Raw genomic sequence first — 57,054 nt, 5'->3', positions numbered from 1 at the left:
ACCGGTGCTCACGCTCACGATTCCCGGACGTGGCTCCAGCGCGGTACGTCGCATGGGCGCCGGACGGCCGCGCAGGAGACCGGGCGTGCTGCCTGACGGGTGATGTTGGGCGGGTCGGCGGGCCAAGGACCGGCCCTGACCTCGCGGTCACTCAATACTCCGGCCATGAGAGCAGCCCCTCCCCCATCTCGGTCGCGCCGCGCCGCGGTCGCCGCGGTCGCCGCGGCCACCGCACTCACCGCGCTCGTCGGCTTCGGCACCCCGGTCACGGCGGCCGGTGGCGCGGCGCGCGACGGCGGACAGCACCGGCCCTGTACCGGCTCCCGCCCGTCCGACAGCGGCCCGGCACGCAAGGTCCTGCGGCTCGCCGAGCAGGCCAAGGCCGAACTGGGCCTCAAATCCGTGATCCTGCGGGTCACGGCCGGGGACCGCGAGGTCGTCACCACGGCTCTGGGCGAGTCGATGACCGGTGTCCCGGCCGACCCCGCCATGCACTTCCGGAACGGCAACATCGCGATCAGCTACATGGGCACGGCGCTCATGCGGCTCGTCGACCAGGGCAAGGTCGACCTCGACGATTCCGTCGCACGCTGGCTCCCCGAGCTCCCGCAGGCCAAGAAGATCACCTTGCGCATGCTGGCCGCCTCGACCACCGGACTCGTGGACTACGTCCCCCTTCCCGAGTTCCAGACGGCCGTCACCGCCAACCCGTTCCGCCGGTGGACCGCCAAGGAGCTGGTGGCCCTGGTGACCAGCAAGCCGCGCTGGTACAAGCCGGGCACCAACTGGAGCTACTCGCACGCCAATTTCGTGCTCCTCGGCGCCGCCTTGGAGAAGATCACCGGAACCCGGCTCGACGTCCTCCTGCACCGCCAGGTCCTGGCCCCGCTCGGACTGCGCGAGACCCGCAACAGCTTCACCCCGGACATCCCGACGCCCGTCCTGCACGCCTTCACAGCCGACCGCGGGACGTACGAGGAGTCCACCTTCTGGAACCCCTCGTGGACCACCGCACCCGGCGCGGTGCAGACCACGGACATCTGCGACCTGGCCCGCTCCGCCGAGGGCATCGGCTCCGGCGAACTGCTCTCCGAGTCCTCCTACAAGGAGTTGCTCAGCCCCGGAACGGTGAACCTGGGCCGCCCGACCGACAAGTGTCCCGCGACGGTCTGTCTCACCAACAGCGAGGCCACCCACTACGGCATGGGCGTACTCGTCCTGGGTGACTGGGTGGCCCAACACCCCCTGTTCTTCGGCTATTCCGCCTCTCAGGCCTACCTTCCGTCCAAGCGTCTGGCCATCGCGGTCTCGACGACGCAGGGCCCCAAGACCCCGGACGGCCACGCCGCCCACCTGCTCGCCCAGCGGATCGCCGCCGCCCTCGTCCCGGATGACCCGATCCCCGACTTCGGCTGACCCCTCGTACGACAGAGGCGAGGTCCCCGAGCGAAGAGACTTCCGCTCGGGGACCGCGCTCGTCGCACCCGCCCAACACGATTGCCTGGCGGCCCAGTTGTGGCTCGGGTCCGTCACATACAGCCGGGCGGTGGACTCACACCTCGCCGGTCGCGAACAGCTCCAGGTGCCCGCACTTCGGACAGCGGAACGCCTCTATCTGCCGCCGGGGCCTGCCCATCCGCTTGGCGCCCCCGAGAATCCCCCGCTCCAACGCCCCCTCGATCCACCGCGCGTACCCGCGCGAGTGCTCGCCGGCGTCCTCGATGAAGCCCTCCGCCAGCCCGACCGTGCCGCACTGCGTGCACTTGTAGTTGTTCATCGCGCCAGTCTAGGAAATGCCATGCGGCCGTTGATCACGCGTAAGCCCGCCCTCAAGCGGCGTCCCCTGACACGCGATCCGCCGGCCAGACGCCGCCCCGCCTGTGACCCACATCACATGATGTTCCTGTCAGTAGTCGGGGCGCTGTTCCGCTCAAGTCGCCGAGAGCACTCGGACCGACAGGAGCGCATCACATGAAGCACCGCATCGTCATCCTCGGCGCCGGCTACGCCGGGGCCTACGTGGCCGGGACCCTGGCCCGGCGGCTGTGCCCGGCGGACACCGAGATCACCGTGGTCAACGCCGAGTCGGACTTCGTCCAGCGGCTGCGGCTGCACCAACTCGCGGCCGGTCACACGATCGAAGCCCCACAGCTCGCCGACGTCTTCGCAGGCACGGGGATACGGCTGCGCCTGGCCCGTGTGACAGCGCTCGACCTCGAGCGCCACGTCGTCACCGTGGCCGACGCCACCGGCGGCGGCGAGGTCGGCTACGACACGCTCGTCTACGCGCTCGGCAGCCACGGCGATCACGGCGGTGTCCCCGGCGCGGCCGAGCACGCCTTCGACGTCGCCGCCCGGCCCTCGGCGCTGCGCCTGCGCGAGCGCCTGGACAGCCTGGGCGCCGGCGGGAGTGCGGTGGTCGTCGGCGACGGGTTGACCGGCATCGAGACAGCCACCGAGATCGCCGAAGCCCGGCCGGGACTTTCGGTGGCGCTGGTCGCCCGTGGCGAGCTGGGCGCCAGGCTCTCCGCCGGAGCCCGCGACCATCTCCGTCAGGCCTGCGCCCGGCTGGACATCACCGTCGTGGAGCACACCGAGGTCGAAACCGTCGAGGCGGGGCGGGTCCTGTGCTCCGACGGCACCGTCCTGGCGTCCGACGCGACTGTATGGACGGCCGGGTTCGCGGTCGGCCCCGTCGCCGCCACTTGCGGGCTGGAGGTCACCGAGAGAGGCCGGATCGTCGTCGATCGCAGCATGCGGTCGGTCTCCCACCCGGACGTCTACGCCGTCGGCGACAGCGCCTACGCCATCGGTGACAACGGCCGGCCGCTGCCGATGTCGTGCGCTTCGGCCGGCCACACCGGCATGCAGGCCACAGCGGCGATCGTGGGACGCCTGGCCGGCCGCAAGATCCCGAACACCAGGCTGGAGTACCTGGGCAACCACATCAGCCTCGGGCGGCGGGACGGCATCCTGCAGCTTGTCGACCGCGAGGGCGAGGCGAAACCGAAGCACGTGGGAGGACGGAAGGCCGCGCGGATCAAGTCGGGCATCCTCAGGACGTCACTGTGGACCACCTCGCACCCGACCTTCGGCCTGCCCAGGAGCAAGCGCCGCCTGGTGGTCACGCCGGATGCGTCCGCCGAGAAAGCATCGCGTGGCCGTCCGGCGTCCGCCTAGGGTGAGCCGCGTGGACAGCGCCACCACCGACCGCTTCGGCCTCAGCCGGTTCGAGGCCAGCCGAAACCGGCTGGCCTCGCTGGCCTACCGGCTGCTGGGCTCCGCCACCGACGCCGAAGACGCCGTACAGGACGCCTTCCTGCGCTGGCAAGCCACCGACCGGCGCCGGATCAAGGTGCCGGAAGCATGGCTGACCAAGGTCGTCACCAATCTGTGCCTCGACCGGCTCCGCTCGGCGCAGGCCCGCCGTGAGCGCTCTGTCGGCGCCTGGCTGCCCGAACCACTCCTCGACGGCGACCCGATGCTCGGCCCGGCCGACACTTTCGAGCAGCGCGAGTCGGTCTCCCTTGCCGTACTGACGCTCATGGAGCGCCTGTCACCCGTCGAGCGAGCCGTGTACGTCCTGCGCGAGGCGTTCTCCTACGGCCACTCCGAGATCGCCGAGATCCTCGACATCACGGAGTCCGCAAGCCAGCAGCACCTCCACAGGGCCCGGCGCCGCATCTCCGCAGCGGGCCGCCGCGGCGGGGAGGTCGACGAGGCATCCGCCCGCAGGATCGTCGAGGAATTCCTCGCCGCCGCCTCCTCGGGCCGCACCGAACGGCTCGTGGCCTTGCTCACCGACGACGCGGTCGCGACGTCCGACGGTGCCGGTCTGACGGAGAAGCTGCTGCGGTTCGATACTCCACAGCGCATCGCCGCCGTCGTACGAGCCGGCTTCAAACCCACACCCGCCAAACGGCGGTTCGCAGGCGGCACGCCCGCCATCCACTACGCGCTCGTCAACGGTGCGCCCGCGATCCTCTTCGTGGTCGGCCAACAGGTCGTCGGCGCCGTGACGTTCGACATCGCCGACGGCAGGATCGCGACCGTGCGCGGGATCGCCGCCCCCACGCGCCTCGTCCGCCTGACCCGGGCCTGGGGTCAGCACGGACCGGACGCGCCACTCGTCACGCAGTGGTGACCCACCGGCCGACAGTCAACGGCTGTACGCCGTCGAAGATCAGCGAACCGACGTAAGCTCCGCGCGGGGCCGGCGTCCCCCTGGAACCATCAGCGCGTTGTCGCCGCGTACTCGTCGGACGACAGCTCGAACACCCGAACTCGCCGACCGCAGGTGGGATTCACGGTTTCGCGTGCGAGCCGCATCCCGAGCTTGGCCATGATCCGTTCGGAGGCGTCGTTGCCCACCTGCGCGATGCTGACGATCCGCTCGAGCCCGGCGTCTTCGAATCCGAACCGTACGGCGGCCGCGGCGGCCTCCGTGGCGAGGCCCTGCCCCCAGAAGGAACGTCCCAGCCGCCAGCCCACCTCGACCGCCGGCAGCACCTCCGGCAGGAAGTGGGGCACCGCGAGGCCGGTGAATCCGGCCAGTTCGCCCGTGGACCTGATCTCCACGGCGAACAGGCCGAACCCCCGCTCCTCCCACTCGCGCTCCCAGGCCCGGATCCCGTCACGGGTCTGCTCCTCGTCACGGACACTGCCGTCCCGGATCCATCGCATGACCTCGGGGTCGGCGTTGACGGCAGCCATGGGCGCAATGTCCGCCTCGCGCCAGCGACGAAGGATCAGACGGGGTGTCTCCAGGGGGACCATCCGACCATTGTGGATCACCCGCACCGCCCGGATGCCGTGGGGGTCGCACGACCGAGCACCTGGACCAGGGGGCGCCAGCCCCAGGACGCGAAAACGCTTTGTGGGCACGCCGGTGACGGCTCGTCAGTATTTCAAGAAGTACTGTCGCCGATGTTGACGCCGACATCCCGCTGGCTCACATTACTTATAGGTAGTACCCAGCGGTAACCCCGCAACCGCCCCCTACGACCAGACCGGCGGCCCGCCCCACAGCCGTCCGGTGCGCGAACGCACCCCCTTGATGCTCGAGCCGCTTTCTTCGCTGCGAAGCCGACTGTGCCGTCACAGCCGCGCCCGCCCCCACGTCGCATCCGAGAAGAGAGAGCACATGCCCAAGCTTCGCCATGTCATGACCACGTCAGCGATCGCCGCCGCACTCACTCTCACCGGCACCACCGCACACGCGACACCGACGCTCGACTACGTCGCCCTCGGTGACAGCTACAGCGCCGGCTCCGGTGTCCTGCCCGTGGACCTCAGCAACCTGCTCTGCCTGCGCTCCACCGCGAACTACCCCCACGTCATCGCCTCCAGAACGGGCGCCCACCTCAAGGACGTGACCTGCGGAGCCGCGCAGACCAAGCACTTCAGCGAGTCCCAGTACCCCGGTGTGGCCCCGCAGACGGACGCCCTCGGCACCGACACCGACCTCGTGACCTTCACGATGGGCGGCAACGACAACAACACCTTCATCAACGCCATCGTGGCCTGCGGCACCGCAGGCATCTCCACCGGCGGCCAAGGCAGCCCCTGCAAGGACAAGAACGGCTCCTCCTTCGAGGACCAGATCGACGCGAACACCTATCCCGCGCTCAAGGCGTCCCTGGAGAAGATCCGCGCCAAGGCTCCCAACGCCCGCGTGGCGGCCCTGGGTTACCCCTGGATCACACCCGCCACCGCCGATCCCTCCTGCTTCGTGAAGCTCCCCATCGCCTCCGGCGACGTGCCCTACCTGCGCAGCCTCCAGGCCCATCTCAACTCCGCGATCAAACGGGCGGCTGAGGAGACAGGGGCGACGTACGTGGACTTCGCCCAGGTGTCCGAGGGCCACGACGCCTGCAAGGCCGCCGGGACCCGGTGGGTCGAGCCGCTCCTCTTCGGACAGAACATCGTCCCGGTCCACCCCAACGTACTCGGGGAGCGGCGCATGGCAGAGCGCACGATGACCGTCCTCGGCCTCGGCTGATCCATCCCGCGCCTGACGGGAGGGCGTCCCTCACCACTCGCGGGCTCGGCTGGACGTCCGGCTGGGCCTGCGATCAGCCCTGCCCTCGGTGACAGCACCGCACATCGTGCACGCTCACCACATGGCATCGGCGGCTTTCGAGACCCGCCGATGCTCAGCGCAGATGAGTACGTGTACTCATGTGCGGGTCGGGCCACCCGTCCGAAGCTGCACCAATGACACAACTCCACGCCCTCACCGGCCAGTTCGCTCACCCCGGACGTGCCATCGCCGTCGCTGCTCTCACATGTCTGGCCCTCGCCGGCTGCGGAACCGACCGGCCTGGTGACAGCGAGACGCCGGATGGAGCGGGCACGACCGCCGCCTCCAAGGTGAGGGCCCCGTCACCGTCGTCCGACCGAGCGGCGTTCGCGAGGATGCTAGACAAGGTCGCCCGACGGTGTCCCCCACCCGGGAAGGATTCCGTCGCTACGAAGCCGAGCGGTCCGTCGGCGGAGCCCAGTCTCGCGCCTGGCGAGACTCCTCCCGCAGACCCGATCGAACCGGGTGCCCCCACGGGCCCCGAGTCGGTGTTGAACGCTCGTGACTGGTGCGCGAGCGTCCAGCACGAACAGCGCATCATCGAGGCACTGCAGGCGGTGCCGAGGCCCACCCCGGCGAGCGTCCGCAAAACCCTGAACGGCCTCGGATACATCGATGAGCGCATCCACGACCTCGGGCAGGACGGCACAGTCACACGTTTCCACCTCGACCTGAGGGAGAGCGGCGGCCGGCTCTGCGAGGCGGGCACGGCAGCGGGCGCGACAACGGACGTGACCCCGTGTTTGGCGCCCACCACCGGCGAGTTCAAGGCCGAAAGGTCAGACGGCAAGCCTTCGTAACGCATTGGGCACCGGACTCCGCTTGCGGCAACAATTTTCGCCTGCGATGTGTAACCCCGGGTAAAGCTGGTGACTCGGCTGCGGCAGGGTTCGGAGAGCAGCCCTGTTGAGTCCTCCGGAACGTGACGTCCGGAGGACTCTTCCTGTGGCGCCATTGACGAGCTTGAGCCGGTGACCGCAAGCGGGCTCGGTCAGGGCCGCCCCGATCGCCTGCTGCCCGTCAGGGCCCCGCCCGTCTGCGCCGCCCGCAGGGCAACTGCTCGCCGCCGGTGATCGACGGCTCCGGACGACTGCCGAACAGTCTTGGCCCCAGCGTTTGGGTAGCACCACCACCGTGAGCGGCTGGAGCCACATCGCCGACAACGCAGCTCCAGCCCTCGTCCTCCCAGCCCTGCTCCGAGAGCGGGAAGTACTCCCGCGCATCCCGGGTGGGTGGTGAGGACGCTCGGTGCGAGGGCGGTAGCCGAGGGGCGCCGCCGCCGTGCTCGCACAAGCGGCCGCTGCTGGACACTCGCCCTCCTCCGGCGGCGGCCGTCCACGGCTCGCCTGTCGCCCCTGCGGGCGTACACGCCGCAGCAACTACCCTGCGTGAGAGTCGAGTTCAGCCGCTTCGAGCAATACGGTCTTCCACTACGACAGTACGCGCTCCCGACGGAACCGGAGCCCTCAACGCCCGGATCCTTCGAGCCAAGCCCCACAGGTCATGTCGGCAGGGCTGCACGCCGCCTTGATCGCGCAGGCGAGGCGGGCTGGAACCGCCGGCACCCGCCTCGCCTGGTTTCGGCTGCGCGGCCGGGCCACTGCTCGTCCCCGCATCAGGGATGGCCGCGCCAGTAGCCGGAGCGCGACCCACCCCGGCGCCAGGCCCCCCGCACGGTGGACGGTTGCTCACGCGGGGGAGACTCCGGCCTTCACGCGAGATAGTGCGCACGTCCTTCGTCGTCGAGCTCGAAGGAGCCCTCCGGGATGACGCAGAATTCGTTGCCCTCGGGGTCGGCCATCACCAGGAATCCCCCGTCGGCGTACTGCTCCAGTCTGCGCCCGCCGAGCCTCTCGACACGTTGCTGTTCGGCAGCGGGGTCGGGTGAGGTGATGTCGAAGTGCATCCGGTTCTTGCCCGATTTGGGTTCGTTGGTCCGCTGAAAGCCCAGGCCCAGGCCGTCTTCCCTCTGAAGCCAGACGTACGGATCCGTACGGCCCACGACGGGTCTGCCGAGCATTTCGGACCAGAACGCGGCGAGCCGCTCGGGGTCGGTGGCATCGACTATGAGGGCGTTGATCTTCATGGGCGAGTCCGTCATGCCCCGATCCTCTCAAGCGTGTCCGGACCCCACGGCCGCCGCAAAGGCAGCTTCGGTGAAGAGCAGTCCTCGCACGACTTCGGCGGCAACCCCCACGCGTGCTGGAGCACACGATACGGAGGTTGCCGCCGAGGCGCGGTTCGAGCCGGGCCCGGTGCCACCGGTGTCCTGCGCCGGCAGGCGCCGTCGTTCAGATCAGTTCGGGTTGCGGAGCCGGCTGCGGGGCCGGCGCGGCTGTCGGTTTCCAGGACGCGGTGGTCCGTACGTAGCAATAGATGACCGAGATCATGGCGAGCACCAGCAGGGGGCCGGTCAGCACGCGGTGTTCGGCTATCTCGACCGACAGGTAGCGGTAGGCGACCAGGAGCGCGACGAGGACCGTCGAGCCGTAGGCGACCAACTGGACTCCCGACCGGTCCCAGCCGTGGTCGAAAGCGCGCAGAGCGCCTTCGACCGTGAGCGTGAAGACCACGCCGGCGATAAGGTCGGCACCGTAGTGGTAACCGAAGCCCAGCGTCGCGGCGAGCGTCGCCACCAGCCAGAACGTGCCGCCGTAGCGCAGGGCGCGGGGGCCCTTGCGTGTGTGGATGAAGATCGCCGTGGCCCACGCGGTGTGCAGGCTCGGCATGCAGTTGCGAGGCGTGATCTCGTCGAACGGCATGAGGTGCGGCGTGCCGATGGGAGGCAGCGTCCCCGGCCACAGGTCGGCCACGGCCCAGGGCTCACTGGGCGGCATATGGGGTGCCCAGAGGCTGACTTCTTCCCAGTGGGCGGCCCCGGTGCCATAGGCGAAGATCGGGCCGACCACCGGGAAGATCATGTAGAAGGCCGGCCCCAGAAGCCCGATCACGAGGAACGTACGCACCAGGTGATGGCGTGGGAAGCGGCGTTCGGCGGCCACGTGGCGCAGTTGGTACAGCGCGACGACGACCGCTGCCACCGGAAGCTGGCCGTAGACGAAGTCGAGGGCGTTGAAGCCGATCGCACCGGAGGCGGTGACGAGACGCCCCACGAGCCAGGACGGGTTGCCCAGCGCGTGGTCGGTGGTCGCCACGTACTGGTCGAGCACCATGGGGCGGGTGGTCGAGGTGAGGTACAGCCAGGCGTCGCCCGTCTTGCGGCCCGCGATCAGGAGCAGGGCCAGGCCCACGCCCTTCAGCAGCAGGACGCGTTCCCGGCCGGTGCGACGGGTGACGGCCACGACCGCGCAGCCGAGGACCACCCACAGCGCGCCATTGCCGAAGGGATGTCCTTCGGTCACCTTGATGTCCGCGACGAAGCGGACGGCCCAGAAGACGATGTCGATGCCGACGGCCGCGCCGAGCGCGATGAAGCGCTGGCGCCAGGTGAGGACCACCATCATCAACGCCATGCTCGCGTAGAGCAGTCCGCCCGATTTGGGCGGGAAGAGGACCTCGCGCGCCTGGGTCGTGATCGGACCCGGCAGACCGTAGTGGCGTACGGCGAATTCGAGCGCTATGAGGAACCCGAGAACCGCGACCGCCGCCACGGCCCACAGCCCCGCTTGTGGATGCCGCCGTATGTGTATCAACCCAGACCACTTCACTAGATGCTGCTTGTGCCACCCGTCCTACTCCCCCGGGCAAGACGGAAAGAACGCCGCTCGGGTTCCGGACGGGTTCCGACCTCGGGTCACACCGTGCCGATTCGGCACCGATGCCCTGAGAGGGACCACGTGCTCCTCGATGAGCTACGGAGCTCGGCATGCGTACGTGCCCGCGTGTCCCCCACCTGTCCCCACTGGACGCCTCTCCCCCCGGCCCGGAGCCGGTTCCGACCTCGATCCGCCGAGCGAAGCACAGCGGATCTGCGCAGGTCAATAGACATACGGCGGCAGCCGTCGGCCCGAGAGAGTGCCCCTGAGGGCCGACCTCATTCTCCCGCACCGGGACGGATGGTCGGCACAGGCGGCCACCTCGGCACTCGCGAGGCGAGAGCGGGTCACCCTGAGGCGGGACATCGCATGACATGTCTGGCCGTGGACGAATCGTGAGGCCGAACCGGTACGACGAGCGGGCCTGGGGCGAGACGACCTCGCCACAGGCCCGCTGACGACCGGAGTCGGGAGGCTACGGAATCGCCACTCCGGGGCCGTTGTCACCGCTCAGGTTCTCGCCGAACAGTGCCTTCGTCGCCAGGGCACTGATGTCCACCGGGTTCTCGGCGACCGACTTCGAGGCGGTCAGGCCCGAGGTGCTGCCGCGCAGCAGCCATACCGCGCCGCCGTTGACGATGGTGCCGAGGTTCTCGCCGGGCGCGCCCGCGATCAGGTCGGCCTTGCCGTCGCCGGTCATGTCGAGCAGCCGGGTCGAGCCGCCGAACACGTCGCCGGACTCCGCAGCGCCCGGCACGCCCGTCGTGTCCTGGTGGAACGCCTGCGCGCCGGTGCCGGTGAGACCCCCCTGGCCACCCTTGAGCAGCACCACGGCGCCGGCTTTCGCCTTCGAGCCGATCGCCTCTCCCGGGACACCGACCGCCAGATCGGGGTAACCGTCGCCGTTCGCGTCACCGGCGCTCAGCCGCCCGCCGAACTGGTCGCTCTTCTCGCTCACCCCGGGCACGCCCGCCGTGTTCTGCGTGATGGTCCGGGTACGGGTCTGGCTGGGACCGGACGGCGAGCCGTAGTAGATCTTGACGGTGCCGGAGTCCTCCTCGTTCTCGGTGTCGCCGTTGGGGAAGATCCGGGTGGCGAGGTCGGCGTAGCCGTCCTGGTCGAAGTCGGCGACAGCGGCACTCGCAGCGGAGTTCAGGCGCTGCGGCACGGTGGACAGGCCGTCCTCGGTGCCGAGCCAGAGCTTGCCGCCCTCGGCGTGGTTCTCGTAGACGTAGAAGGTCGCGAGGTCCTCGATACCGTCGCCGTTGAAGTCGCCCGCGGCGGTGGTGTTGATGGTGTTGTCGGTGCTGTAGACCAACAGCTGCTGCTCACGGGCGGGAGATCCGTCGCGGCGGAGGGGGCCGTAGAGCACGTCGTGGTAGTCGTACTCCTCGCCGTTGCCCATGAACAGGTCCACGTGCCCGTCGTGGTCGAAGTCGCCGGCGGTGATGTCGGCGCCGACCTGGGCGTTGGCCGGTGCCTTGATGCGAACGGCGTCCTGGCCGGAGATGCCGGTCGTCCGGCCCCAGAGGACGATCACCGATCCGCTGACGTTGGCCTCCGGCTGGTAGTCGCGGGTGACGAGGGCCAGGTCCGTCAGTCCGTCGCCGTCCAGGTCGCGGGCGATCATGTCGTAACCGAAGACGTGGTTGTCACCGGAGGCGCCGGGGACGCCGGGGGTGTCCTGGTGGATGACAGTGGTGCGTGCGGGGTCGAGTCCCTGGGCCGAGCCGTAGGTGATCGCGATGTAGCCCGCCCAGGTGTGCCCCCCGACCTGCGCGCCGGGAGCGGCGACGGCGATGTCCTGGTAGCCGTCGCCGTTGAAGTCCTCGCGCACGGTGGCGGCGCTGCCTTCGGCGCTTGCGGAGCCCGCCATGATGGGCACGCTGAACGACCCTATGAGGGCTGCGGCCACGGCGGTCGATATGGCGGGTCGGCGGATTCCCACGGTTCCTCCTTGAAGCGCGCGCGAGGTCGAGCGCACGCGCGAGTGTGATTCACCTGCCAGACACGTGGGAACGGCTGATGGTTGTGCGCGGGCCGGCAGTTGAACGGCTGGAGTACGGCGAGGGCCAGGCGATCCGCAGCCGCCCGAGCGCGCCCGGAGCCGGCGGGCACCTGGGCAGACCGACCGCAAGTGATCAACTCGGCCATCCGGCCTCAGTCATGACCATTTCACACAAGTTGCACAGTCAATCATTGAATGATTCACTACGTGCCGAGGCGGTGAAGGTGCCCGCGACGCGGCAAAGCCGCGACAAGTTCTCCGCGAGGCACAAGCCCCGCATTCCGCTGGCCGGGCCGCATATTTCCCGAGACGGACAGGACGACACCGATGATGAACTCTCTGGCGCCCACGGGCCCCAGAAGCTCTCAGCGATGCCGCTTCGAGCCGGCAGCGGCTTTAGTCACCTGCCCGGCAAGACAGCCTGGCTGACCGCCGGTCCGGCGCCGGCTCCCGCACCTTCGGGCGCCAATACCCGGCGCCGCGAAAACAGGAGTAGCAACCACCCGCAGAGCCGCTTCACCCATCTTTGACCACCTCGGAACCCGTGCCCCACTCCGGCCCCGGCTCCGCTTCCGGCCCACCAACGCCGACCCAGCCACGAATGTGGCCACTTTGACTCACCGGTACTCGCCGCGCCCCCGATCGACCATCGGCACGAGGCAACAGTGAGGAGAGGCACGAGGCCGTCGGGTGACCCCGACGCCGCCCGAGTCGCCACGCCACCGGGCCATCGGCCCGACCAGAACTCTCCGCGCGCGGACCGCGACAGCTCCGCCGCACACCATCGCACCTAAAGCTTCAGAAACAGGACACACATCCTCATGGCAGCAACTTCCCGGCGATCCCTCCTGGGCATGGCCGGCTTCACCACGGCAGCCGCCGCCGTGGCCGGTACCGGGTTCCTCGGCAGCAACAGCGTCGCGGACCGGAAGACGGCGGCACCCAGCTCCCTGAACGGTGTCGACACGCCGGCAGTGACCAGCCTGACCCCCTTCAAGGACAAGCTGCGTGTCCCTCCGACACTGCGGCCCCGCAAGGACGGCATCACCGAGATCGACCTCGTCGACACACGACTGCGCCTGCACTCCCAGATGCCGGCCACCCGCCTGTGGACCTTCGAGGGACACTTCCCCGGTCCCACCATCGAAGTGCAGAGCAGGAGCCGGGTACGTGTCGCTTGGAACAACAAGCTGACGGGTACCACCCCGGTCAAGGCCGTCTGGGTCCACCCCGAGGGTCCCGGACCGGGCCTACTGCCCTTCAACCGGCCCGGCGCCGAGGGTGGTTACGCCCGTCCCGAGGTGGACGGCCTGACCGCGTGGACGTCGGTCCACGTGCACGGCGGGCACCAGAACGCCCTCAATGACGGCGCCGCCGACTTCGGAGTGGCCCATGGCGACGCGCAGTTGGGGGAACTCGCCAACGACCAGGCAGCCGCGCACCTCTTCTACCACGACCACGCGATGTCCGTGACCTCGCTGAACGTGGCAGCGGGCCTGATCGGCAACTACGTGGTGCGCGACGCCGAGGAGAAGCGGCTCCGCCTCCCCGCCGGCGCATACGAGATCCCTCTCACGATCCAGGACGTCAATTTCGACACCGACGCCGACGGACGTCTCAACGGACAGATCCTGGCCAAGCGGATCATCGGCGGGCACGACGCCCCGGCACCGGGCAGCATGCCTCCGGCGCTCGCCTCCATCGCACCGTTCACGATGGTCAACGGCGTGGTGTGGCCCTACCTCGATGTGGAGGCCCGCGCCTACCGGCTGCGTCTGGTGAACGTCTCCAACGCCCGCATCTACCGGCTCACCGTCATCGACGAGGAGTCGGGCAAGCCCGTACGCGGAGCCATGAAGCTCATCGGCACGGACCTGGGCCTGCTCGGCAGACCGCAGACGATCGATGAGGCGCTGTCACTGTCCCCTGCTGAACGCGCCGATGTGGTCATCGACTTCGCGGCCCACCCCGGCAAGCGGCTGCGGCTGGTCAACACGGTCGCCGGACAGCGCCCCGGAGCTGCTCTGCCCGACTTCATGGTCCCCTTCCCGGAGGTGATGCAGTTCCGCGTGGAGAAGAAGCGAAGTACCCCCTACGCGCTTCCGACAACGTTGTCAGCATCCTTCCGGAACCTGACCTCGTCGAGCGTCCCCGATGACGCCACGGAGAGGTTCGTGGTGCTCGCCTTCGACAAGACCGGTGCCATGCCGCAGGTGTGGGAGATGGAGGAAGTCGCCGCCGGGACGGCGGAGGGAGAGGGCATCGTCAAGATCGAGATGGCGGGCAGGACAAGGACCCTGCGACGCACGGGCACGGTGTTCGAGGACACCACCTCCTTCTTCGCCGCCGCACGCACCTGGGAGCGCTGGCACTTCGTCAGCGCCGCCCCCGCCGGCGTGCCCATCTATCACCCCATGCACATACACCTGATGAATTTCCAGGTCATCGACCGGCGCGCCATCGACGCCTCCGGCGTGGACTTCGCCACGGGGCGTACGACGAAACCCATCACACTCGGCGATGCGGTCCCCGTGGCGCCGGAGGAGTCCGGCTGGAAGGACACCATCACCGTCCACGCCAACACGCTCGTCACCGTGGCCGGGCGCCTGGCGAAGCAGACCGGCAAGGTGATGTATCACTGCCACATCTTCGACCACGAGGACGAGGGCATGATGCGCCCCTTCGTGATCATGCCGCCGGCCGTGCACAGGATCCACCACATGCTGATGGACATGAACGGCGAATCAGGGATGGCCCACACCAGCCGCAAGCACTCCGGGATGAAGATGTAGCCACGCCAGAGCCATGGTCGGTCTCCTTCCGGCCCGAATTCGGAAGGAGACCGGCCGCCCCCGCTTGACGAGGTGCCCGCCGGCTGCCCAGGTCGCCACAACCACACGTTGCCTCGGCAGCCGTCCCGAGCAGCACACCCTGCCCTTGGGTGTCCTCTTGGCCCGTCGCCAAGGACACTCCTCGCGGATCTACCCGCGTCGGACGGGTCGACGTCGGACCGCACCGCAAGGGCCGGTTTCCCGCGCGGCCCGACGGTCAGGTTCCGACAGGCCCGCTCCGGCCGGGATCTGCCGCGCGCCCCCAGGACCGCTACTTGGCGCCCGGCGCGGCGGCACCGGAGGCGCTCTCTCCGCGGAGATCGTCCAGGAACCTGCCGAAGTTGCCTTCCGACCAGTGCTCGATGGACTGGCCCTTCACCACGCGGTCGATCGAGATGCCACTGAGACGCACTTCCCGGCCGGACGCGGGGATGCCGAAGATGGTTCCGGTGTGACGGCCCCCGAACTCCCAGCGCGTGACGACCTTGTCGCCTTCCACGATCTGGTCCAGCACGGTCATCTTGAAGCCGGTCAGTCCGGCCTTGATGTTGAGGTCCCCCCGGATCCAGTCCTCACGGTTCTCGGGACCGTTGAAGCCGTGGAGCACCAGATCCTTCGAGATGTAGCGGTCGAACGCGGCCGCCAGGTCCTCGTTGTAGCCGGCGTAGTACGCCGAAGTGACCTGCAGCGGCGACAGGTAGTGGCGGTGCACGGACGAGTGGCCGCCCGAGGTGATGTGCGAACCCTCGTCCTCCGCCGCGGCGGGGACGGCAACGGCGGCCAGGGCGGCAACAACGGCGAGACCGGTCACGGCTCCGACCAGCCTGCCGCGACGCCTGGGCGCTGCGGTGCCGGCGACGGGCTCGGACTGCAAAACCTTCTTGGACATGACAACACTCCTCAAGAGCAGAGTCGGCGATCACCGACTCCGGAACTGCTTGACGCTGCAAGCATGTTCCACGGTCTGACAGCTGTCAAGCCGGGGCGGCGCGCCGCACTCCTCGCCTGGCCGGTGACACCTATGACAAACTCTTTTCATGCGCCACACATGTGAATTCGACACCAATACCCGACGCCGTTCGCAATGCAGAGAGGGCCGGCAGTGAAGGGCTGACGACAAGGGACGCAGAAGGCCCCATCGACAGAGCAGCACCTACGAACCCCGTGGGCGCGACGGACGACAGAGAGCACGCATGACTAGTAGGACGAACGAGCCCACACGACGTGACGCGTCAGCAGCCGGCGGAAAGCACGCGCCGAAAGTCGAGTCGGCGGCGCGCGGGAAGTACTCGCCCGTAAGGATGGATCGCAGCGACATTCTGCGCCGAGGACTGGACACCTTCGCAGAACTCGGTTATGCCGCCACCACCATGAGGGAACTGGCTCGCCGCCTGGGCGTCAGCCACAATTTCATCCACGACCGCTACGGATCGAAGCAGGCCTTCTGGCTGGCCGTGGTCGACTTCGCCCTCGCGGACCTGCAACCCCAGCTCGACCAAGCCCTTGCCACCTACCACGACGACGGCGAACGCCTGGAGCAGGTCGTCCTCCGCTTGTATCGGCTGGCCGCCAACGCCGCCGGATTGAACCACCTGATGGCGGACGAATCAACTCGGGACTCGGAACGCCTGGACCACCTTCACGAACGTTTCGTCAAACCGTTCTGGGAAAGCATCGAGCCGACCATCGAACGCCTTGTGGCAGCCGGACGCATTCCCCGCGTTCCGTCGCACATCATGTATTTCGCGATCACCGGTCCCGCGTTGGCGCTGACTCACGACCCGCTCGCCGACCGCCTGAACCCGGCCGCCTCCCCCATGGCGGCGCAGGACAGAAACGCGATGGCGGACGCGCTCGCCCGCCTGGTTCTGCGAGGCCTGCTCGCACCCTCAAGCCACGAAAAGGACGCAGGACCTGATTGACACGAAAACCCGAAAACGCAAAAGGAGACGTCCGCCTCGGCAGAGCCGTCGGCAGGACAGGAGGAGCCCGCTCCTCTCCGCACTCAGCGCAGCTCGGGTTCCAGGCATCGCAGAACGTGCCGCCCTGCGCTGAGAGTTGCCCCGAGCGATCCGTCCGGGTCCTATCGTTGGGTGATGCGCACACACCCGGTCGACCGCCCGGCCGACCTCGACACAGTCCGTGAGTCCTACGATCGCGTGGCCGACAACTATGCCCATATGGTGGTGACTACGGGCATCGGTGACATCCGCAGGGATCCATGGCTCAAGGCGTCGATCGACGCCTTCGCCGACAGCGTTGGGGAGTTGGGCCCGGTGCTCGACGTCGGCTGCGGTCCCGGAACGGTGACCGGCTACCTCGCGGAGCGCGGAATCGACGTGTCCGGGGTGGACCTTTCGCCTCGCATGATCGAGAACGCGCGACGCCTCCATCCGGACTGCCGCTTCAGCGTCGCCTCGGCCACCGAACTCGAGCTCGAGGAAGCGTCTCTCGGCGGAGTGCTCGGATGGTGGTCGCTGTTCAACCTGCCCCGTGAAGTGCTTCCCCAGGTTCTCGCCCTGTTCGCGCACGCCCTGAAACCCGGTGGATCCCTCATCACCGCCACTCACGTCGGAGACGAGGACGCGCTGCGCACCGAGGCCTACGGCGGCGTGGCCGTCCGCTGGACCACGCACAAGTGGCAGCCGGAGCAGCTCGTCGAGCTGATCGTGAAGGCCGGCCTGCGCCCGGTCGCCGAACTGCGTTTGCCACCAACGGATTACAGCGGGCCGGGTGTGGTCGTCATGGCCAAGCGCCCTGACTGACCGTCAGGCACCGCACCGCACCGGCCGCCCCGCCCCTTCCCCTCGGCTGGGACGATTCTCATGCCGCGGCGTGGGGGCCGGGCACGCCTGGCCGGAATCCTGACTTGGCAAAGCGGCTCCCCCCTCGACGCTCCCCGCACCTGAGGTGCCGCTGACCACTCCCCTGTTGCCGCCAGCTGGCAGCCCCGCCTTCTCGCTTACGGGGTCCCGCTCGCCCCACACGTGGGCCGCAATCGCCTCCTGACGCGCCAGCGCGCAGCCGCTTGGACTAAGCCGCGTTGCAAACCTGACCGCCTCCGCTTTCGCTTGACCTGTCAACAACAGGCGCGCTCGTTGCCCCCACGGGAAATCCGTCTCAGGCCACGCCCGCAGGTTCAACACGAAAGGGAAAAAGGCGGCGTCGCCGCATCGGACGCCCGAAAAGCACGCGAATGAACTCGTTCACGGGGTGCACCAGTGGACTCGGGTAATCCCGCGGCTCACGTGAAACGTAAGAGGCGACCGCCCGCCACGTAGCGCGACCCGGACATCCCGGGCCGCGAGGGCTCATTAGCCGCAAGTTGACGAAGTGCTGACGATCCGTCAGGCATGGCATCCGAGTTGAAGCCTCACCGGGGCGACACCCCTCCCCCTTGACTTGCCATTGATGAGCAATTTGAATGTCGGCGCGTTACTTGCCTCGTAAATGATTTGCGTTACTTGTCCGCGTCATCGGATACAAATCGGGCGCCCATCGGCACGAGGCAGGCACATAACCGCTTCAGGGGAGTCTTTCTTGCCCAATGTTCCTGTTCCCAGACCGGGCCCCATAGCCCTCGCCTCGGTCGTGGCCCTGACGCTGGGGGTCCTGCCCGCTACCGCGGCGGTTCCCTCGGCCGCGGCCCGCCCTGCTCAGGCTGTACAGCAGCTCGACAGGGCCGGCGACATTCACCGCGTCACCCTCATCACAGGTGACGAGGTCACCGTCACCACATCCGGAGACCGCACGACCGTCCGCTCCGTCAAGGGCGCGGGCAAGGTCAGGACCGGCTACCAAACCGTCGTCATGGACGGTTCGACCTATGTCTATCCCTTGACCGTTCTGCCGTATGTGGCCTCGGGCAAGCTCGACAAGCAGCTGTTCAACGTGACACGCCTGCTCGCCGACGGCTACGACGACGCCCACTCGGACAAGTTGCCGCTGATCATGGGCTACACCGAGGAGGCCGCCAAGGCCCGTAAGACGTGGAGGCCGGAGGGTTCGGCCTCCGTCCGGAGACTCGACAGCATCGGCGGCGCCGCCGTCATCGAGAAGCGCGCCCACGCCTCGGCCTTCTGGTCCGACCTCACCGCCGGCCCTGGCGCGTCCGCGAAGGCGACCAAGCCCGCCTTCGCCGGCGGCGTCGCGAAGGTGTGGCTCGACGGCAAGGTGACCGCCGACCTGGCCGACTCGACCGCCCAGATCGGCGCGACGAAGGCATGGGCGCAGGGGAACACCGGGGCGGGGGTGAAGGTCGCCGTCCTCGACACCGGCGCGGACGTCACGCACCCCGACCTCAAGGGCCAAGTGGCCGACACCGCCAGCTTCGTCCCCACCGACGAGGGCATGACCGACTCGGTCGGCCACGGGACCCACGTCGCATCCACGATCGCAGGCACCGGCTCCGCATCCGGCGGTGAGGAGAAGGGCGTCGCACCAGGTGCTCGCCTGGCGATCGGCAAGGTGCTCGACCCCAGAGGACGGGGTCAGGCGTCCTGGATCATCGCCGGCATGGAGTGGGCCGCTCGCACCGAGCAGGCCAAGATCATCAGCATGAGCCTGGGAGGCACCGGCGACGGCACCGACCCGATGAGCCAGGCGGTGAACGCGCTCAGCGCCGAAACAGGGACCCTGTTCGTCATCGCGGCAGGCAACTCCGGGCCCAGCCCGCACAGCGTGGACAGCCCCGGCGCCGCGGACGCCGCGCTGACCGTCGGGGCGGTCGACGGCAAGGACCGGCTCGCCGACTTCTCCGGCCGGGGGCCACGTCTCGGGGACGATGGACTGAAGCCCGAGATCACCGCCCCGGGCGTCGACATCCTGGCCGCCCGCTCTCAGGACAGTTCGAGCGGATCCGGCTACTACACGACGATGAGCGGCACGTCGATGGCCACCCCGCACGTCGCCGGCGCAGCCGCACTGCTGGCGTCCGCCCATCCCGACTGGACCGGCGAGCAGTTGAAGCAGGCTCTGGTCAGCAGCGCCAAGGCCACCCCGTCGTACACCCCTTACGAGGGCGGCGCGGGACGGGTCGACGCCGGCGCCGCGGTGCGCACGGACGTCTTCGCGACGGCCAGCGCCTACGCGGGTTTCCACACCTGGTCAACGACCCCTGACCAGACCGTCGTTCGCACCGTCACGTACACCAACGCCGGGGACAGAGCGGTCGACCTCGATCTGACCGTCGACGCGGGTGCCTCGACGGACGTGTTCTCCCTGTCCGAGCGACGGGTCACCGTCCCGGCGCACGGCACGAACTCCGTGAGCCTCACGACGGTGGTCAACCGCATCGCCGCCGACCGAGCCGTCAGCGGCACGGTCGTCGCCAAGGACAGCACCGGTTCCGTCCGGGCCCAGACTCTGATCGGCGCCTCCCGGCAGGGTGAGCGACACAGTCTGACGATCGCCGCGAAGGACCGCTCCGGCCGGCCGATCGCGGGCGGTTCGGTCGTCCTGGCGGCGCGCAACCTCTGGTCGTCGGTGACTCTCGACAAGAAAGGCAGCGCGACGGTCCAGGTCCCTCCGGGCGTCTACAGCGGATGGCTGCTGTCCTCCGTCACCGGCGCCAACGGACCCCACTCGCAAGGCCTCGCACTCCTCAGCTTCCAGAGCGTCGAGGTCGACCGGGACCGTACCGTCGCTCTGGACGGACGGCAGCTCCGCCGGATACAAGCGCATGTGCCGCAGAAGACGTCCACGCTGATGTCCCGGCTGGACGTGGCCCAGCAGTTCGGCGACAGCTCCGTGTCGACCGTCCTCATGACCGACGACACCCAGGACAGCATCTGGGCGCTGCCGTCAGCCCGTCAGGACGGCGAGGGGTTCACCTTCGGCGCGCGCTTCCGCATGGAGGAACCCGCGCTGACCATCGCGACGAGATCGCACACCTACCGCGACATCCTGGTCAAACGCGGGCTCACTCCCCTGCCGGCCGGGACGAGGAAGCTCACGGCGGTCTTCGGCGGGCACGGCTCCGCCGACGAACTCGCCAAGGCCGATGTGCGGGGCAAAGCGGTGGTCGTACGCCGTAGCGACACCCTCACCCCCGAGCAGCAGGCGGCCACCGCCGCCGACGCCGGCGCACGACTTGTCGTGATCGTCAACGACGGTGTCGGCCGACTGCTCCCGACCGCGGACGGAACCCTCGACGGTGACCCGGCCCCGCTGTCCATGGCCACGCTCGACACCGACCAGGGCGCGGGTCTTGTCGACGACGTGCGGCGCGGCAGCGTCACCCTGACGGTCACCTCGAGCCCCACCACCGACTACCTCTACGACGTCGTCCACCACTGGACCGGGGGCGTCCCCGCCGATCCCACCTGGCAGGAACGCAAGAGCCAACTCGCCCGTGTCGACGTCTCCTTCCAGAACTACCGGCAGGACACGGCCTACGAGTACCGCTCTGACCAGGAGGGCTTCTCGGGCGCCTGGGCGCCCTTCCCCGCCCCGGCGCAGGGCAAGCGGACGGACTGGCTCACCGCCGACATCCCCTGGCAGGACGACGCCGGTGTCTACGGCGAAATGGGCCAGGTCCTCACCGACTTCACCACCTACCGGCGCGGCACCACGAGCCAGGTGTCCTGGTTCGGGCCGATCCACCGGCCCCGAATGGGGCCGCTCGGTTACCAGCCGATGCGCTACGGCGACGCGATGTGGCTGCCGGTGCCCGGATGGGGCGACTCCGGTGCCGGTCATGTCGGCAACGCGCACGGCAACTTCGCGGTGAAGAACCTCCTGACGCTGTATCAGGGTGATCGCGAGTTCCCCTGGGGCAACGACGAGAAGCTGTTGCTGTTCGGGCTGGCCCCTGAGCGGCTGCCGTACCGGCTGGTGGCCGACAACGACCGAGGCTCGTGGGCCAATCCGTATTCGCGACACACCCTGACCGAATGGAAGTTCACGTCGGGAGCCGCTGACACGGAGGCGCCTCTGCCCCTGATCCAGCTCGACTACGGCGTGAAGACGGACCTGAGCGGCCGGGCACATCGCCAGGCCTCTCTGACGGTGACCACCTCGCAACTGCCCGGCGTGGAGAGCCCCATCTCCACTGCGACCGTCGACCTCTCCTACGACGACGGGAAGACCTGGCACCGGGCCGGCCTCGACCGCCGGGGTGACAACTGGCGTACCTCCCTGCACGCGCCGAGGTCCGCGCAGTTCGTCACGCTTCGGGTAGGTGCGCGGGATCGTGACGGAAACAGCGTGACGCAGACCCTCACGAGGGCCTTCGGCCTGCGCTGACCGTCCGCGACAAGGGAGCGGGACCGCTGACCGCGGTCCCGCTCCCCCTTACGCATTCCTGAGTGACGTCACAGCGCGACGGGCCGCCGCGAACCCATCCGGGTATTTCTGCGCAGACGCACGAGGGACTCGCCCGGAACACGGGCGAGTCCCTGTCAACGCGTCATGTCCTCAGACGCTGGCCCAGTTGCCGCACGCGTATCCGGTCCCGCCGTCGTACACGCAGATCGCGGCCCTCCACACGTCGAAGTTCGGCTCCGTGGTGGCGGCCTGACCGGCGTTCAGGTAGAGCTTGTACTGAGTACCGTTGTAATCCTGGTACTTCACATAGGCCTTGGCGTACGGGCTGTATCCCCAGACCCAGCTCTGGGCGCCGTCGCCCGGGCTGTTGTCGAACTGGGCCCTGGCGTCTCCGAAGTACGCCGTGATCACCGTGCCGGCAGGCGCGGCCTGGGCGGGAGCGGTGACCCCCAGACTCACTCCGGCCAGTACAGCCGTGCCTGCGACGGCCTGAAGCACCTTCTTCATGCGCATGATTTCGTTCATCCTTCTTTCGAGCACGCCAGACATCCCGGTACGTAGGCACGGGATGGGGTGAGATGAAGTGTGGACCACCGGCCCAACTGCTTGCTTGAGCAACAATACGTACGGTCGGAAGTGTGAGTCAACTCGCATATGCAGGCGCCGTGCTGTGCACCATCTCAAACACGTATGCCCCTCACACATGTGAGGGGCGATCAGCGCGAAAAGCGGGGGCGCCGACGGGCGTACTGCGCGCCCCTGCCTCCACGGCAGATCCGGCTCGCGAGGCCCCGGTGGATATCACCCCTGACCATCTGGCGACGTCGCAAGCCGGACTGTTCACACCGACCGAGCACCGAGCACCGCAATCACGCGACAACCACCGGCGCCCCGAGAGGCACCAGGAGCTATGCGGTGATGGTGTACGACGCCGACGCACGCGCGGCTCGCTATATCGGCGCCGCCCGGCCCGCGGGTCGTGACGTCAGCAGATGCTCTCCGAGCGCGTGTGCAGCGAGCTGCGGGACGCGATCATGCGGGGCGACTTCTCTTCCGGGGAAGCCCTCAAGAACCAGGAACTCGCCGGCAGGCACGCGGTCAGGCTCGCCCTGGTGCGTGAGCGCTCGTCCGGCTGGTCGGGAACGGCATCGTTGACCGGCTGCCCAACAGGGGCTTCGCCGTCGCCGCCTTCTCCGCCCAGCGGTGGCGGGAACTCGCCCAGGCCCGCTGCGCCGTCAAGCCGGTCATGCTGCGTATGGCCACCGAGAACGGGGACCTCGACTGGGAGGCGCGCGTACGCGTCGCGGACCATCGGCTGGACCGCACCCCGGCGTACCTCCCGGGAGAGCACAAGCACCTCACCACCGCGTGGTCTCACGCCCACAGGGACTTTCACCGGGCCTTGCTGGAAGGCTGGGGCAACTCAGGCCTGCTGGACACGTTCGATCGCCTGTGGACGGCGAGCGAACTGGCGCGCCGGTTGTCGGCCACTCGCACCCCCGCCGGCGATGCCGAAGCCGAACACCCCAGCCTCGAACAGGCCACCCTGGCTCGCGACGCCGACACCGCCGGGGCGGCCCTCGTTCAGCACCGCTTTGACCAGCCAGGTGCACGGCGAACTCACCCGCGAGGCCTGACAGGCCCCCACGGCCCGCAACGACTGCCGCACGCAGCAGCCGGCTTCCCCTCCCCGGAGGGAGGGTGTCAGCGTGTCGTTCCAAGGGCGGCCGCGGGCGACGCGAGCACCTTACGCGGCGGGGCGATCGGCCCACGCCTGTTCCAGTGCCCGGGTGAACGCCTCGGGTGACTGGACACCACTGACGCCGTAGCGTCGCTCCAGCACAAAGAACGGCACACCGCTCGCACCGAGTTCGGCGGCGAGCCGCTCGTCGGACCGCACCTCCTCGGCGAAGGCGTCCGGGTTGCCGAGAACCTCGCGCACCTCGGCCTCCTGAAGCCCGGCTTCTACGGCGAGGGCTACCAGGGTCTCCGTGTCGTAGATGGAGGCCTCGTCCGCGAAGTGGACGCGGAAGGCCTGGTCCAGCAGTTCGCTCTGCAGACCGCGGGTCTTCGCGAAGTGAGCGAGACGATGCACGTCAAAGGTGTTTCCGAAGACCCGTCCGCCGACGCGGAATTCCAGTCCTACGGCGTTCGCCATACCCTTGGCCTGTTCCTCCCTGGCGACCTGCTGCGCACGAGTACGGCCGTACTGGGCGGCGACGGCGTCGATGATCGGGACCGTGCCGTTCTCCGCCTGCGGGTTCAGTTCGAAGGAGCGGTGCACGACCTCCACCTGGTCGCGGTGCGCGAACGCGGCGAGGCCCTTGGCGAAGTGCTCCCTGCCCACGTAGCACCACGGGCAGGCGACGTCGGTCCACATCTCGACTCGCATCATGTGAGTTCTCCAATCGCAGTGCCGGCGGACTGACCATCGAAGGCGCTGGAATCCGACCCGGACGATCACAATGTCACTGAACTCCTTGCAGAATAGACGACCGCCCGACTATAAACAAAAGGCCAGGTCAGGGGTCATCTTTTGTGCCACGCTCACCCGCCCATACCGTTCAAGATCGGCTCCCGGTCGTAGGCGCACCGCGCCCGACAAGCCCCCAAAGAGAGGCGCAGCCAAAGCGGTTGGAGACCGCTCCGGTCGCCTCGCCGAGTGCGGTGAGCGCGACCGGGCACGACAAAGGCCGCCTTCACCACGTCCCCGGCGGACGGATCAAGTACTGCTGCTTGATCTCCGCAGGGCCGCGGACATGGTGAAGGCGGGCAGGGGCTTTTCACCCTCCCGCGCAAGGGAGTCGACACTCCGTCCCGCGCGCTGGGCAAGCCCGTCCACATCCCGTCGCAGGAACGGCGATCAGGAGTGATCCGGCGCGTGTTGCGCGACGGCGATCGCGCTGGGCCGGTAAGTCACCAGCGTGTTCCCTTCACCTGCGAGAGGCGTCTTGGCCACCACTCGCCGACCCGCCAGGGAACCCGTGTCCTGCCGCGTGCGGGACGCTGATGGGTCGCGGCATCCGCCCCGCCTACTCGGCCACGCGGCGACCGAGGTCGAGCTCCACACCGTCGGGCTGCTGGAGACCGCGCTCGAAGAGGGAGCGGACACGGTCGGCGTTCTCGGGACGACCGGAGGTCTGGAAGAACGCCTGCAGGCTCGCGCCGTAGGACTGCTCCGTGGGAAGGGACTCCACGTCCACCAGCGCCTTGGTCCGGGTGACGGCGGTCTTGTCGAACCCGGCGACGCGACGGGCGAAGCCGTCCACGAACTGCTCCAGCTCGTTCTCGGGCAGAACGCGGTTGACGTAGCCGTACGCCGCCGCGAGCTCGGCGGGGAAGTCGTCGGCGCCGAGCAGGATCTCCAGTGCGCGCCCGCGACCAACGAGGTGCGGAAGCCGCCCGGTTGGATTGCCGCCGGGAACCGATCCGACGCCCACCTCGAACTGCCCGAGGATGGTGCCGGGTCCGGCGAAGCGGATGTCCGTCGCGAGGACGAACTCACTGCCTGCCCCGCGGGCGCGTCCGTTGATCTCGCTGATCGTGACGGCGGGGACCTTGCCGAGCCGGAAGAGGTTGTCGGCGAAAGGGTGCAGGCCGGAGGCGGCCGGCTTCATGGCGGCGACGCGGGAGCGGTCCGACAGCATGTCCCAATGCGCCATGAAGAAGTCCGGGTTGGCGCTGCGGAAGACGACGGCGGTCAGTTCCGGCGCCTCTTCGATGCGGGTGACCAGCTCGGCCAGCTGCTCGATGGTGTCGGGGTCGATCAGGTTGATCTCGCCGTTGGAGAAGGTCACCCGCCAGTAGGAGGGGCTGACCTCTTCGACGGCGAACTGCTGGTTGGCGCTCATCAGGACTCCTTGAGAAGCGAACGGGGTGAAGGTGTGTGTGGTGCGCGACGCTCTCGCCGCCGAGGGGGAAGGCTGTGGGCCGACGAGCTGTCGGTCCGCCGGCACCGCCGAGGTGCGGACGCCCCGGATGGCCGGGCAGCCGGGCCCACGTCATAGGTGGTAGCCGCGGCCTCTGGGCATTCGGCCCTGACTGGCCGTGTCCGTGGACGCCGCAGGTCCGGTCGACCTGGAACCTGTAATCCAATCTAGCACCTGAATTGGAAAAACCGTGTCAGAGGTAAGCTGACAGCATGCCGAAGCGAAATCACGGACCTGCCGCAGGTGACACTCGTTGTTCCATCGGCCGCACGCTGGAGCTGATCGGCGACCGCTGGAGCCTGCTGATATTGCGCGAGGCACTCAACGGAGCGACCCGTTACTCGGACTTCAGGGACCGGCTGACGGTGGCGAGCGACGTGCTCACCCAGAGACTCGGAGTCCTGGTGGAGGGCGGCGTCCTGGACAAGCGGCCCTACCGCGAGGCCGGCTCCCGGTCACGCATGGCCTACCACCTGACGCCTGCCGGGCGTGAACTCACGGTGCTCTTCGGCGCTCTGCAACAGTGGGGCGACCAGCACTGCCCGCATCCCGACGGCCCGTTGGTCCGCCGGACCAGCAGGACGAGCGGCGACCCTCTGCGAGTCGCGTTCGTCAGCACGGACGGGCACGAGACACCACTGGATGATGTCGATCTGGCGACGCCGGTGGAGGCCGCCTCCGCGCCTTCCGCCGCGAACGGCTCTACCGCCGCGTGCTCCCGGCGCGCCCCTGACCTCGGCATCGCCATGCAGTCCATGGCCCGAAGGCGGAACGGGTAGAGGCGACTTCCCGGTCAGTGGGGACCGCGCCGTGGTGGACGCAGCAAGGCCCACATGGCGAGTGTCCGGACAAGGCATGAGAGTCGTTCGATGCGTCGCTCGACAGTGGAGCGCCTGAGTGTGCACAGCCACACGTAGCTGCCCAAGGAGGCACAGAGGCATCCCCATGCCTGCCACCAGAAGGCTCGCGTGGCGGGCTCGTGACCCGCGCACACGTAGAGGCCGCAAGTGGCTGTCGTGGCCAGTCCCAGCGCGATCAGGCCGGCCTTGACGACCTGGCCGCGGGCTGCCCGACGGGAGGCGACAATGCCCGCCGGAATCTGGATGGCGACGTGGCACAGCAGGACCGTGAACAGTGTCCCGACGGTCTGGGCATAGGTCTCCGCGGACGCAGCCGGAATCCAGAAGAAGCCGACGCACAGCAGAACGCCGCTCAGGTGCATCGCGGCGATGTTCAGCGGGACGTGATACGCGTTCACCCAATGACGCTGACTGTCACTCGTCCGCACGACGCCCTCCCCTGAGGGCCGAGCCCCCGCTCCTGGCCGGCAGTTTACGTGCAGCAGGGTTCGCCGTGCGTGGCGGCCGTTCGGATGCCGTCACCCACGACGGCAGCCTGCCGTACAGGACGAGTTCCTACTCAGGCAGCGCAGGCGAGGGCTCTCCCACGCCGCCGTGTCCGCCCGCCGCCGTGAGGCAAAATCAAAGCGTTCCGTCCTCGGTCCGCCCTTCCGCCACCCACGCGCTGAGGGATTCGTCCACGTGCAGCCTGTCGGTCTCCGCCCCGGAGGGAACCTCCTCCAGAGTCCGGGCGACGAAGCCGCGGAGAGGCCGGGCCGGTGTGGACAGGACGGTCGTTCCGTCGGGGGAACTGATACGTATATGCACCGCACCTCCTCCGGCTTCCAGCTGATGCGCTCGGCGCGGGGCGGGCCACACCTGCACATCTCCGAGCCCCGCCGGTCTTCGCAGCCCTTCCATGAGCAGATCGCGTGCGAAGACCCACTCCACGGGTGGCGCCGAATCCGTGTGCACCGCCATGCGCACGCTGTAGGGCTGGTCCGCGACGTAGTGGAAAGCCAGTGTCACCGGCAGGGAGAACGGACCGTCGAGCAGGACTTCGGCGTCACACCAGCAGGTCAGGGTTTCGTCCGGGGAGAAGGACGGTCCGGAACCGGAGGGGATCGGGTGGTTCATCACGCGCTCGTTCGCTTCCGTATCAGCGCCAGGGGCGCGGTTGTCGGGATCGACTCACGGCCACCCGTGGTGGACGCCGGCGATCTGCCGACTACAACAAGACGACCGGTCGACTCATTCCAGCGCAGCGAACTCGTTCCGGCGCGATGCCCGTGCCCATGGCACACCTCACGGCGTCGGGATGGACATCTTCATGGACACCGTCTTGCCCTGACCGTTGGGGTGGCTCGTCCACTCGTCGGCCACCGCGTCCACGATGAGCAGGCCGCGCCCGTGCTCGGCTTCGGGGATCTCGTCCTCGGCGATCGACAGAGCCGACGGAATGGGCGGATTCGCGTCCGAGTCCCTTACCTCCAACCGGAGATGGTCCGCGAAGGCCCGCAGCCGGACGTCCACATCGCTCCCGGCGTGGATGAGCGCGTTGGTCACGATCTCGGAAGCCGCGAGCTCCACGGCGTCCGCCATGTCCTGAAGCCCCCAGGAGCCGAGCTGGTCGTGCACGAACCTTCGGGTCGCCTTCACCCCGCGCAGGTCACGACGCTGGATGTGCAGTCCGGCTGCCCGGGGCTCGTCCTTGCCGCGCACCCCGTCGTACCGAGCGAGCAACAGCGCGGCGTCGTCGCGGCGCTGCTCGGGGGACCGGAGATCGGAGACGACTTTGTCGGCCAGGTCCTCGAGGTCGGAGGCGGATCTGTCGCCGGAGCCGAGCAACGCCTGGGCACAGGCCTCCGGACCGGACGTGGGGGCGGCGACAAGGCCATTGGTGTAGAGCATCACGACCGAGCCGGCCTGGAGTACGTGCTCGCTTCCTTGGTAGGTGTGTGCCATGGGGACACCCAGGGGCACGTTGGCCGGTGCTTCCAGGGTTTCGAGGGCCCCGTCGTGCCGGCGCACCAGGGGCGCGGGGTGACCGGCCAGGGCCACTTCCGCGGTCCCGTCGGAGGTGTCCAGCGCGACGACGCAACACGTGACGGTCAGGTCGGTGCCGAGCGCGGCCAGCACTCGGCCGGCCCTGTCGATCACCGCCGGAGGGCGATGGCCCTCGATCGCGTAGGAGGCCATCGCGGTACGCACCTGGCCCATCACCGCGGCGCTCTCCATCCCGTGACCCTCGACGTCGCCGACGATCAGCACAGCTCGGTCGTCGGCGATCCTGAACACGTCGAACCAGTCGCCGCCCACCTTTGAGGTCCCGTCGGCGGCTCGGTACCGCGCCGCGGTCGCCAGCCGGGGCAGGTCCGGGAGTTGCGAGGGGAGCAGGAACCGCTGCAGGAACTGGGCGACGCCGCGTTGCTCGGCGCTGAGCGCGACGCGTTCCACCGCCGCTCCGAGCAGCCCTGCCATCATGCCGAGAAGGGCCCGCTCCTCCGGCGGGAACCGGCGCTCGCCCGGGAAGGACAGACAGCACACTGCGACGATCTCGGTGCGGTCGGCGAACGGCAGGTCGACGAACTGCCCGTCACCTTTGAGCGGCAGATACGCATGTGTTCGGATCTCACCGGTACCGGTCTCACCGCCGGCCGGGGGCTGCTCTTCGGTGACGTACAGAGGACGCCCACGGAACGCCGCGGCCGCCGGCGTGCGGTCGTCCACACCGGCACCGTGCAGCGTGCGCGACAGCTCCGAGGAATGGCCGCTGTGTCCCAGCACCCACAGGCGGCCCTCGCGCTCCTGGACCAGCACGATCGACTCCGCGCGCAGCGGCGACATGAGGCAGAACTCGGCGGCGGCCACGACGTCGTCCATGGTCGTGGCGCGGTTGAGCAACTCGGCCAGGCGCCGTAGCGGGAACATCATGCTCGTCCCGGCGGACCCCGGGACGCTCTCCACACCCCAGTCCGGGGTGTGCACGCTCGTGTCCACCTCCGTCTCAGGTGGCACCAGCATCGGTGTCGGCCCGGCGGCCACGGCGATTCCGTCGTCCGCCAGCCCGGCCAGGGCTTGGGCCAGTCGGCGTCCGACGTCCTCCAGCGCCTCGCACTCCGCGGGCCGGTAGGCGCCCTTGGTCTCCAGCCGCAGCACCGTCAGCGCGCCGAAGCGCCGGTGGGCGGTGGCCACGGGCGCCGAGAGGGCCGTGTACGGGTAGGGCAGTACGTGTTCCTGGTCCGGACCCGCCGGATCGGGATCGATGAGCACGGCAGCCTTGCCCGTGGCCCAGGCGCGTGCCGTGGCCGAGGTGGCGTCGAGCGCCATGCGGCCTGGGAACGTGAAGAAGGAGGGAGCACTCCCGCCGGTCAGTGCCAGCCGGAGATCATGCTGGTCATCCACCAGGTAGACCGCGGCCGCCACCGCGTCGAGCCGGCGTCGCGCCTCGCGCACGGCGTGATGCATGGCCTCCGCAGTGTCCGTGCCGTGGGCGGGGCGGGGGATGTCGCTGCGATGCCGTTCTTCATCCGGTGTGCTGCTCCCCACGGGATGGCTCCCTCCAGCGCGGCGACTGCCGGGCCATCGGTAGAGGCTCCGTCGTTCACGTCGATGTCAATTCTTCGCCGTCGACGGCTCCGGCGCGAGCGCGGCGCTTCCGTCAGGGCCACCGGCGTCGCGAAGCACCGCGGCGCGGCTGGAAGGACGTCCGCGCGTACTCGTACTTCCGAAGCCGTGATGGCGCGGCTCGGAATGCGGCGCGCTTCGAAGACCTCTCGCAGCCGCTTTACGCCGGTCGGCTCATCTCACGGGGGCCGGTTGCAGCGCAACCGAGCGCCCCGGCCGGGCCGAAACGGCCGGCGGGAGCTCGGTCCGCTCACCGGTCCCGTGGCAACGGACCGCCTGTCCCGCCGGACGCGGTGGGTGGTGCGGGCCCGCAGCGGCGCACCTCTCCCCCGGACGCGGCCCGCACCGGTCGGATCCGCTGCCGCGTCGAGGTGGGTCAGGCGGACACGGGGCGGGGGTCGTCGCGGGTCAGCTGGTCGGTCACCGTCTTCAGCAGTTCGTCGGAGAAGTGCTTGTCGGCCACGGCCCGCGACATGAGAACGGCGCCGACCAGCGCACTGAGCGTGAGCATGGCCTCGGCGTGCGCGTCCTCGTTGTCGTCGTCCAGGCCGGCGATGAGGTCCAGGTACGTGCGGACCTGCTTCTCGTAGGCCTCTTTGAAGTGACTGTCGCCGCGTCCGGCAGCGGCGCCGAGGGTGACCAGCGCGCAACCGGTGGCGGGCCCGTCCCGGTGCTGCTTGGCGAGGTAGGCGTCGATGAGGCCGGCTCGCGGGTCCTCGTCGTTCTTGTGCGCGGACCGCTCCATCTTCGCCGTCCCCTCCGCGAGGGCGAAGGCGGCGGCCTGGGCGATCAGGTCGTCCCGGGAGTCGAAGTGCTTGTAGAAACCGCCGTGCGTCAGCCCGGCCTCGCGCATCAGCTCCGCGACGCCCGGGCGGTTGACCCCGTCGGTCCGGATCCTGCGCGACGCGATCCGCAGGACGCGTTCGCGGGTCGCTGCCTTGTCCGCCTGCGAGTGGCCCATGACAACCCTGCCTTCCGTGGGACGGAGCCGTGCGGCCGGCACACGACTGGATGACGGTCATCATACACCCTGCCCCACAGGAAAGGGTCTGCGCACTTCGAGCTTGACTTTCAGGATGACGGCCGTAATCTTCAAAACACGATGATGCTCATCATCCAGATCGGAGCGGAACCATGCCCCAGCCCTACGACCCGCGCCGCACAGCCGTGCTGCTGGTCGATCCGTACAACGACTTCCTCTCCGAGGGCGGCAAGATCTGGCCACGCCTGGAGACGATGGCGAAGGAACTGGACCTGCTCGACCACCTGCGGTCCGTGGTGGCCACCGCCCGCGAGGCCGGCGCGCCGGTCGTCTTCGTCCCCCATCGCCGCTGGGAGGAGGGTGACTACGAGACCTGGAGCCACCCCAATCCCACCCAGCTCGGCATCATGGAGCGGCACAGCTTCGCGCGCGGCACCTGGGGCGGAGAGTTCCACCCGGACTTCCAGCCGCAGCCCGGCGACGTCGTCGTCGCCGAGCACTGGGCGCAGAGCGGCTTCGCCAACACGGACCTCGACTTCCGGCTCAAGCAGCACGGCGTCACCCACGTGGTGCTGGTCGGCCTGCTGGCGAACACCTGCATCGAGTCCACCGGCCGCTTCGCCATGGAGCTCGGGTACCACGTCACGCTCGTACGGGACGCCACCGCCGCCTTCCTGCCCGAAATGATGCACGCCGCCCACGAGTTGAACGGGCCCACCTACGCCCACGCCATCACCACCACCGCCGACCTCGTCGACGCGTTCAAGGGAGCACGCTCATGACCCTCACCGGAGAACTGTTCATAGGCGGGGAGCGCGTACCCGCCACCGCCGGATCGATGCAGGCGCTCAATCCGGCCACTGGAGAACTCATCGAGCCGGAGTTCGCCTTCGGCGGTCCCTCCGAGGTCGACCGCGCACTGCGACTGGCCGACGACGCCTTCGACAGCTACAGCCACACCGGACTCGCCGAGCGGGCCGCGTTCCTGGACCTCATCGCGGACAAGCTCGAAGCGGTCAAGGACGAACTCGCGGCCAGGACCTCGCTCGAAACCGGCCTGCCCGTCGCGCAGTTCGAGGGCGAGATCGTCCGTACCGCCGCGGTGTTCCGCAAGTTCGCGACCGTGGTCCGGCAAGGCCGCTTCCTCCAGACGGCCATCGACCCCGCACAGCCGGACCGCCTGCCCACACCTCGCATGGACCACCGCCTGCAGAAGGTCGCCCTCGGCCCCGTGGCGATCTTCGGCGCGAGCAACTTCCCGGTCTCCTACTCGGTCGCGGGCGGGGACACCGCCTCGGCTCTGGCCGCCGGCTGCCCCGTCGTCCTCAAGGCCCACAACGCGCACCCGGGAGCCTCCGAGATCCAGGCCCGCGTCATCCAGGAGGCCGTCGCCGAGGCCGGACTCCACCCGGGCGTCTTCTCGCTCGTCCGCGGCCCCGGCAACGAGATCGGCGAAGCCCTCGTGGACCACCCCCTGGTCCGGGCGGTCACCTTCACCGGCTCCGAGGCCGGCGGCATGGCCCTGTACCGCCGCGCCCAGCGGCGCCCTGACCCCATCCCCGTCTTCACCGAGATGACCAGCGTCAACCCGACCTTCGTCCTGCCCGGCGCCCTCGCCGCCCGCGGCGCCGAGATCGGCACCGGACTGGTGCAGCGCGGCATGTACAACGTCGGACAGGCCTGCCTCAAGCCCGCCATCCTCCTCGCCGTGGACGGCCCCGGTTACGCCGAACTGCGTGACGCGGCCGCCGCCGAGGTGCAGAAGTGGGATGCCCGGCCCATGCTCACCCCCGGCATCCACGACACGTACGCCCGCAACGTCCGGCGCCACCAGGACAGCGGCGCCACCACCCTCGGCCAGGGAGCCGCCCCGGTCGGCGACACGGACGGCCAGGCCCTGCTGCTGGAGGTCACCGGAGCACAATTCCTCGCCGAACCCACCCTGCGCGAGGAGGTCTTCGGCCCCACGCTTCTGCTGGTCAAGCTGACCAGCGAGAAGGAACTACTGGAGGCGGCCCGCGCTTTCCGCGGACAGCTGTCGGCCACCCTGCACGCCGACGCCGCCGACAGCACCACCGCGGAGCAGCTCCTTCCGATACTGGAGCGGCGCACGGGACGCATCGTGTTCAACGCCTTCTCCATCCCCCAGGAGGTCTCCTACGCCTCCACGCACGGCGGCCCGTTCCCAGCCACCTCCGACAGCCGCTTCACCTCGGTCGGCATGGGTGCGATCGAACGCTTCGTGCGTCCGGTGACGTACCAGAACTTCCCCGACGAACTGCTGCCCGAGCCGCTGCGCGAGTCCAACCCGCTCGGTCTCTGGCGGCTGGTCGACGGAGAACTCACCCGGCACTGATCCCTCGCCGCGGCCCCTCCGCCCGTCGGACGGGGCGGCTCGTCCTCGTCCCCACAGAAGGGAGCACTCCCGTGCCCATGAACGACCCGGCCGCGGTCGGCGACAACAGGCCCGACGCACGCGACGAGGTCCGCATGCGGCTCCTCGGCGCATGGCAACTCGTCTCCTACACGGCCAAGGACACCGACGGGGAGATCATCCTGCCCTTCGGTCCCGACCCGTACGGACTGATCGTCTACACGCCCGAGGGATACATGTCGGCCCAGCTCGGACGCGGAGACCGGCTCCCCCTCGACACACCGCGCCTCGAGGAGGCGGGGCCGGACGATCTGGCCCGGACGGCTGCCGGCTACGTCGCCTACGGTGGCCCGTTCGAGGTCGTGGATCCCCACACCGTGGAGCACCACGTCACCACCAGCCTCTTTCCGAACTGGATCGGACTGACCCAGGTACGGAAGGTGGAGTTCGCCGGCTCGTTCCTCCGCCTCGGCGTCACCACCCCCACCCGGCTCTGGGGGGCGGAGCGTACGGCCGAACTCACCTGGAACAGGCTGGTATGACCCCGCGCGGCGCTCCCGCCCGCGCGCCCGGCGCGTTCCCGCACCGACCTGCGCAGGTGCCGCGAAGAGAGCAGGGTTCGGCCCGCCGGGCCGCGGGCGGGAAACCGTCCGCACGCGAGAGGGTCACGCGGACCGCTCCGCCGCGAGTGGAGCGGCCGCCCGCACACACGGCGGGACCGGAGCCGCCACAGACACCGACGCGCTCACGCCGCTCCCGTACCCGTGAGCCATTCCCATGAGGACCCCATGACCAGCGCAGCCACCCGCCCGGGTGTCAGACGAGGGACCATCCCGGTGTTCGCCACGGCGACCGCGGTCACCGTCTCGAACATCTACTTCACCCAGCCACTCCTCGACGCCATCGCGCGCAGCTTTCACACCTCGCCGTCCACGGCCGGGCTCGTGGCCACGACCGGGCAGATCGGATACGCACTGGGAATCGTCGCCATCGTGCCGCTCGCCGACGGCGCCCGGCTGCGCCGGCTGTCCACCGTCCTGCTGGCGGTCACCACCGTCGGCCTCGCGGCGGGCGCCTTCGCTCCCTCGGTCGCCCTGCTGAGCCTCGCCGCTCTCGTGCTCTCCGCCAGCACGGTCCTGCCCCAGGTCATCATGCCGACCGTCGTCTCCATGGCCTCAACGGGCAACGCCGGTCGCGTCCTCGGCGCGGTGGGAACAGGGCTGACCATGGGAGCCCTCCTCTCGAGGACCGCGGCGGGACTCATCGCCGAGGCGACCGGGACATGGCGGGCCGGCTTCGTGGCCGCCGCCCTGGCCACGGGCTCCCTGCTTCTGGTCCTGCCGCGCTACATGCCGGCCGATCCCCCGGCTCCCGCGGTGAGACGGGAGAGCTATCCCCGGATGCTGGCGTCACTACCCCTGCTGATCCTCCAGCACCCTTCCCTGCGGCTGTCGGCCGCGCTCGGAGGGACGGCCTTCGCGGCCTTCTCCGCCTTCTGGTCCTCACTCGCCTTCCATCTCACGCAGGCACCCATCGGTCTGGGACCCGCCGTGATCGGACTCTTCGGGCTCTTCAGCGTGCCCGGAGCCCTGGCCGCCCGCTATTCGGGACGTCTCACCGACCGCTGGGGCTCGCGAAAGGTCAACGCCCTGTCGCTCGCGGCGGCGCTGCTCGCCTTCGCGCTGTTCGGGCTCGCCGGCCAGTCCCTGATCGCCCTCGCCATCGGCTGCAACCTCCTGGGGTACGGCACGACCAGTGGCCAGATAGCCAACCAGGCGCGCGTCTTCGCGGCGCAACCCGCCATCAGGGCGCGTCTCAACACCGTCTACATCTTCGCCGTGTTCGCCGGAGGCGCCGTGGGCTCCGCCGTCGCGGGAGTGTTCTTCTCCGCCTTCGGGTGGACGGGTGTGGTGGGCAGCGGCATGGGCTTCCTGTTGATCGCGGTGCTCGTCCTGGCCCTGGACACCTCGCGCGCCCGACACAGCGCCCGCCCCGCCTCCGCCCCGGCCGACTCCTGCGTGGACCAGGACGCCCCCGGGAGGGAATCCGCAGCCGCACGACGCTAGGGCCTGTCTGACACAGGAGCGACACGAGCCGTCGCCCCTCGCCCGCGGCGCCGGGGCCGAGACCAGACCCCCCGAACCGCAGCCGGCCGCTCCCAGTACCACGCGACGGGGAGGGAACGGCCGTCCGCGCGCACCCGCGTCACGCCCTCGGACCGTCCGCAGTCTCCTACGTACTGAACTACACCCCCGGAACTTACTTGACGTAGCAACTTCTGTGTTAGATTGCTTGTAGTGGCAATTAAGTAGGGCGGCTCGCGAGTCACCCACAAGAAAGGCTTTGCTATGACCAAGATCGGAATCATCCTCGGCAGCACGCGCCCCGGGCGCAACGGCGAGGGTGTGGCCCGCTGGGTGCTGGACGTCGCCTCGAAGCGCTCGGACGCCGAGTTCGAGCTGGTCGACCTGCTCGACTACAAGCTTCCGCACCTCGACGAGGCACTGCCGCCCTCGATGGGCCAGTACTCGCAGCCGCACACGCAGGAGTGGGCGAGCAAGATCGCCTCCTTCGACGGCTTCATCATGGTGACGCCCGAGTACAACCACTCGACGTCCGGCGTGCTGAAGAACGCGATCGACTACCTCTTCGCCGAGTGGAACAACAAGGCGGTCGGCTTCGTCAGCTACGGCGCCATGGGCGGTGCCCGCGCGGTGGAGCACCTGCGCCTCGTCGCCGGCGAGCTGCAGATGGCCGACGTCCGGGCCCAGGTCGGCCTGTCGCTCTTCCACGACTTCGAGAACTTCAGCGTTCTCAAGCCGGGCGACCACCAGGTGGAAGCGCTCAACGCCACCCTCGACCAGGTCCTGGCCTGGAGCCGCGCGCTCGCCCCGCTCCGCGCCGCCTGACCAGCCCCTTGACCGACCGAGCCGGACGAACCCGCGGCGCTACGGGCAACCCCCGCACCCGGGCCGGCTCCATCGGATACGGCACCGGCAGTGCCATCCCGGCGCAGACGGTGTCCGCTCGCCGGCGAAGTCCCACGAGGACGACGCGGGACCGTGCGCTACCGGCGGTTCCGCGAGATCGCTGAGCAAGAACAGGGGGGTCCACGCGTCCTGAGCGAGTGGACCCCCCTGCCTCACGCGGTCGGGCAAACGCCCGCCGGGCCCCATGGCCGTCGTGCTGGGCGCCCGTCTCCGGCAGGGCGCGGCGCCGCCCCTGCCCGGCTACCTTCCGGACGGCCCCTTGCTGCTGTCTTCAGCGCACCAAGGAACGCACTCGGCACTCCGCGCGCATGATCCTTTTCAGCCCTGCGGGACCCGCTCGGACCAGCCGAACGCGGGCCGACCCACCCGGCGCGGCCCCACTCGGAAGCACCGGCAACACCGCAGCCGGGCCGTGAGCCGGTCGACACGTGCGCGGTCGGGCACACCGGCACACGGCTGCATCCTCACCCATCGGCGTCGTTCCGCCATGCGGCGGGCACCGGTGCCGCTCAACTGTCCGCAGGACTCACACGCCCGCTCGCGCGAACCGCGAACGGGTCGCTGTGCCATGTGCCGAACGGCTCACGCTCCGTTCAACCCCGAGTACCGGCACAAAAAGACCGTCATCCTCTCCCCTACAAACCCCGAACAAGGACCCCTGTGTACATCGCCGCTGTCATCCTCAGTGTTCTCCTCGCCCTCTTCTCGCTCGCCGCGGGCGCCCCGAAGGTCCAGATGAAGGGCGACGTGCCGGAAGGGCTCGTCGCCAAGGGGCTCAGCTCCGGCCTGGTCCGCTTCATCGGTCTCGCCGAAGTGGCCGCGGCTGTCGGGCTGGTGGCCGGCATCTGGTGGCAGCCCGTCGGTATCGCCGCCGCCGTCGGCATGGCCGTCCTGCTCATCGGCGCGGTCAGCTACCACGTGAAGTGGGGTGACTACGCGGACAGCAAGACCCGCAACGCCGCCATGGCGCCGGTGATGTTCTGCCTGATCTCGATAGCCGCCGCCTGCACGCTCGCCGCTTCGATCTGAGGCCAAGTCCCCGTTCCCGCCACAGATGAGAGCGGGTGAGCGGCGGCCGGACCGCTGCCGGCGGTCGTAGCTGGTACGGGCCGACGCGGTCCGGCCGCCGCTCACTGCTCACGTCCGGCGACATCCCGGTCAAGGGCTCGGCCGACACCCACATGTCACTCGCCTCCGGACGTCTTCCCCGCCGGGCCTGCGCCGGCGGGCCCGACGGGGATCCAAGCGTCCCACTTCCGGCGGCCGCGGACACAGCGGGGGTCGCACGAGTCCGGGTCCGGACCTGGTTCAGCTGAAGTCGGGGCCGCCGGTGCGCGTGCGCTTGAGCTCGTAGAAGTTCGGCATGGATGCCACGGTGAGCACTCCGTCCCACAACCGCGCGGCGTCCTCGCCCTTGGGAGTGGGGTTGACGACGGGCCCGAAGAAGGCGGTGGGGGCGCTGCCCTGGTCCCGGCCGGGGACCGCGATGATCGGGCTGCCGACGTCCTCGCCGACCAAGGTGATGCCCCTGCGATGGGACGCCCGCAGCTCCTCGTCGTACTGATCCGTGTCGCCGGCGTCGGCCAGGTCCACGGGCAGTCCGGCCTCCCGCAGGGCGTCTTCCAGCGTCGCCCGGTCCTTGGGCCGCTGCTCCAGGTGATAGCGGGTTCCGAGTGCGGTGTAGAGGGGTTCGAGCACCTCGTCCCCGTGGGTGAGGCGTGCGGCCGTCAGGACCCGCACGGGCGCCCACGCCTCCCCCATCAACGTGCGGATGCGCTCGGGCAGCTCGTCCAGTCGATTCTCGTTCAGGACGGACAGACTCATGACGTGCCAGGACACCTCGACGGGTCGAGCCTTGGTGACTTCGAACATCCACCGGGACGTCAGCCACGTCCAGGGGCACACCGGGTCGAACCAGAAGTCGACACCGGTCACAGACTCGGGCGATGGGGATGCGTTCACGAGAACTCCAATGGTCACCACGGTGTCGTTGCGTCGACCGGGGCCCGGACTGAGTCGAGGCGCGGGCAGGGCACCTACTACGACGGTACGCAGGCCCACCCGCACGCGCGCCGGCGCGAACTCCCGCCACGACTGACCGACCGGTCGCCTATAACGTACGGGGGTCACGAGTCGAGTGTCAAAGCAACCGTTCGGACACGCCCCCCTAAGCCTGCAGTTGCGCTTCAGCCTTAAAGCCCGCGGAACCACCTGCACCGCCAAGCGGAGCACCACTTCGCGCACTTGGCCCCGCCCTGCGAACGCGAGGCCGCTACTCGGCCCGGTCAATTGTAATCCTTGACACGGCAATCACTTCACTGATTGTATCGTGCCGCGGTATTCAGCGGCCATCTAATTCCGCAAGCGATCCGCAGGGCTGCATCACATATACCGGAAACCTTTCCAACGAATCCCCGAATCCGATCCGTCATTTCCGGGTCCGGATCGCTCGCTTTCATCAGTGCTACACAGTGGAGCTCGATACATGACAAAGCAACTCTCCGGGAAGACCGCCCTCGTCACCGGAGCTTCGCGGGGCGTCGGCGCTGCGGTGGTTCGCCGTCTCGCGGCCGAGGGCGCCGACATAGCCTTCACGTATGCCAACTCGGAGAGGAGTGCCGAGGCGGTGGTCCAGGACATCACCGCGGCCGGGGGGACGGTGAAGGCCTACCTGGTCGACCAGGGCGACCTCGACGCCGTCTCCACCCTCCCAGGCCAGGTGATCGCGGACTTCGGGCGCCTCGACGTCGTCGTGCACAACGCGGCGATCTGTGTACCCACCCCCCTCGATGATCCGGCCCCCGACATGACAGCCATGGCCCGGCAGTACGCGGTGAACGTCGCCGGCGTCGCGGCCACCACCCGCAGCGCCGCCCCGCTGATGACCGACGGTGGAAGGATCGTCGTCGTGTCCAGCATCAGCGCAGTGCAGGCGACGATGGCCGGCCTGAGTGACTACGCCGCTTCGAAGGCAGCCGTGGAGGGCTACGCCCGCAGCTGGGCGAGGGACCTCGGCCATCGGGACATCACGGTCAACATCGTGCAGCTCGGCCCCATCAACACCGACATGAACCCGGAGACTTCCGACGTCGCCCGAGCCGTCGTGGCCTCGTCTCCTCTCGGACGCTACGGCCGGCCGGACGAAGTGGCCGGCGCGGTGGCGTTTCTCGTCGGCCCGGACTCGTCGTATGTCAGTGGAGCGACGCTCCGTGTGGACGGCGGACTGACCGCCTGACCCGCCCGCCCTCGCCCATGGAGAGCGGCCCGCAGACCATGGTCTGCGGGCCGTTCCCCACGGTCCGGAACACGAGGTGGCAGAGGGTGCGCGACACGCCGGCACCGCGGACACCGCAGCGGCTCGACGCCATGCCACCGTCGCCGAGCCGACCACGCCAGACGCATTCAGTCGACCGCCATCACCTTCACCACGCCCACGCCCGCCCTCACCGAGCGCACCACGACGTCGTACAGGAACCTGTCGCCGGAGGTGGGGCGGACCGTGACGGTCCCGCCCGGCTGGAGGGCCGACTCGGGCGACTGTTCGGGATCGCCTTCCCGCCCGCTGCCGCTCAGTACGGAGACGCGCAATGGGATGCGGCCGACATTGCGAAGGGAGACCGCGGTCGTCTCGGGGCACCTGCCCAGCCGGCCCTCGGTGCAGTTGTAGCGGATGTCCCCGAAAGCTGTCTTGCCGCACGAAACCTCATAGCGAGGGTCCGAAAGCGACCTGCAGACAGCTCCCTTTTCGATCGCACCGGCGACATGATGATCGTGCGCGTGCGATGCCGACGAATGCCACACCAGCGCCCCGAGGACGGCGGCAGCTCCCACGGTGGCGGTTGCGACGTACGTCAAAGGCCACATCGCCGCCCGCACAAGCCGTCCGCTTCTCCCCTCAACCGGCAGGAGTGTGAAACGCCGGTAAACCCGATAAAGCTTCTGCATGGTCGCAACGATCCTGGTGATTGTCCTGGCGGTGGTTTCGGCGAAGGGCCCCGAACCCGTGCGTCAGGACTCGTCGGTCCACCCCGGAGCGGCGCCGTGCCGCACGCGCCACCGGGGGCACTCCCTCCGCCCGGGCTCCAGTCATGAACCGACGGATTCCGTGCCCGCGGAACGACGTTCGTCACCTGTCGCCGCGCACCGGCCGAGACGGCGGCCCTTCTACTGGGTAACGCTCCGGCAGGGGCAGAAGGTTCACCCTCCGCGCCCGGTGGACGGGCCTTCGGTCCCGGAGGGGGAATCGGCGCGATGCGCACCGCGGCTCAACAAGCGACGCAGTACAAGGCGGAAGCGGAGCGCTCGCCGTCAGGCCCCCGTGAGTCAGCCCGCCTAGCGGCCGCGTCTCGGCGTTTCGTGGAGACCGGAGCCAGGACGGGCAGGCTCCTCGTACCGGACTTGGGCGTGAGCGTCAGAACCGTCCCAGGAAGGCGGACGCGGCGCAGCCGTGCGGACGGGGCGGTGCTCTCGGACGGCGTCACTGGTTGTTCCATCGGTACCTCACCATGCGATGTGCGCACCGCGGCGACATCGCGGGGCGGCAGGTGAACATCCACAACTCAGGGAGGCCCCGGGACATTCCGCCGGTCCACTGAGTCCTGCGACACCTGCTCCGTGAGGGTTATGCCTGCACGCGAGCGTCCAGGTGTGAGCATGGGCATACACGGCAGGCGAACCGTCGAGCGTTCATGACACTGGGGTACGGTTGTCGTCGCAGGCCGGACGGGGCGTTCTGGCGACCCTCCGGGACAGATGTACGGCACACTGGTGCTGAGCGTCGGCTTCTGGCACGACATGCACACATGGCCGCAACGGCCGCGTCGGGGCGTCCTGGCCGCCGTCGACGGACGTCACACCTTTCCCCCGAGATCGGTGCACCATGACGCGGCTCCGGCTCTCGGCCACCCGCCTCCTGGACCAGGAAGCAGAGATACGTTTCGACGTGTCACGAAAGACATATGCGCGCGGGCACGCGACCCCGTCATCGCGTGCCGCCTGGGAGCACACACTTCAAATGACCTCGCAAGCCCCACCTCCGGACCACACCCCTCGCGCCCTGCCGTCGCATCGAAACCGGCGCCGGGAGCGGAGCTCCGGAGCCTGGTCACGCACGTTTCACATCCCGTGGAGTAGAGAACCCGTGAGTACAGTCACCCTCCTGTTCGCCTCAGGACGAAGCCGCACCGAGCGGAGACTCGCCTGGCTGCCGGTGCCGCCCGACGAGATCGACGGGCTGCCGACCGGTCTGGAGTACGCGCGATGGGACGGCCGGGGCGACTACCCCACGGACCCATCCCGTGTCGCCTTCTACGCCGCTCCCCTCACCACGGACACCCCGGTGATCGTCCGGCCTCTGCCGCACATGTCCGGTCTGCAGGTGATCCAGGCCCTGAGCGCAGGTGTCGACTACCTCCTGCCCCATGTCCGTCCCGGGGTGCTGCTCTGCAACGCCCGCGGTGTCCACGACGCGAGCACGGCGGAGATGGCCCTGACCCTGACGCTCGCATCGCTGCGTGGAGTACCGGACTTCGTCCGCAACCAGGCAACGGGCCGCTGGTACGGCGGGATACGCCCCTCGCTCTTCGGCGCCACCGTGCTGATCGTCGGGTACGGCTCGATCGGCGCGGCGATCGAGGACCGCCTCCGTCCGTTCGGTTGCAGGGTCATACGGGTGGCCAGCAGGGCGCGTTGGGAAGCGGGTGGGACGATTCACTCCCCGTCCGACTTGGGCATCTTGTTGCCGCAGGCTGACGTGGTGGTGCTCTCGGTGCCGCTGACGGAGCGCACGAGGCATCTGGCCGACGCCGGGTTCCTCGGCTCGATGAAGGACGGCGCCCTCCTGGTGAACGTGGCGCGGGGCGCCGTGGTGGACACCGACGCGCTGCTCGCGGAGGTCGGGAAGGGGCGTCTGAGCGCGGCGCTGGATGTGACCGATCCGGAGCCGCTGCCCGTCGGGCATCCCTTGTGGACCGCTCCCGGCGTTCTGATCAGCCCACACGCGGGTGCGTTCACCACTGCCATGCTCCCGCACGTCAAGCAGTTGCTCGGCAGCCAACTGCGCCGATTCGCCGAGGGCAGGCGACTGCACAACGTCGTACCGGCGATTTCCCTGGCGGGCTGACCGACCGGTCGATGATGCCACCGGGACCGGGCGCACGCGGTCGGTACCGCTTCACGTCACGCGGGAAGCGGTACCGCCGTCCGTGTTCCCTCCCGCGTGCGGAAAGGTGTCGTCGCGCCTTAGAGAGCGGCCGTCAGACGCCGTAGCGTCCGGGCCGTGGGCTCCTCCACGGCCCGGCGGTATCCGGTTCCGGCCCACAGATGGATGCGCTCGTGGTCGCCCGCCGCCGTGGCCGCCTTGCGCAGCGGCGCGGTCAGGTGGTGCACGGCCGGGTATCCCGCCGGTGCGTCATCCTCGTGGCGGTCGATGAACGAGTTGCGCAGGGCGCGTGCCGGCCGTCCGGTGAACGCGCGGGTCAGCACGGTGGTGTCGAAGGCCGGATCCGCCAGGGCCTGCTTGTGCGGGGCGGATGCGCCGCTCTCCTCCGTGCGCAGCAAGAGGGTGCCGATCATGGCGGCCTCCGCGCCGGCGCGGAGAGCGGCCGCCACGTCGAGCGAGGTGCCGATTCCCCCTGCCGCGATGAGGGGCAGGTTCGTCGTGCGTCGGACGGCGGAGACGAGCTGAGGCAACGTCAGAGCACTGAGCGGACGGTCGGGGTCGAGCGTGGCGGAGTGCCCACCGGCCGCCGTCCCCTGCACGATCAGCGCGTCGACGCCTGCCTCCTCGGCCCGGCGGGCTTCGTCGACCGATGTGACGCTCTGCATGACGGTGGTACCTGACCGGCGCAGGGACGCGATCACTGCGGGGTCCGGAATCCCGAAGGTGAACGAGACCCAGGGCACCGGCGTGGCGAGGAGCAGGTCGATCTTCGCCGTCCAGTGGTCGTCGTCCTCGACGGGCGCGCTGTCGGGGAGGCTCAGCCCGTACCGATCCGCTTCGCTCCGCATACGTGCCGCGTAACGGCGGAAGGCGTCCTCCGACACCGGGACCGGATTCGGCGCGAACACGTTCACACCGAAGGGGACTGCCTGTTCCCGGACGGTCCGGATCTGTTCGGCGAGCATCTCCGGCGTCTTGTATCCGGCGGCCAGGAACCCCAGACCGCCGGCCCGGGCGGCGGCCGTGACGAGGGCGGAGGTGCTCCCGCCGCCCGCCATGGGTGCGGCGAGAACCGGGATGTCCACACCGAGATCGGACAGCAGTCGGCTCATGCGAGGTGTCTCCTCAACGCGTACAGGATCAGGCGAACGGACCTCGCCGTCATCACGTCTCCGGAGCGGTCCGTGCCGGGTGTGGCCGACCTGGGGTGTGCGCTCGCGGCAACGTACGACGGTAGGCACAGCCGAGGGTTCTGTGAAATGCCGATTAGGGTTGGGTTATGCACGCCAGGCATCGATCCGCGGACAGGTGAGGCATGGACGTCGAGATCCGCCATCTGCGGGCCTTCGCCGCAGTGGCACGCTGCCGGTCCTTCTCGCACGCCGCGCGGGAACTGTCGATCACTCAGCCCGCCCTCAGCCGCACCATCGCGCAACTGGAAGCGGCGTTGGGCGTGCGGCTCCTCGACCGGACGTCCCGGCGCGTCGAACACACCGATGCCGGTGCCGCGTTCCTACCGCAGGCGGAGCGCGTCATCGCCTCCTTCGACGACGCCCTCGGCGCGGCGCGAGGCCGGGCGACACTGCGGCTGGGCTTCAGCTGGCTGCTGCCCGCCCCCTGGGCCCAGCTGACGATCAGCAGCTTCGAGGAGAGCACCGGCGCCTCCGTCACCCTCGTCCGCACCGACGACCCGGTGCAGGCCCTTCAGCAGGGCAGCGTCGATGTCGCCGTGGTCCGCGGCGACGCCGCCCGCCCTCGTCCCGTGCGCACCGTCCCGCTCTACGACGAGGCGCGCTACGCCGTGTGCGCGCGGCAGAACCCGCTGGCCGGCCGGGATCATCTGGACTGGGCCGACGTGCGGCACTGGCGCCTGGTCGTCAACACCCTCACCGGCACCACCGGCCCGTGGTCCTGGCCCGCCGAGCAACGCCCGACGGACATCGTCGAGACCGCCAACTACGACGAGTGGGTGGAGACGGTCGCCGCCGGCCGAGGCATCGGCATCGTCCCCGAGACGGCACGCCACCGCACTCCGCACCCGGCTCTGCGCTTCGTCGCCCTCACCAACGCGCCCCCGGTTCCGGTGAGTCTCATCCACCTGCCCGACGGGCCCCGCAGCCTCGTCCGCCGGTTCATCGACTCTTCCCTGGCGACGGCACGCTCCTGAGCACACAGCCATGCCTGTCAGGCATCGATGCACCACAAGAGACATTTCACCTGCTCGTGAAGATTCATTAGCGTGGGGCGCGTTCACCGTCCGGAACGGAATGCAGCGAGGAAATACATGGCGCACACAGGGCTGTCCCGGCAGGAATGCGCGGTGACGGTGCTCGGGGGGCCGACGGCCGTCATCGACCTGGCCGGTTTGCGCATCGTCAGCGATCCGACCTTCGACGAGCCCGGCCCGCAGGGCTACCTCACCAAGACGGCGGGGCCCGCCTGCGACGAGAACGCTCTGGGCCCGGTCGACCTGGTGCTGGTCAGCCATGACCTGCATCCGGACAACCTCGACGGACGAGGGCGCACCCTTGCCGAGGCCGCGCCGCTGGTCCTCACGGGGCCGCAGTCCGCTGCGCGGATCGGTGCGCCGGCGAGGGGACTCGTTCCCTGGGCCCGGCATTCCGTCCCGCGGCGGGACGGCGACGGCGACCTCACCGTGATGGCGGTACCGGCCGTACACGGGCCGGAGGACGGCGAACGAGACGCGAACGGCGACATCAACTGCGAGGTCACCGGGTTCGTCCTGTCCGGCGACGGCATTCCCACCGTGTACGTGAGCGGCGACAACGCGTCCATTCGTACCGTCGCGGAGGTGTCCCGCCGCGTCCCGGACATCCAGGTGGCGCTTCTGCACGCCGGAGCGGCACGCGTGGCGACGAAGTTCGAGGGACGTCCCCTGTCCATGGACAGCCGTCGGACGGCCGCGGCCGCGGCCGTCCTCGGGGTCGGCATCGTGATTCCCGCGCACTACGACGGCTGGACACACTTCTCCGAAGGTCGGGACGAACTCGAAGTGGCCTTCCACGAGGCCGGCCTGTCTTCTGTCCTGCGTGCGTCGGCACACGGGTCCTGGGTACACCTGCGCCCCTGAAGCGGCCCCATCCGTACCAGCACAGACGCCTATCGACATCTAGTTGACAAGGCAATCATCTCTTTTGTTTACTTGTTTCACTCGGGACACGGCCTGTGACGGCACGCGCCATGCCGACGTTCCGGCTCGCACGTGAAACGAAACCCGCGATGACCAGACTCAGCGCTCCGTCCACCGAGGAAAGGCCTCCGGCGTCATCGTCTGAGGTCCGGCCCGGTGTTCCGGCGCGCGGGTCCGGCACGCGTCGGTGAGGAACGGCGACTGCTCCATGGACGCCACGATGCACTACTCGGTCCTGGGCACCGTCCGGGCCGTGCGCGGAGACAACGAACTCGATCCGGGACCTCCCAAGCGACTGGCACTGCTCTCGCTGCTGGTGCTGCGGGCGCCGGGCCCGGTCTCCCTCCACGACGCCGTCGACGTCCTGTGGGACGACGAGCCGCCGGCCAGCGCCGCGAATGTCATCCACCGGCACATCGGTGCCCTGCGCAGGCTCCTCGAACCCGGATCGCACAGCCGTACCGCGGCCGGGCACCTCGCGCGGGCGGCCGATGGCTACCGCCTCCTCCTCGACGCGTCGTCCTCCGACCTCATACGTTTCCGCGACCTGCGGGCGCGGGCACAGTCCGCCGCCAAGCGCGGCGACGTGTCGCAGGCGGCCGAGCACTTCACCGCCGCCCTGGGCCTTTGGCGCAGTCCTGTCGTCGCCGACGGCACGCAAGTGGCCCGGCATCCGGCGTTCACCTCCGTCGGCCACGAGTTCGTCGCCACGGTCAAGGAGGCCGCGGACGTCGTGCTGACCGGAGCACCCGCGTCGACGGAGGAGGTCCTGACAGCGCTGCGGCGCGCCACAGGACAGCATCCCTACGACGAGGCGTTGCACTCCCGCATCATCGCCGCCCTGGCCATGACCGGACGGCAGGCCGAAGCACGCGCCCAGTTCGAGAGCATCCGGCGCGTACTCGCCGACGACCTCGGCGTGGACCCCGGTCCCGAGCTCCGCGCGGCTCGACAACGCTTCCTGCGCCCCGGGAGCTCGACGCGCACCGAGCAGGCCCCTCGGGCGGGCACTCCCGGCGCACCGGCGCATCTCCCGCCGGAGGCCGTGCCCTTCGTCGGCCGCCGCGAAGTCCTTGACCGTTGCCGGGAGTTCCTGCCGCCCAGGCACGTGGATCCGGTCACAGCGACGACCGTCGCCGTCGGCGGGATGCCGGGGGTGGGCAAGACGACCCTGGCCGTGCACCTTGCCCACGCGGCCGCCGACCACTTTCCCGACGGGCGGATCTACGTCGACCTCCAGGGCCATCACCCCACCCGGGCCCCCCTCACCACCGCTCAGGCCACCCGTGCCGTACTCGACGCGCTGGGGGTCGGCCGCGGTGAGACGTATTACGACGACACGGCGCTCGGTACCGCCTACCGCACCGCGCTCGCCGGCCGGCGGCTGCTCCTCGTACTGGACGACGCACTCGACTGCGAACAGGTACGCCCTCTGCTGGCCGCGGCGGCCGGCAGCGGCACACTCGTCACCAGTCGCCGGCGTCTGGAAGGTCTCGCCGTCACTCACGACGCACACCTCATCACGCTGGAACCCATGAACCACCGCGAAGGTGTGTCCCTGCTCGAACGCCGACTCGGAACCGACCGGCTACAAGCCGAACAGAGTGCCGCCCACGAGGTCACGGCGCTGTGCGACGGGCTGCCGCTGGCGCTGGCCGTGGCCGGCACCCGCGCCTCGACGCGGCCCGGCATCTCCTTGTCCACGCTGGCGTCCGAGCTGCGGGAAGGGCTCGTCGCCCTGTCCAGCCGCGACTCCCGCATCGACGCCCGCAGCGTGTTCCAGCGCTCCTACGATGCCCTGAGCGGCGGCGCGGCAACGCTGTTCCGGCTGCTGAGCCTTTACCCCTCAAGCGAGTTCACGCTGCGAGGTGCCGCCAGTCTGACCGGGACCGACCTGCGTTCCGCGCGGCAGAACCTGGCCGAACTGACCGATCACCATCTGCTCGTCGAGACAGCCGCCGAACGTTACGCCGGGCACGCGTTACTGCGCGCATACGCGGCCGACGTCAGCGCACACGTGGACACGAGCGAGGTACGCGCCCAGGCATACGGCAGGATGCTCGAGCACTACCTGTACAGCGCGGACGCCGCGACGGCGCTGCTGACTCCCCACCGGACAACGGTCGTCCTGCCGCCGCCACGGCCCGGGGTCCGCCCTCAGGAGTTCAGCGACCGGACCAACGCCGCCGACTGGCTGGCGGCGGAGCGTCGCATGGTCTCGACGCTGGTAAGGGGACTCGAGCTCCACCCTCAGGGCGTCACGTTCCGGGAGCGGCTGAAGTCCATGCTGGAGACTCCTGCACCCCGCGGATGATTTGGGCGCACCCCCGGGCACACGTCGCACGCGTGCCCGGTGTCCGACCTGGTCCGGGTGTCGGCCTTCCCTTGACGGCAGTCACGCCGCCTCTGCCCGCAGGGCGCTGCGAAGTCTGCGCAGCGCGTTGTGCTGCCGCGACTTCACCGTCCCCGGTGGCACACCCAGGATGTCGGCGGTCTGCTTGATCGTACGGTCGCAGAGGTAGATGTGGACGAGGACCGCCCGATGCTCCGGCGACAGCCGGCGGAGGGACGGCCGCACGGCCAGGGCGTCATGCAGTGCGTCGATGCGATCTCCCGGCGCACCCGGGTCCTTGTAGGTGCCGCCGACGACCTCCTTGCGGGAATGGGGTTTCCGCACCCAGTCCACCACCAGGTGGCGGGTGACGGTGAACAACCAGCCCCTCGGCGACCCCTCCATGTCGAGCAGCCGGTCGATGTTCCGCCAGGCCCGGATGAGGGTCTCCTGGACGACGTCCTCGGCAAGTCCGTGGTCGCCCAGCATCCTCTCGGCATACGCGACGAGCCCGTCGCGGTGATCCCTCACGATGAGCCGAAGCAGGTCCGACCGGGAGGTGTCCGTGGGGGGCGTTGCCATGTTCTGAGCCATCCTGCGTCCGTGTCATTCCGACCGGGGGCCCGAAAGCGGCCTCCTCCCCGGCACCGTAGACAGGGGTGCGTGTCCAAAAAGTGCTGCCGAGATGACGCCGCCGTGCTGCTGACGCACGGCCCCCCAACACCCACCGCGTCGATGGCGCTGAGACGACCCGGTTCACCGAACCGGCAGTCGGCCGAGGCCGACCCCGACACCTAGACTGGGCTCATGGAAGACGCGGCACCCATCGACCCGCTCAACTCCGACGAGGAGGCCATGCTCAGGGCCCTCGGCCGAGTCATCGCGGTCCTGCCCCGAGCCGTCGACGCGGACATGCTCGAGGAACTTCCGATCTCCAGTACCGAGTACACGGTCCTGGTGCATCTCTCCGAGGTCGCGCACCATCAGATGCGGATGAGCGAGCTGGCCAATATGTGCGGCCTCTCGCTGAGCGGCATGACTCGGGTGGTGAACCGGCTGGAGTCGCAGTCGCTGGTCACGCGCCAGAAGTGTCCTGAGGACGGAAGGGCGTGGCTCGCCGTCCTCACCAACCCGGGCTGGAAGATGCTGGAGCAGGCGTGGCCCACGAATCTGGCCAGTGTGCGCCGCCACATCTTCTCGCGGCTGGAAGGCTGCGACGTCGCTGCGGCGGCTGAGGTGCTGGAGCGCATAGCGCCCCGGTGACGGCCGCGGACCGCACTGTGCGGCCGAAGGCGGCGCGAGGGGCAGAGCCCGGACGTCATGGTCGTGAGCACGGCGACGACTCAGGGGGCCGAAGCAGGGGCCCCTCGCTCGCTGCCGCTCAGGCTCAGGCTCCCTGTTCCCGTGAGACAGCCGCGACGAGCCACCGGGCCACCTGCGAAACCGAGGGCATAGCGGTCATCTCCTCACCCACACGGCTCGCGGAGTCGGAGAACCGGGCATCCGTCAGGAGCCTGAGGAGGCCCGCAGCGATCAAGTCGGGCCTTTGGTCGCAGGGTCCCAGCACGACGCCCGCGTCGGCGACTTCGAGGCCCCGTGCGCGTACCTCCTGGTCGAGGGAGAGAGGCAGTACGAGGGCTGGTATGCCCCGGGCCACAGCGGCGAAGGTGATGTCCGTACTGCCGTCGTGCACCACGGCCGCGGCCCCGTCGAGCATCTCTGCGCCCCAGGAGTTCCCGTTCGCGGCTATGACATCGATGTCAAGGCCGCTGAGCGCCTCCCGCACCGAGTTCCGGCCACTGTCGGAGGGCTCGGGCTCCCCGTCCAGGGTCACCAGAACGCGCGGTCGGCTGTCGGGTGAACGCCTGGCGGGGCGTGGGGTCTGCTGGGTGTGACGTCCGGGCTCCGCCCGCATCGGGATGCGCTGCAGCGGCGGCGTCCAGCCCGCGCGGTTCACCTTCGTCGGACAGCAGTCCAGGAGCCAGCGCCCGGACGGGAGCTCGCGCGGCGGCCGCAGCCCGCGTTCGGCGTATCGTCCGCGCAGTGCGCCCGCCATGGCGTCGAGCATTTCCGGCGCCGGCGCCGGACCCGTGGCGACGACCGCGCACGGGACACCGAGTGCCTGCGCGACAAGCGGTCCGACCAGGTCGTAGTCCTCGCAGACGATCACGTCCGGCAGCCATTCGCCGGCGCGGGCCAGCATCTCGTCTGCCAGGAGGTCGACGCGGACGCCGGCGAAGTACTCCGCCGCGAGGTCGGCGGCCGGCCGGAAGAGGATGTCCATCCCCGCGCGACGAGTCGTCTCGGCGGTGACTTCGGCGGCGGTGGGGCCGAACAGCAGGAGGTCGAAGCCCTCCGGCTCCAGAACGGCGGCCATCTCGCGCGCCGTCGAGAAGGCGACCTGCCGGCCCCCGGCGTTCAGCGCGCGTGCCAGAGGCAGGAGAGGCAGGATCCGCCCGATGAGGGGGTTGCTGGAGAAGAGGATGCGCATGCAGGGAGTTCCTTGTTCGACATCGCCGGTCGCCGCGTCGACGTTGGTGGCTCACTGCGGACCGACGGCATGCCGCTCCTCGCACGACGGGGAGCGGCAGAAAGCAAACGTATCACATCTACTTGACTCGTCAACTAATGACTGGGTGCCCTGCAGTGGGTACCGCCCGGAGACATGTCCCCTGCACAGGACGTGACGTGGACGTCATCCGCCCACGTGTAGCCATCACCGCCGTTGCCCGATCCGTGGATGTGACAGAGGCGACCTCGGCATCGCGGGCCGCACGCCGCCGCCCCGCGCGCGGGTTGCTCGCCGACCCGGGATGCGCCCGCGCGCCCGGTCTCATCCCGTGCGAGCCTCGTACCGCGTCAGGGTCGGGCTCCCTCAGACGCCCCGCAGGAGGTCTGCCGCCCGCTCGGCGATCGCGAAGACGGTCGCGTTCGTGTTGCTGGACGGGATGGAGGGGATGACCGAGGCGTCGGCAACCCGCAGGCCGTCGAGACCGCGGACGCGCAGTTCGGAGTCGACGACCGACATCTCGCCCTCTCCCATCATGCAGGTGCCGACTGGATGGCAGTAGGAGGTGAAGTGCTTGCGGACGTGTGCGCTGATGGACGGCTCGTCCACGGCGGTGAGACCGGGGCTCACCTCCTCGATGCCCCATTCGGCCAGCGCCGACGACCACGCGATCTTCCGCGCGGTCTCGATGCCCGACAGGACCACCCTGACGTCCTGGCCGTCGGCGAAGTAGTTGGGGTCGATGAGCGACGGCGCGTACGGGTCGGAGGACGCGATCTTGACAGTGCCCCGGCTCACCGGACGCATCGGCGAGACTCCGATCGTGAAGCCGTTGCTCACGGCGCCGACCGGGTTCGGGACCGGGATGTCGATGAAGATGATCTGAAGGTCGGGACCGGCGAGTTCGGGCGAGCTGCGCAGCAGTCCCAGGATCTCGCCGTGGTTGTTCCGCGCCGCGGGCACGGTGCGCTGGGCGCGGTAGACGAGGTTGGCTCGCGGGTGGTCGTGCAGGTTCTCTCCCACGCCGGGAAGCCTGTGGAAGAGGTCGACATGTGCCTGTCGCAGGGCGTCTTCGGGACCGATCCCCGACCGCTGCAGCAGCTCGGCCGAGCCGATCGTGCCGGCCGTGAGAACGACCTCGCCTGCCGCCTTCGCGGTGTGCGCCCGGCCGTCGACGCCGTACTCGACGCCGACGCAGCGCGTTCCGTCGAAGAGCAGCCTGTGGGCGGTGGCACTCGTGACGACGTGCAGGTTGGGGCGGTTCAAGGCGGGCGCGAGGTAGGCGTCGGCCGCGCTCTGGCGCCGGCCCGCGACGATGTTGAGATCGACGGGGGCGAACCCCTCTTCCAGGCCGCCACTGATGTCGCGGGCCCGGCGCTGTCCGGTTTCGACGGCTCCCGCCAGGCAGGCGATCAGCACCTCGTTCGGCTGTGCGGCCGGAGCGACGGTCAGAGGTCCGCCGTCCCCGCGGCCCGGAGCCGCCGGGTAGGCCGCCGTCTCACTGCGCTGGAAGTAGGGCAGCAGGTCGTCGAAGGTCCAGCCCTTGGCGCCGTGCTCGCCCCAACTGTCGTAGCTGGAGCGATGGCCGCGGGTGAAGACGAGCGCGTTGATGGCCGAGGAGCCGCCGAGGCCCTTGCCCCGGGGCAGTGCGACGCGGGTACCGGAGGACTTCTGGGCCACGGTGAGATCGCCCCATCCGGCCGTCGACGCGGCAAGCAGCGGCCAGGACGGGGGATGCGCCACCGCGGTGGGGAGTTGGGAGTCCCCTGCCTCCAGGAGCAGCACGTTGACATCCGCGTCCTCGGTCAGTCGGGCGGCCAGCACGCAGCCGGCCGTGCCACCGCCGACGAGTATGAAGTCATAGGCAGATCGTGCGGACATGCCACTCCCCTCAGCTTGAATCAATGGTTTGGTTTCGAGAGTAACACCGGTTCAAAACACCGGTTCGGCGTCTGAGATACCGTTGAGTCATGACAGCTGAAGAGGCGGCGGAAGGGCACGCCGCGGGCGCACTGCACACCAGGATCGTCCTCGCTGCCGCCGACCTGCTGGAGGAAGAAGGGCTCGACGGCATGTCCGTCCGGGCGGTCGCGGCCCGGGCCGAGGTCTTCCCCCCGACGATCTTTCGTCTGTTCGGAGACAAGGAAGGCCTGCTGGAGGCGGTGGGGGAGCACGGATTCTCGACCTACCTCGAAGCCAAGGGCCGCCTACCGCAGACCGAGGACCCGGTCGGGGACCTGCGCGCCGCATGGGATCTGCACGTCCGGTTCGGACTGACCCAGCCCGCCTACTACTCCCTCGTCTTCGGACGCTCACGCTCGGGTCTGCTGTCGAGGGCCGGCCGCAAGGCAGTGTCGGAACTGCAGCGCATGGTCACACGTGTGGCGGCGGCGGGACGTCTGCGTATGAGCGTCGAGCGGGCCACCGCGGTCATCCATGCCGGTGGTGTGGGAGTGGTAACGACGATGCTCGGCGCCCCGGCACACGACCCGGCGGTGTCCGAGGTGACACGCGAGGCCGTCTTCGCCGCCCTGCTCAACTCCCCCACCGCGCCGGGTCCGACGTCGCCGGAACTCGTCCCCGCCGGACCCGCCATGGCACTGCGAGCGGCCCTGGGCGACGAGGAGCCCCTCCCCCTGAGCCCCGGCGAACGGCTGCTGCTCCTGGAGCTGTTGAACCGCCTCGCGGATACGCGGCACGCTTCCGACTGAGGCATGAGCGAGGCACTCTCGGACGCGCCCGGTCCCCTACCTGCGGACCGGGGCGGCACCTTCGAGCGAGGGCCACTCCCTGACCGTCGTGGTGCCCCGCCTTACTCAGGACGGCGACCGGCTCAGCTCACCTCTGCCGCGTGAGCGGAGCGGGCCTCGGCGATCTGGCGTCCGCGCTCCGACGTGGGGAACCGGTCGAGCATCTCCCGCAACTCGCCCGCGGCGACGTTGGCCCCGAAGATCTCGGTACCCGGCCCCAGCCGCACTCCGTCCGCGAGCGATCCGGCATCGACCGGGTCGAAGCCGAGGGCGTCGACCAGGATTGCGACCGCCGAGAGGTCCGCCGGGTCGTCACCGGCGATGGCGATCGCCTTGCGCCCGACGGCGCCCTGGGGCGACGCGCCGTCCTCCAGGTCGTGGTACCCCATGTGGTTGAACGCCTTGACGACCCGCGATTCCGGCAGGAACGCCTGGACCAGCTCACTGGTGGAGGTGCGCAAGTCGGTGAAGTCGTCACGTACGCCGTCGACCTCCCACCAGTAGTTCATCGCGTCGACCACGAGCTTGCCGCGCAGCGCGTCGACGGGGATGCCGCGGTACTTGCCCAGGGGAAGGGCCAGTATCGCGACGTCTGCTTCGGCTGCCGCCTGGGCCGCGGTGACGGCGACCGCCCCGGGGGCGAGGACCTCGACGGTGAGCGCGATCTTCTCGGGTGCTCCCGAGCCCGCGACGAGTACGCGGTATCCGGCGGCAACGGCCAGCCGGGCCAGCACCGTTCCCACCTTTCCGGCGCCCAGGATGCCGATCGTGCGTACGTCTCCGACTGCCATTGCGTCTCCTTCCACGAGTCAGCCGCCGAGAATGTCGCGGACCATGGGGATCACCTTCGTGCCGTACAGCTCGACCGAACGGAGGCGATCGCTGATCGACTGCGAGCCCGCGGTGTAGATGAGGTCGAACCGGCCGACGCCGAGTTCGCTCACGGCCCGTGCGATCTTGCGGGCGACCGTCTCGGGAGAACCGATGTACAGCGATCCGTGGGCGATCTCGGCCTCGTACTCCTCACGGCGGATCGGCGGCCAGCCTCGCAGGGCGCCGATCCGGTCCCGGATCACCCGGTAACCCGGCCAGTGCGCCTCGCGGGCCGCCTCGTCGGTGTCAGCGACGAAACCGGGCGAGTGCATGGCGACCGGATACGCGGTGGTGCCGAACTGGGCCGTGGCGCGCTCATAGAGATCGATATAGGGCGCGAAGCGCGTCGGGGAACCGCCGATGATGGCGATCATCAGGGGAAGTCCGTGCCGAGCGGTACGCACCACCGACTGCGGGGAACCGCCGACGCCGACCCAGGTCGTCAGATGGCCGGACTCCGTCGTCGGGAAGACCTCCGCGTTGTCGAGCGGGGGCCGCACGGTGCCCTTCCAGGTGACGGGCTGCTCCTTGAGCAACTGCACGAAGAGGTCGAGCTTCTCCTCGAAGAGGATGTCGTAGTCGGCGAGGTCGTAGCCGAACAGGGGGAACGACTCCGTGAACGAGCCGCGTCCCAGGATGACTTCGGCCCGGCCGTCGCTCAGCGCGTCGAGCGTCGCGAACCGCTGGAAGACCCGGACCGGGTCGTCGGAGCTGAGGACGGTGACGCCGGAGGACAGGCGGATGCGCTTGGTGCGGGTGGCGATGCCGGCGAGAACCGTCTCGGGGGTGCTGACCGAGTACTCGGGCCGGTGGTGCTCGCCGAGCGCGAGGACGTCGACGCCGATCTCGTCCGCGAGGACGGCCTCGGTGACGGTCTGGCGTATCGACCGGGCGTGGGAGACGAGCGCACCCGAATCGTCTTCGGGTACGTCGCCGAAGGTGTCCAGGCCGAGGACGAGTTCAGACATGTGCGGCTTCCTTGCTCAGTATTTCCCGCACGCGAGGCGCGACTTCGCGGCCCAGCAGCTCGATGCTGCGGGCACGAGCCCGGCGGGGGAGGTGCATGATGTCGTATTTGAGGTCGAAGCGGCTCAGGTGCAGGTCGCGGGCGACACCCGCGATCTTGCGGGCGACCGTTTCCGGGGATCCGACGAAGAGCGCGCCCTGGTCCAGTTCGGCCTCGTAGCGCTTCCGGTCCGGCTTGTAGAAGCCGCGCTCCTCAGCGAGCTGGGCCACGACCGGCTCCCAGTACCGCCACCAGGTCTCTCTCGCCTCTTCATCGGTGTCGGCGACCAGTCCCAGTGAGTGCTGGCCGACCGGCTGCCGGTCGTGTCCCGCCTGTTCGAGCGCCTGGTGGTAGAGGGCCACGTGGTTGGCGAAGCGCTGGGGCCGGCCTCCGATGATGGCCAGCATCATCGGCAGCCCGTATCCGGCGGCACGGATGACGGAGTTGGGGCTGCCGCCCACACCGATCCAGGTGGGGATCCCTCCGGGCCGCATCCGCGGACGCAGGTGCTGGTCGGTGATCGGCGTGCGGGTCTCACCGCTCCACGTCACCTTCTCCTCCCTCTGCAGCCGTATGAAGAGGTCCAGCTTCTCCTCGAAGAGCCGCTCGTAGTCGGCTATGTCATAGCCGAACAGCGGGAACGACTCCGTGGCCGAGGCACGCCCGAGCACGATCTGGGCGCGGCCGTTCGACACGGCGTCCAGCGTCGAGAACTCGTGGTAGAGCCGCACCGGGTCATTGGTGCTCAGCACCGTGACCGACGTGCCCAGCCGGATACGCTCCGTGGCCGTGGCCATGGCGGCCAGCAGAACGGGAGTGGCGCTGTCGACGTGGCCCGGCCGGTAGTGCTCGCCGACACTGAACACGTCGATTCCCGAAGCCTCGGCGAGCCTCGCCTCCTCCACGAGGAGACGGACGGTCTCGGCATCGCCGAGTGGCCGGCCGCCGTCCGTCGCGACCTCTCCGAAGGAGTCGAGGCCGACCTCGAAGGCGCTGGCAGCCATGGCCTTCCCTTCCGTTGCTCCGTTGCCGCTCCCGGTCCGTGATGGAACCCGGAGGCGTTTTGCTTGACCCGTCAAGCATGCCCTCATATGTTTGACTAGTCAAGTAGATGGCGAGGTGCGTGTCCCGCTTCACAGCACCCCTCAGCCGATGCCGCCCACTGGCGGCTCCGCCGCGACATCGGCCGCTTCCGCCCGCGGCTTGGCCGGCCCGCCACCACTCACGGCAGACACGTGACGACCGACCCATCGGAACCGCACCGAGTGAGCCGAGCGGACAGAGGGAGCGGTTTCACACAAAGTCGCGCCAGCCGCGGACACCACGAGCGGCGCGACGAGACGCCAGCGAGGCCGTACCGGCGTATTCCCGGCAGCCGGGCAAGGTCCTGCGACATGTCTCACGGCCAGAGGTGCTCCGCTACCAGACAGGTCTGTCTACTATGGCTCGGTCCCCTCGCCGATTCGAGAGTGATCGCATGAGATCCGCAGCTTCCACACCTCAGCCCGATTCGCCGGGCGCGCCCGCAGGCCGGCCCGGAGCGCATGCGGCTCCGCGACGCGGGCGCCTCGGCCCCGTCGCGTCCATCGCAGTCCTGGCCTCGATCCTGGTCTCCCTGCTGGCGGCGTC

The 57,054-nt window shown here is 69.4% G+C and carries 47 protein-coding genes and 1 pseudogene (1 of these 48 cut by a window edge); 26 read left to right on the top strand and 22 right to left on the bottom strand.

The window, feature by feature from the left end; genetic code table 11:
- Positions 1 to 165 precede the first annotated feature (165 nt).
- The gene (locus tag ACFYQQ_RS31700; protein ID WP_355788052.1) at positions 166 to 1,416 is read left to right on the top strand and encodes a serine hydrolase domain-containing protein; all 1,251 of its coding nucleotides are present in this window, start codon (positions 166 to 168) and stop codon (positions 1,414 to 1,416) included.
- 136 nt (positions 1,417 to 1,552) lie between these two features.
- Here ACFYQQ_RS31700 and ACFYQQ_RS31695 read toward each other — a convergent pair whose 3' ends face one another.
- Entirely contained in the window at positions 1,553 to 1,777 is a 225-nt protein-coding gene (locus ACFYQQ_RS31695; protein WP_355788049.1) for a hypothetical protein, read from the bottom strand.
- A 194-nt stretch (positions 1,778 to 1,971) separates the two neighbouring features.
- On the opposite strand from ACFYQQ_RS31695, the gene ACFYQQ_RS31690 reads away from it, so the two are divergent.
- Positions 1,972 to 3,180, top strand: coding sequence for an FAD-dependent oxidoreductase (locus ACFYQQ_RS31690; protein WP_356240490.1), 1,209 nt, complete (start codon positions 1,972 to 1,974; stop codon positions 3,178 to 3,180).
- Between the two features lie 10 nt (positions 3,181 to 3,190).
- The gene (locus ACFYQQ_RS31685) at positions 3,191 to 4,144 is read left to right on the top strand and encodes a sigma-70 family RNA polymerase sigma factor (protein WP_355787973.1); all 954 of its coding nucleotides are present in this window, start codon (positions 3,191 to 3,193) and stop codon (positions 4,142 to 4,144) included.
- An 89-nt stretch (positions 4,145 to 4,233) separates the two neighbouring features.
- Here ACFYQQ_RS31685 and ACFYQQ_RS31680 read toward each other — a convergent pair whose 3' ends face one another.
- Positions 4,234 to 4,776, bottom strand: a complete 543-nt coding sequence (locus ACFYQQ_RS31680; protein ID WP_355787970.1) for a GNAT family N-acetyltransferase — start codon at positions 4,774 to 4,776, stop codon at positions 4,234 to 4,236.
- A 367-nt stretch (positions 4,777 to 5,143) separates the two neighbouring features.
- Between ACFYQQ_RS31680 and ACFYQQ_RS31675 the strand changes: the two genes are divergently transcribed.
- Positions 5,144 to 6,001, top strand: a complete 858-nt coding sequence (locus ACFYQQ_RS31675) for an SGNH/GDSL hydrolase family protein (protein ID WP_355787968.1) — start codon at positions 5,144 to 5,146, stop codon at positions 5,999 to 6,001.
- Between the two features lie 215 nt (positions 6,002 to 6,216).
- Positions 6,217 to 6,882, top strand: coding sequence for a hypothetical protein (locus ACFYQQ_RS31670; protein WP_355787965.1), 666 nt, complete (start codon positions 6,217 to 6,219; stop codon positions 6,880 to 6,882).
- Positions 6,883 to 7,793: 911 nt separating this feature from the next.
- On the opposite strand, the gene ACFYQQ_RS31665 is transcribed toward ACFYQQ_RS31670, so the two are convergent.
- The 3 genes from ACFYQQ_RS31665 to ACFYQQ_RS31655 form a co-directional block, all read right to left on the bottom strand.
- Positions 7,794 to 8,183: a VOC family protein gene (locus ACFYQQ_RS31665; RefSeq protein ID WP_355787962.1), complete on the bottom strand. Its 390-nt coding sequence runs from the start codon at positions 8,181 to 8,183 to the stop codon at positions 7,794 to 7,796.
- Between the two features lie 190 nt (positions 8,184 to 8,373).
- Positions 8,374 to 9,693 carry a phosphatase PAP2 family protein gene (locus ACFYQQ_RS31660; protein ID WP_388906073.1) on the bottom strand — a complete coding sequence of 440 codons (1,320 nt, stop codon included), beginning with the start codon at positions 9,691 to 9,693 and terminating at the stop codon, positions 8,374 to 8,376.
- A 580-nt stretch (positions 9,694 to 10,273) separates the two neighbouring features.
- Positions 10,274 to 11,674, bottom strand: a complete 1,401-nt coding sequence (locus ACFYQQ_RS31655; RefSeq protein WP_356240496.1) for an FG-GAP-like repeat-containing protein — start codon at positions 11,672 to 11,674, stop codon at positions 10,274 to 10,276.
- Positions 11,675 to 11,964: 290 nt separating this feature from the next.
- Between ACFYQQ_RS31655 and ACFYQQ_RS31650 the strand changes: the two genes are divergently transcribed.
- Positions 11,965 to 12,336 (top strand): hypothetical protein, encoded by a 372-nt coding sequence (locus tag ACFYQQ_RS31650; protein WP_355788351.1) that lies wholly within the window; start codon positions 11,965 to 11,967, stop codon positions 12,334 to 12,336.
- Positions 12,337 to 12,627: 291 nt separating this feature from the next.
- Positions 12,628 to 14,598 carry a multicopper oxidase domain-containing protein gene (locus ACFYQQ_RS31645; protein WP_356240499.1) on the top strand — a complete coding sequence of 657 codons (1,971 nt, stop codon included), beginning with the start codon at positions 12,628 to 12,630 and terminating at the stop codon, positions 14,596 to 14,598.
- 310 nt (positions 14,599 to 14,908) lie between these two features.
- On the opposite strand, the gene ACFYQQ_RS31640 is transcribed toward ACFYQQ_RS31645, so the two are convergent.
- Positions 14,909 to 15,526: an ester cyclase gene (locus ACFYQQ_RS31640; RefSeq protein ID WP_355785126.1), complete on the bottom strand. Its 618-nt coding sequence runs from the start codon at positions 15,524 to 15,526 to the stop codon at positions 14,909 to 14,911.
- A gap of 412 nt (positions 15,527 to 15,938) precedes the next feature.
- Here ACFYQQ_RS31640 and ACFYQQ_RS31635 point away from each other — a divergent pair, with 412 nt between their 5' ends.
- From ACFYQQ_RS31635 to ACFYQQ_RS31625, 3 genes are all read left to right on the top strand, one after another.
- Positions 15,939 to 16,559 carry a TetR/AcrR family transcriptional regulator gene (locus tag ACFYQQ_RS31635; RefSeq protein WP_355785123.1) on the top strand — a complete coding sequence of 207 codons (621 nt, stop codon included), beginning with the start codon at positions 15,939 to 15,941 and terminating at the stop codon, positions 16,557 to 16,559.
- 174 nt (positions 16,560 to 16,733) lie between these two features.
- Positions 16,734 to 17,402 (top strand): class I SAM-dependent methyltransferase, encoded by a 669-nt coding sequence (locus tag ACFYQQ_RS31630; RefSeq protein ID WP_355785120.1) that lies wholly within the window; start codon positions 16,734 to 16,736, stop codon positions 17,400 to 17,402.
- Positions 17,403 to 18,177: 775 nt separating this feature from the next.
- A complete protein-coding gene (locus ACFYQQ_RS31625) occupies positions 18,178 to 21,882 on the top strand; it encodes a S8 family serine peptidase (RefSeq protein WP_355785117.1) in 3,705 nt (1,234 codons plus the stop codon).
- A 171-nt stretch (positions 21,883 to 22,053) separates the two neighbouring features.
- Here the strand turns inward: ACFYQQ_RS31625 and ACFYQQ_RS31620 are convergent, their stop codons facing one another.
- Positions 22,054 to 22,416: a hypothetical protein gene (locus tag ACFYQQ_RS31620; protein ID WP_356240502.1), complete on the bottom strand. Its 363-nt coding sequence runs from the start codon at positions 22,414 to 22,416 to the stop codon at positions 22,054 to 22,056.
- Positions 22,417 to 22,895: 479 nt separating this feature from the next.
- Between ACFYQQ_RS31620 and ACFYQQ_RS31615 the strand changes: the two are divergent.
- Positions 22,896 to 23,494 (top strand): annotated as a pseudogene (locus tag ACFYQQ_RS31615) (GntR family transcriptional regulator); the annotation flags it as partial.
- Positions 23,495 to 23,650: 156 nt separating this feature from the next.
- Here the strand turns inward: ACFYQQ_RS31615 and ACFYQQ_RS31610 are convergent.
- On the bottom strand, positions 23,651 to 24,295 hold the full coding sequence (locus ACFYQQ_RS31610) for a DsbA family oxidoreductase (RefSeq protein ID WP_355781710.1): 645 nt from the start codon (positions 24,293 to 24,295) through the stop codon (positions 23,651 to 23,653).
- A 640-nt stretch (positions 24,296 to 24,935) separates the two neighbouring features.
- Complete coding sequence (locus ACFYQQ_RS31605) at positions 24,936 to 25,754, bottom strand: enoyl-CoA hydratase/isomerase family protein (protein ID WP_356240505.1); 819 nt, start codon at positions 25,752 to 25,754, stop codon at positions 24,936 to 24,938.
- Between the two features lie 290 nt (positions 25,755 to 26,044).
- Between ACFYQQ_RS31605 and ACFYQQ_RS31600 the strand changes: the two genes are divergently transcribed.
- A complete protein-coding gene (locus ACFYQQ_RS31600) occupies positions 26,045 to 26,611 on the top strand; it encodes a helix-turn-helix domain-containing protein (RefSeq protein WP_356240508.1) in 567 nt (188 codons plus the stop codon).
- A gap of 14 nt (positions 26,612 to 26,625) precedes the next feature.
- On the opposite strand, the gene ACFYQQ_RS31595 is transcribed toward ACFYQQ_RS31600, so the two are convergent.
- The 4 genes from ACFYQQ_RS31595 to ACFYQQ_RS31580 all read right to left on the bottom strand — a co-directional run bounded on the left by ACFYQQ_RS31595 (position 26,626) and on the right by ACFYQQ_RS31580 (position 31,259).
- Positions 26,626 to 27,090, bottom strand: a complete 465-nt coding sequence (locus tag ACFYQQ_RS31595) for a hypothetical protein (RefSeq protein ID WP_356240511.1) — start codon at positions 27,088 to 27,090, stop codon at positions 26,626 to 26,628.
- Positions 27,091 to 27,313: 223 nt separating this feature from the next.
- Positions 27,314 to 27,808, bottom strand: coding sequence for an SsgA family sporulation/cell division regulator (locus ACFYQQ_RS31590; protein ID WP_355793739.1), 495 nt, complete (start codon positions 27,806 to 27,808; stop codon positions 27,314 to 27,316).
- A 168-nt stretch (positions 27,809 to 27,976) separates the two neighbouring features.
- Positions 27,977 to 30,220, bottom strand: coding sequence for a SpoIIE family protein phosphatase (locus ACFYQQ_RS31585; RefSeq protein ID WP_388906065.1), 2,244 nt, complete (start codon positions 30,218 to 30,220; stop codon positions 27,977 to 27,979).
- 454 nt (positions 30,221 to 30,674) lie between these two features.
- Positions 30,675 to 31,259 carry a TetR/AcrR family transcriptional regulator gene (locus ACFYQQ_RS31580; RefSeq protein ID WP_355786261.1) on the bottom strand — a complete coding sequence of 195 codons (585 nt, stop codon included), beginning with the start codon at positions 31,257 to 31,259 and terminating at the stop codon, positions 30,675 to 30,677.
- A gap of 173 nt (positions 31,260 to 31,432) precedes the next feature.
- Here ACFYQQ_RS31580 and ACFYQQ_RS31575 point away from each other — a divergent pair, with 173 nt between their 5' ends.
- The 6 genes from ACFYQQ_RS31575 (at position 31,433) to ACFYQQ_RS31550 (ending at position 37,673) form a co-directional block, all read left to right on the top strand.
- Entirely contained in the window at positions 31,433 to 32,062 is a 630-nt protein-coding gene (locus tag ACFYQQ_RS31575) for an isochorismatase family cysteine hydrolase (protein WP_355786258.1), read from the top strand.
- Positions 32,059 to 33,636 carry an aldehyde dehydrogenase (NADP(+)) gene (locus tag ACFYQQ_RS31570; protein WP_355786257.1) on the top strand — a complete coding sequence of 526 codons (1,578 nt, stop codon included), beginning with the start codon at positions 32,059 to 32,061 and terminating at the stop codon, positions 33,634 to 33,636. Before ACFYQQ_RS31575 ends, ACFYQQ_RS31570 begins: the two co-directional genes overlap by 4 nt.
- Positions 33,637 to 33,713: 77 nt before the next feature.
- Positions 33,714 to 34,196, top strand: a complete 483-nt coding sequence (locus tag ACFYQQ_RS31565) for a lipocalin-like domain-containing protein (RefSeq protein WP_355786264.1) — start codon at positions 33,714 to 33,716, stop codon at positions 34,194 to 34,196.
- Positions 34,197 to 34,442: 246 nt separating this feature from the next.
- Positions 34,443 to 35,720 (top strand): MFS transporter, encoded by a 1,278-nt coding sequence (locus tag ACFYQQ_RS31560; RefSeq protein ID WP_355786255.1) that lies wholly within the window; start codon positions 34,443 to 34,445, stop codon positions 35,718 to 35,720.
- A gap of 282 nt (positions 35,721 to 36,002) precedes the next feature.
- Positions 36,003 to 36,563, top strand: a complete 561-nt coding sequence (locus ACFYQQ_RS31555; protein WP_355786252.1) for an NAD(P)H-dependent oxidoreductase — start codon at positions 36,003 to 36,005, stop codon at positions 36,561 to 36,563.
- A 741-nt stretch (positions 36,564 to 37,304) separates the two neighbouring features.
- Positions 37,305 to 37,673, top strand: coding sequence for a DoxX family protein (locus tag ACFYQQ_RS31550; RefSeq protein ID WP_355786249.1), 369 nt, complete (start codon positions 37,305 to 37,307; stop codon positions 37,671 to 37,673).
- A 279-nt stretch (positions 37,674 to 37,952) separates the two neighbouring features.
- Here ACFYQQ_RS31550 and ACFYQQ_RS31545 read toward each other — a convergent pair whose 3' ends face one another.
- Positions 37,953 to 38,606, bottom strand: coding sequence for a DsbA family protein (locus ACFYQQ_RS31545; RefSeq protein WP_356240520.1), 654 nt, complete (start codon positions 38,604 to 38,606; stop codon positions 37,953 to 37,955).
- Positions 38,607 to 39,129: 523 nt separating this feature from the next.
- On the opposite strand from ACFYQQ_RS31545, the gene ACFYQQ_RS31540 reads away from it, so the two are divergent.
- Positions 39,130 to 39,879: an SDR family oxidoreductase gene (locus ACFYQQ_RS31540; protein WP_356240523.1), complete on the top strand. Its 750-nt coding sequence runs from the start codon at positions 39,130 to 39,132 to the stop codon at positions 39,877 to 39,879.
- A 167-nt stretch (positions 39,880 to 40,046) separates the two neighbouring features.
- Here the strand turns inward: ACFYQQ_RS31540 and ACFYQQ_RS31535 are convergent, their stop codons facing one another.
- A complete protein-coding gene (locus ACFYQQ_RS31535) occupies positions 40,047 to 40,589 on the bottom strand; it encodes a hypothetical protein (RefSeq protein ID WP_356240526.1) in 543 nt (180 codons plus the stop codon).
- Between the two features lie 1,195 nt (positions 40,590 to 41,784).
- Between ACFYQQ_RS31535 and ACFYQQ_RS31530 the strand changes: the two genes are divergently transcribed.
- On the top strand, positions 41,785 to 42,765 hold the full coding sequence (locus tag ACFYQQ_RS31530; protein ID WP_355786001.1) for a 2-hydroxyacid dehydrogenase: 981 nt from the start codon (positions 41,785 to 41,787) through the stop codon (positions 42,763 to 42,765).
- A gap of 119 nt (positions 42,766 to 42,884) precedes the next feature.
- On the opposite strand, the gene ACFYQQ_RS31525 is transcribed toward ACFYQQ_RS31530, so the two are convergent.
- On the bottom strand, positions 42,885 to 43,916 hold the full coding sequence (locus tag ACFYQQ_RS31525) for a nitronate monooxygenase (RefSeq protein ID WP_355785998.1): 1,032 nt from the start codon (positions 43,914 to 43,916) through the stop codon (positions 42,885 to 42,887).
- 203 nt (positions 43,917 to 44,119) lie between these two features.
- Between ACFYQQ_RS31525 and ACFYQQ_RS31520 the strand changes: the two genes are divergently transcribed.
- From ACFYQQ_RS31520 to ACFYQQ_RS31510, 3 genes are all read left to right on the top strand, one after another.
- Positions 44,120 to 44,971 carry a LysR family transcriptional regulator gene (locus ACFYQQ_RS31520; protein ID WP_355785995.1) on the top strand — a complete coding sequence of 284 codons (852 nt, stop codon included), beginning with the start codon at positions 44,120 to 44,122 and terminating at the stop codon, positions 44,969 to 44,971.
- A 117-nt stretch (positions 44,972 to 45,088) separates the two neighbouring features.
- Positions 45,089 to 45,895, top strand: coding sequence for an MBL fold metallo-hydrolase (locus ACFYQQ_RS31515; protein WP_388906058.1), 807 nt, complete (start codon positions 45,089 to 45,091; stop codon positions 45,893 to 45,895).
- A 268-nt stretch (positions 45,896 to 46,163) separates the two neighbouring features.
- Positions 46,164 to 48,269: a BTAD domain-containing putative transcriptional regulator gene (locus ACFYQQ_RS31510; protein ID WP_388906055.1), complete on the top strand. Its 2,106-nt coding sequence runs from the start codon at positions 46,164 to 46,166 to the stop codon at positions 48,267 to 48,269.
- Positions 48,270 to 48,350: 81 nt separating this feature from the next.
- On the opposite strand, the gene ACFYQQ_RS31505 is transcribed toward ACFYQQ_RS31510, so the two are convergent.
- Entirely contained in the window at positions 48,351 to 48,869 is a 519-nt protein-coding gene (locus tag ACFYQQ_RS31505; protein WP_355784057.1) for a sigma-70 family RNA polymerase sigma factor, read from the bottom strand.
- A 225-nt stretch (positions 48,870 to 49,094) separates the two neighbouring features.
- On the opposite strand from ACFYQQ_RS31505, the gene ACFYQQ_RS31500 reads away from it, so the two are divergent.
- The gene (locus tag ACFYQQ_RS31500) at positions 49,095 to 49,550 is read left to right on the top strand and encodes a MarR family transcriptional regulator (protein WP_355784054.1); all 456 of its coding nucleotides are present in this window, start codon (positions 49,095 to 49,097) and stop codon (positions 49,548 to 49,550) included.
- A gap of 124 nt (positions 49,551 to 49,674) precedes the next feature.
- Here ACFYQQ_RS31500 and ACFYQQ_RS31495 read toward each other — a convergent pair whose 3' ends face one another.
- Both ACFYQQ_RS31495 and ACFYQQ_RS31490 read right to left on the bottom strand, forming a co-directional pair.
- A complete protein-coding gene (locus ACFYQQ_RS31495) occupies positions 49,675 to 50,778 on the bottom strand; it encodes a nucleotide disphospho-sugar-binding domain-containing protein (RefSeq protein WP_355784052.1) in 1,104 nt (367 codons plus the stop codon).
- 384 nt (positions 50,779 to 51,162) lie between these two features.
- Positions 51,163 to 52,677 carry a GMC family oxidoreductase gene (locus ACFYQQ_RS31490; protein ID WP_388906051.1) on the bottom strand — a complete coding sequence of 505 codons (1,515 nt, stop codon included), beginning with the start codon at positions 52,675 to 52,677 and terminating at the stop codon, positions 51,163 to 51,165.
- 89 nt (positions 52,678 to 52,766) lie between these two features.
- Between ACFYQQ_RS31490 and ACFYQQ_RS31485 the strand changes: the two genes are divergently transcribed.
- Positions 52,767 to 53,507, top strand: coding sequence for a TetR/AcrR family transcriptional regulator (locus tag ACFYQQ_RS31485; protein ID WP_355792984.1), 741 nt, complete (start codon positions 52,767 to 52,769; stop codon positions 53,505 to 53,507).
- Positions 53,508 to 53,629: 122 nt separating this feature from the next.
- On the opposite strand, the gene ACFYQQ_RS31480 is transcribed toward ACFYQQ_RS31485, so the two are convergent.
- The 3 genes from ACFYQQ_RS31480 to ACFYQQ_RS31470 are packed head-to-tail and all read right to left on the bottom strand — an operon-like array spanning position 53,630 to position 56,429.
- The gene (locus ACFYQQ_RS31480; protein ID WP_355792982.1) at positions 53,630 to 54,337 is read right to left on the bottom strand and encodes an NAD(P)-binding domain-containing protein; all 708 of its coding nucleotides are present in this window, start codon (positions 54,335 to 54,337) and stop codon (positions 53,630 to 53,632) included.
- An 18-nt stretch (positions 54,338 to 54,355) separates the two neighbouring features.
- Positions 54,356 to 55,387 (bottom strand): LLM class flavin-dependent oxidoreductase, encoded by a 1,032-nt coding sequence (locus ACFYQQ_RS31475; protein ID WP_355792980.1) that lies wholly within the window; start codon positions 55,385 to 55,387, stop codon positions 54,356 to 54,358.
- A complete protein-coding gene (locus ACFYQQ_RS31470) occupies positions 55,380 to 56,429 on the bottom strand; it encodes an LLM class flavin-dependent oxidoreductase (protein WP_356240549.1) in 1,050 nt (349 codons plus the stop codon). Before ACFYQQ_RS31470 ends, ACFYQQ_RS31475 begins: the two co-directional genes overlap by 8 nt.
- 473 nt (positions 56,430 to 56,902) lie before the next feature.
- On the opposite strand from ACFYQQ_RS31470, the gene ACFYQQ_RS31465 reads away from it, so the two are divergent.
- On the top strand, positions 56,903 to 57,054 hold the start of the coding sequence (locus ACFYQQ_RS31465) for an MFS transporter (RefSeq protein WP_388906046.1). 1,189 nt of this gene lie beyond the right edge of the window; the window shows 152 of its 1,341 coding nt (coding positions 1-152); its start codon is at positions 56,903 to 56,905; its stop codon lies off the right edge, out of view.

It is taken from the genome of Streptomyces sp. NPDC005496 (genome assembly GCF_042872045.1).
Lineage (GTDB): Bacteria > Actinomycetota > Actinomycetes > Streptomycetales > Streptomycetaceae > Streptomyces.
This window is presented reverse-complemented; position numbering and strand designations above follow the sequence as displayed.

Bases quoted from the DNA above. Each gene is read 5' to 3' on its own strand.
- ACFYQQ_RS31700 (WP_355788052.1), top strand. From the start codon at position 166: ATGAGAGCAGCCCCTCCCCCATCTCGGTCGCGCCGCGCCGCGGTCGCC.
- ACFYQQ_RS31695 (WP_355788049.1), bottom strand. From the start codon at position 1,777: ATGAACAACTACAAGTGCACGCAGTGCGGCACGGTCGGGCTGGCGGAG.
- ACFYQQ_RS31690 (WP_356240490.1), top strand. From the start codon at position 1,972: ATGAAGCACCGCATCGTCATCCTCGGCGCCGGCTACGCCGGGGCCTAC.
- ACFYQQ_RS31680 (WP_355787970.1), bottom strand. From the start codon at position 4,776: ATGGTCCCCCTGGAGACACCCCGTCTGATCCTTCGTCGCTGGCGCGAG.
- ACFYQQ_RS31675 (WP_355787968.1), top strand. From the start codon at position 5,144: ATGCCCAAGCTTCGCCATGTCATGACCACGTCAGCGATCGCCGCCGCA.
- ACFYQQ_RS31670 (WP_355787965.1), top strand. From the start codon at position 6,217: ATGACACAACTCCACGCCCTCACCGGCCAGTTCGCTCACCCCGGACGT.
- ACFYQQ_RS31665 (WP_355787962.1), bottom strand. From the start codon at position 8,183: ATGACGGACTCGCCCATGAAGATCAACGCCCTCATAGTCGATGCCACC.
- ACFYQQ_RS31655 (WP_356240496.1), bottom strand. From the start codon at position 11,674: ATGGCGGGCTCCGCAAGCGCCGAAGGCAGCGCCGCCACCGTGCGCGAG.
- ACFYQQ_RS31650 (WP_355788351.1), top strand. From the start codon at position 11,965: ATGACCATTTCACACAAGTTGCACAGTCAATCATTGAATGATTCACTA.
- ACFYQQ_RS31645 (WP_356240499.1), top strand. From the start codon at position 12,628: ATGGCAGCAACTTCCCGGCGATCCCTCCTGGGCATGGCCGGCTTCACC.
- ACFYQQ_RS31640 (WP_355785126.1), bottom strand. From the start codon at position 15,526: ATGTCCAAGAAGGTTTTGCAGTCCGAGCCCGTCGCCGGCACCGCAGCG.
- ACFYQQ_RS31635 (WP_355785123.1), top strand. From the start codon at position 15,939: ATGGATCGCAGCGACATTCTGCGCCGAGGACTGGACACCTTCGCAGAA.
- ACFYQQ_RS31630 (WP_355785120.1), top strand. From the start codon at position 16,734: ATGCGCACACACCCGGTCGACCGCCCGGCCGACCTCGACACAGTCCGT.
- ACFYQQ_RS31620 (WP_356240502.1), bottom strand. From the start codon at position 22,416: ATGCGCATGAAGAAGGTGCTTCAGGCCGTCGCAGGCACGGCTGTACTG.
- ACFYQQ_RS31610 (WP_355781710.1), bottom strand. From the start codon at position 24,295: ATGCGAGTCGAGATGTGGACCGACGTCGCCTGCCCGTGGTGCTACGTG.
- ACFYQQ_RS31605 (WP_356240505.1), bottom strand. From the start codon at position 25,754: ATGAGCGCCAACCAGCAGTTCGCCGTCGAAGAGGTCAGCCCCTCCTAC.
- ACFYQQ_RS31600 (WP_356240508.1), top strand. From the start codon at position 26,045: ATGCCGAAGCGAAATCACGGACCTGCCGCAGGTGACACTCGTTGTTCC.
- ACFYQQ_RS31590 (WP_355793739.1), bottom strand. From the start codon at position 27,808: ATGAACCACCCGATCCCCTCCGGTTCCGGACCGTCCTTCTCCCCGGAC.
- ACFYQQ_RS31580 (WP_355786261.1), bottom strand. From the start codon at position 31,259: ATGGGCCACTCGCAGGCGGACAAGGCAGCGACCCGCGAACGCGTCCTG.
- ACFYQQ_RS31575 (WP_355786258.1), top strand. From the start codon at position 31,433: ATGCCCCAGCCCTACGACCCGCGCCGCACAGCCGTGCTGCTGGTCGAT.
- ACFYQQ_RS31570 (WP_355786257.1), top strand. From the start codon at position 32,059: ATGACCCTCACCGGAGAACTGTTCATAGGCGGGGAGCGCGTACCCGCC.
- ACFYQQ_RS31565 (WP_355786264.1), top strand. From the start codon at position 33,714: ATGAACGACCCGGCCGCGGTCGGCGACAACAGGCCCGACGCACGCGAC.
- ACFYQQ_RS31560 (WP_355786255.1), top strand. From the start codon at position 34,443: ATGACCAGCGCAGCCACCCGCCCGGGTGTCAGACGAGGGACCATCCCG.
- ACFYQQ_RS31555 (WP_355786252.1), top strand. From the start codon at position 36,003: ATGACCAAGATCGGAATCATCCTCGGCAGCACGCGCCCCGGGCGCAAC.
- ACFYQQ_RS31540 (WP_356240523.1), top strand. From the start codon at position 39,130: ATGACAAAGCAACTCTCCGGGAAGACCGCCCTCGTCACCGGAGCTTCG.
- ACFYQQ_RS31535 (WP_356240526.1), bottom strand. From the start codon at position 40,589: ATGCAGAAGCTTTATCGGGTTTACCGGCGTTTCACACTCCTGCCGGTT.
- ACFYQQ_RS31525 (WP_355785998.1), bottom strand. From the start codon at position 43,916: ATGAGCCGACTGCTGTCCGATCTCGGTGTGGACATCCCGGTTCTCGCC.
- ACFYQQ_RS31520 (WP_355785995.1), top strand. From the start codon at position 44,120: ATGGACGTCGAGATCCGCCATCTGCGGGCCTTCGCCGCAGTGGCACGC.
- ACFYQQ_RS31515 (WP_388906058.1), top strand. From the start codon at position 45,089: ATGGCGCACACAGGGCTGTCCCGGCAGGAATGCGCGGTGACGGTGCTC.
- ACFYQQ_RS31510 (WP_388906055.1), top strand. From the start codon at position 46,164: ATGGACGCCACGATGCACTACTCGGTCCTGGGCACCGTCCGGGCCGTG.
- ACFYQQ_RS31505 (WP_355784057.1), bottom strand. From the start codon at position 48,869: ATGGCAACGCCCCCCACGGACACCTCCCGGTCGGACCTGCTTCGGCTC.
- ACFYQQ_RS31500 (WP_355784054.1), top strand. From the start codon at position 49,095: ATGGAAGACGCGGCACCCATCGACCCGCTCAACTCCGACGAGGAGGCC.
- ACFYQQ_RS31495 (WP_355784052.1), bottom strand. From the start codon at position 50,778: ATGCGCATCCTCTTCTCCAGCAACCCCCTCATCGGGCGGATCCTGCCT.
- ACFYQQ_RS31490 (WP_388906051.1), bottom strand. From the start codon at position 52,677: ATGTCCGCACGATCTGCCTATGACTTCATACTCGTCGGCGGTGGCACG.
- ACFYQQ_RS31485 (WP_355792984.1), top strand. From the start codon at position 52,767: ATGACAGCTGAAGAGGCGGCGGAAGGGCACGCCGCGGGCGCACTGCAC.
- ACFYQQ_RS31480 (WP_355792982.1), bottom strand. From the start codon at position 54,337: ATGGCAGTCGGAGACGTACGCACGATCGGCATCCTGGGCGCCGGAAAG.
- ACFYQQ_RS31475 (WP_355792980.1), bottom strand. From the start codon at position 55,387: ATGTCTGAACTCGTCCTCGGCCTGGACACCTTCGGCGACGTACCCGAA.
- ACFYQQ_RS31470 (WP_356240549.1), bottom strand. From the start codon at position 56,429: ATGGCTGCCAGCGCCTTCGAGGTCGGCCTCGACTCCTTCGGAGAGGTC.